The sequence below is a fragment of the Shewanella hanedai genome (genome assembly GCF_007197645.1).
Classification (GTDB): domain Bacteria; phylum Pseudomonadota; class Gammaproteobacteria; order Enterobacterales; family Shewanellaceae; genus Shewanella; species Shewanella hanedai.
This window is the reverse complement of record NZ_VKGK01000022.1, coordinates 57672-110565: the sequence shown is the minus strand read 5'-3', so window position 1 is coordinate 110565 and position 52894 is coordinate 57672. Positions and strand designations below refer to the sequence as shown.

General features: G+C 44.0%; 46 protein-coding genes (1 of these 46 running past the window's edge). 26 read left to right on the top strand and 20 right to left on the bottom strand.

All coding sequences use genetic code 11. The annotated features are described in order from the left end of the window. Nucleotides 1–391: 391 nt before the first annotated feature. The gene (locus tag FN961_RS17230; protein ID WP_144041417.1) at nucleotides 392–937 is read left to right on the top strand and encodes a gamma carbonic anhydrase family protein; all 546 of its coding nucleotides are present in this window, start codon (nucleotides 392–394) and stop codon (nucleotides 935–937) included. On the opposite strand, the gene FN961_RS17225 is transcribed toward FN961_RS17230, so the two are convergent. Together FN961_RS17225 and aroE are read right to left on the bottom strand one after the other, a co-directional pair. Then, nucleotides 932–1195: a DUF1488 family protein gene (locus FN961_RS17225; protein WP_144041416.1), complete on the bottom strand. Its 264-nt coding sequence runs from the start codon at nucleotides 1193–1195 to the stop codon at nucleotides 932–934. The two genes, FN961_RS17230 and FN961_RS17225, sit on opposite strands and share 6 nt — an antisense overlap. Continuing rightward, on the bottom strand, nucleotides 1192–2013 hold the full coding sequence (gene aroE, locus FN961_RS17220) for a shikimate dehydrogenase (protein WP_144041415.1): 822 nt from the start codon (nucleotides 2011–2013) through the stop codon (nucleotides 1192–1194). The genes FN961_RS17225 and aroE overlap by 4 nt, the downstream gene beginning before the upstream one ends. A gap of 198 nt (nucleotides 2014–2211) precedes the next feature. On the opposite strand from aroE, the gene FN961_RS17215 reads away from it, so the two are divergent. Beyond that, a complete protein-coding gene (locus FN961_RS17215; protein WP_144041423.1) occupies nucleotides 2212–2661 on the top strand; it encodes a group II truncated hemoglobin in 450 nt (149 codons plus the stop codon). Between the two features lie 108 nt (nucleotides 2662–2769). Here the strand turns inward: FN961_RS17215 and hemF are convergent, their stop codons facing one another. The 3 genes from hemF to FN961_RS17200 all read right to left on the bottom strand — a co-directional run bounded on the left by hemF (nucleotide 2770) and on the right by FN961_RS17200 (nucleotide 4926). Continuing rightward, entirely contained in the window at nucleotides 2770–3690 is a 921-nt protein-coding gene (gene hemF, locus FN961_RS17210) for an oxygen-dependent coproporphyrinogen oxidase (RefSeq protein ID WP_144041414.1), read from the bottom strand. A gap of 34 nt (nucleotides 3691–3724) precedes the next feature. Then, entirely contained in the window at nucleotides 3725–4282 is a 558-nt protein-coding gene (gene tsaC, locus FN961_RS17205) for an L-threonylcarbamoyladenylate synthase type 1 TsaC (protein ID WP_144041413.1), read from the bottom strand. Between the two features lie 80 nt (nucleotides 4283–4362). Continuing rightward, complete coding sequence (locus FN961_RS17200) at nucleotides 4363–4926, bottom strand: DNA topoisomerase family protein (RefSeq protein ID WP_144041412.1); 564 nt, start codon at nucleotides 4924–4926, stop codon at nucleotides 4363–4365. 125 nt (nucleotides 4927–5051) lie between these two features. On the opposite strand from FN961_RS17200, the gene FN961_RS17195 reads away from it, so the two are divergent. Further along, nucleotides 5052–6806: a collagenase gene (locus FN961_RS17195; RefSeq protein ID WP_144041411.1), complete on the top strand. Its 1755-nt coding sequence runs from the start codon at nucleotides 5052–5054 to the stop codon at nucleotides 6804–6806. A gap of 203 nt (nucleotides 6807–7009) precedes the next feature. Here the strand turns inward: FN961_RS17195 and FN961_RS17190 are convergent, their stop codons facing one another. From FN961_RS17190 to FN961_RS17180, 3 genes are all read right to left on the bottom strand, one after another. After that, nucleotides 7010–7483 carry a DUF494 family protein gene (locus tag FN961_RS17190; protein WP_144041410.1) on the bottom strand — a complete coding sequence of 158 codons (474 nt, stop codon included), beginning with the start codon at nucleotides 7481–7483 and terminating at the stop codon, nucleotides 7010–7012. 2 nt (nucleotides 7484–7485) lie between these two features. Next, nucleotides 7486–8505 carry a DNA-processing protein DprA gene (gene dprA, locus FN961_RS17185; protein WP_144041409.1) on the bottom strand — a complete coding sequence of 340 codons (1020 nt, stop codon included), beginning with the start codon at nucleotides 8503–8505 and terminating at the stop codon, nucleotides 7486–7488. Between the two features lie 142 nt (nucleotides 8506–8647). Continuing rightward, entirely contained in the window at nucleotides 8648–9760 is a 1113-nt protein-coding gene (locus tag FN961_RS17180; RefSeq protein ID WP_144041408.1) for a LysM peptidoglycan-binding domain-containing protein, read from the bottom strand. A 182-nt stretch (nucleotides 9761–9942) separates the two neighbouring features. On the opposite strand from FN961_RS17180, the gene def reads away from it, so the two are divergent. The 8 genes from def (at nucleotide 9943) to FN961_RS17140 (ending at nucleotide 19769) form a co-directional block, all read left to right on the top strand. After that, nucleotides 9943–10455 (top strand): peptide deformylase, encoded by a 513-nt coding sequence (gene def, locus FN961_RS17175; protein WP_144041407.1) that lies wholly within the window; start codon nucleotides 9943–9945, stop codon nucleotides 10453–10455. A 7-nt stretch (nucleotides 10456–10462) separates the two neighbouring features. Further along, on the top strand, nucleotides 10463–11422 hold the full coding sequence (gene fmt, locus FN961_RS17170; RefSeq protein WP_144041406.1) for a methionyl-tRNA formyltransferase: 960 nt from the start codon (nucleotides 10463–10465) through the stop codon (nucleotides 11420–11422). Between the two features lie 4 nt (nucleotides 11423–11426). Then, nucleotides 11427–12704 (top strand): 16S rRNA (cytosine(967)-C(5))-methyltransferase RsmB, encoded by a 1278-nt coding sequence (gene rsmB / locus FN961_RS17165; RefSeq protein WP_144041405.1) that lies wholly within the window; start codon nucleotides 11427–11429, stop codon nucleotides 12702–12704. A gap of 10 nt (nucleotides 12705–12714) precedes the next feature. After that, a complete protein-coding gene (gene trkA, locus FN961_RS17160; protein WP_144041404.1) occupies nucleotides 12715–14124 on the top strand; it encodes a Trk system potassium transporter TrkA in 1410 nt (469 codons plus the stop codon). Between the two features lie 53 nt (nucleotides 14125–14177). Then, nucleotides 14178–15620, top strand: a complete 1443-nt coding sequence (locus FN961_RS17155; RefSeq protein WP_144041403.1) for a TrkH family potassium uptake protein — start codon at nucleotides 14178–14180, stop codon at nucleotides 15618–15620. A gap of 305 nt (nucleotides 15621–15925) precedes the next feature. Next, nucleotides 15926–18040 (top strand): TonB-dependent receptor, encoded by a 2115-nt coding sequence (locus FN961_RS17150; protein ID WP_144041402.1) that lies wholly within the window; start codon nucleotides 15926–15928, stop codon nucleotides 18038–18040. A gap of 8 nt (nucleotides 18041–18048) precedes the next feature. After that, nucleotides 18049–19293 (top strand): exo-alpha-sialidase, encoded by a 1245-nt coding sequence (locus FN961_RS17145; RefSeq protein ID WP_229814718.1) that lies wholly within the window; start codon nucleotides 18049–18051, stop codon nucleotides 19291–19293. Between the two features lie 23 nt (nucleotides 19294–19316). Further along, nucleotides 19317–19769 (top strand): TlpA family protein disulfide reductase, encoded by a 453-nt coding sequence (locus tag FN961_RS17140; RefSeq protein WP_144041400.1) that lies wholly within the window; start codon nucleotides 19317–19319, stop codon nucleotides 19767–19769. 54 nt (nucleotides 19770–19823) lie between these two features. On the opposite strand, the gene hemG (FN961_RS17135) is transcribed toward FN961_RS17140, so the two are convergent. Continuing rightward, nucleotides 19824–20363 (bottom strand): menaquinone-dependent protoporphyrinogen IX dehydrogenase, encoded by a 540-nt coding sequence (hemG, locus tag FN961_RS17135; protein ID WP_144041399.1) that lies wholly within the window; start codon nucleotides 20361–20363, stop codon nucleotides 19824–19826. A gap of 190 nt (nucleotides 20364–20553) precedes the next feature. On the opposite strand from hemG (FN961_RS17135), the gene FN961_RS17130 reads away from it, so the two are divergent. Then, on the top strand, nucleotides 20554–20859 hold the full coding sequence (locus tag FN961_RS17130; RefSeq protein ID WP_144041398.1) for an ArsR/SmtB family transcription factor: 306 nt from the start codon (nucleotides 20554–20556) through the stop codon (nucleotides 20857–20859). Between the two features lie 79 nt (nucleotides 20860–20938). Here the strand turns inward: FN961_RS17130 and hemG (FN961_RS17125) are convergent, their stop codons facing one another. The 4 genes from hemG (FN961_RS17125) to pepQ form a co-directional block, all read right to left on the bottom strand. After that, nucleotides 20939–21466 carry a menaquinone-dependent protoporphyrinogen IX dehydrogenase gene (gene hemG / locus FN961_RS17125; protein ID WP_144041397.1) on the bottom strand — a complete coding sequence of 176 codons (528 nt, stop codon included), beginning with the start codon at nucleotides 21464–21466 and terminating at the stop codon, nucleotides 20939–20941. 66 nt (nucleotides 21467–21532) lie between these two features. Beyond that, nucleotides 21533–22990, bottom strand: a complete 1458-nt coding sequence (locus tag FN961_RS17120) for a TrkH family potassium uptake protein (protein WP_144041396.1) — start codon at nucleotides 22988–22990, stop codon at nucleotides 21533–21535. Between the two features lie 108 nt (nucleotides 22991–23098). Continuing rightward, on the bottom strand, nucleotides 23099–23716 hold the full coding sequence (locus FN961_RS17115) for a YigZ family protein (protein ID WP_144041395.1): 618 nt from the start codon (nucleotides 23714–23716) through the stop codon (nucleotides 23099–23101). A 154-nt stretch (nucleotides 23717–23870) separates the two neighbouring features. Further along, complete coding sequence (gene pepQ / locus FN961_RS17110) at nucleotides 23871–25190, bottom strand: Xaa-Pro dipeptidase (protein WP_144041394.1); 1320 nt, start codon at nucleotides 25188–25190, stop codon at nucleotides 23871–23873. A gap of 254 nt (nucleotides 25191–25444) precedes the next feature. On the opposite strand from pepQ, the gene fadB reads away from it, so the two are divergent. The 7 genes from fadB (at nucleotide 25445) to FN961_RS17075 (ending at nucleotide 34398) form a co-directional block, all read left to right on the top strand. Next, the gene (gene fadB, locus FN961_RS17105) at nucleotides 25445–27595 is read left to right on the top strand and encodes a fatty acid oxidation complex subunit alpha FadB (RefSeq protein WP_144041393.1); all 2151 of its coding nucleotides are present in this window, start codon (nucleotides 25445–25447) and stop codon (nucleotides 27593–27595) included. A 21-nt stretch (nucleotides 27596–27616) separates the two neighbouring features. Then, complete coding sequence (gene fadA / locus FN961_RS17100) at nucleotides 27617–28780, top strand: acetyl-CoA C-acyltransferase FadA (RefSeq protein WP_144041392.1); 1164 nt, start codon at nucleotides 27617–27619, stop codon at nucleotides 28778–28780. Nucleotides 28781–28909: 129 nt separating this feature from the next. Beyond that, complete coding sequence (locus FN961_RS17095) at nucleotides 28910–29407, top strand: GNAT family N-acetyltransferase (protein ID WP_144041391.1); 498 nt, start codon at nucleotides 28910–28912, stop codon at nucleotides 29405–29407. Between the two features lie 43 nt (nucleotides 29408–29450). After that, nucleotides 29451–29918, top strand: coding sequence for a Cys-tRNA(Pro) deacylase (ybaK, locus tag FN961_RS17090; RefSeq protein ID WP_144041390.1), 468 nt, complete (start codon nucleotides 29451–29453; stop codon nucleotides 29916–29918). Nucleotides 29919–30070: 152 nt separating this feature from the next. Further along, nucleotides 30071–30316 (top strand): sulfurtransferase TusA, encoded by a 246-nt coding sequence (gene tusA / locus FN961_RS17085; protein WP_144041389.1) that lies wholly within the window; start codon nucleotides 30071–30073, stop codon nucleotides 30314–30316. Nucleotides 30317–30368: 52 nt separating this feature from the next. Next, nucleotides 30369–30836 carry an MOSC domain-containing protein gene (locus tag FN961_RS17080; protein ID WP_144041388.1) on the top strand — a complete coding sequence of 156 codons (468 nt, stop codon included), beginning with the start codon at nucleotides 30369–30371 and terminating at the stop codon, nucleotides 30834–30836. A 337-nt stretch (nucleotides 30837–31173) separates the two neighbouring features. Beyond that, complete coding sequence (locus tag FN961_RS17075) at nucleotides 31174–34398, top strand: amidohydrolase family protein (protein WP_144041387.1); 3225 nt, start codon at nucleotides 31174–31176, stop codon at nucleotides 34396–34398. A 326-nt stretch (nucleotides 34399–34724) separates the two neighbouring features. Here the strand turns inward: FN961_RS17075 and FN961_RS17070 are convergent, their stop codons facing one another. Beyond that, the gene (locus FN961_RS17070; RefSeq protein WP_144041386.1) at nucleotides 34725–35288 is read right to left on the bottom strand and encodes a DNA-3-methyladenine glycosylase I; all 564 of its coding nucleotides are present in this window, start codon (nucleotides 35286–35288) and stop codon (nucleotides 34725–34727) included. A 282-nt stretch (nucleotides 35289–35570) separates the two neighbouring features. On the opposite strand from FN961_RS17070, the gene glyQ reads away from it, so the two are divergent. Both glyQ and glyS read left to right on the top strand, forming a co-directional pair. After that, the gene (glyQ, locus tag FN961_RS17065; RefSeq protein WP_144041385.1) at nucleotides 35571–36476 is read left to right on the top strand and encodes a glycine--tRNA ligase subunit alpha; all 906 of its coding nucleotides are present in this window, start codon (nucleotides 35571–35573) and stop codon (nucleotides 36474–36476) included. An 11-nt stretch (nucleotides 36477–36487) separates the two neighbouring features. Continuing rightward, nucleotides 36488–38557, top strand: coding sequence for a glycine--tRNA ligase subunit beta (gene glyS / locus FN961_RS17060; RefSeq protein WP_144041384.1), 2070 nt, complete (start codon nucleotides 36488–36490; stop codon nucleotides 38555–38557). Nucleotides 38558–38688: 131 nt separating this feature from the next. On the opposite strand, the gene FN961_RS17055 is transcribed toward glyS, so the two are convergent. Next, entirely contained in the window at nucleotides 38689–39765 is a 1077-nt protein-coding gene (locus tag FN961_RS17055) for an HDOD domain-containing protein (RefSeq protein ID WP_144041383.1), read from the bottom strand. Nucleotides 39766–39916: 151 nt separating this feature from the next. Here FN961_RS17055 and pxpB point away from each other — a divergent pair, with 151 nt between their 5' ends. Genes pxpB through pxpA form a run of 3 tightly spaced genes read left to right on the top strand, consistent with a single transcriptional unit; the run spans nucleotide 39917 to nucleotide 42342 of the window. Then, on the top strand, nucleotides 39917–40600 hold the full coding sequence (gene pxpB, locus FN961_RS17050; RefSeq protein ID WP_229814717.1) for a 5-oxoprolinase subunit PxpB: 684 nt from the start codon (nucleotides 39917–39919) through the stop codon (nucleotides 40598–40600). A 56-nt stretch (nucleotides 40601–40656) separates the two neighbouring features. After that, the gene (locus FN961_RS17045; protein WP_144041421.1) at nucleotides 40657–41550 is read left to right on the top strand and encodes a 5-oxoprolinase subunit C family protein; all 894 of its coding nucleotides are present in this window, start codon (nucleotides 40657–40659) and stop codon (nucleotides 41548–41550) included. Nucleotides 41551–41604: 54 nt separating this feature from the next. Continuing rightward, nucleotides 41605–42342: a 5-oxoprolinase subunit PxpA gene (pxpA, locus tag FN961_RS17040; protein WP_144041382.1), complete on the top strand. Its 738-nt coding sequence runs from the start codon at nucleotides 41605–41607 to the stop codon at nucleotides 42340–42342. 11 nt (nucleotides 42343–42353) lie between these two features. On the opposite strand, the gene FN961_RS17035 is transcribed toward pxpA, so the two are convergent. Continuing rightward, the gene (locus FN961_RS17035) at nucleotides 42354–45083 is read right to left on the bottom strand and encodes a choice-of-anchor B family protein (RefSeq protein WP_144041381.1); all 2730 of its coding nucleotides are present in this window, start codon (nucleotides 45081–45083) and stop codon (nucleotides 42354–42356) included. 173 nt (nucleotides 45084–45256) lie between these two features. On the opposite strand from FN961_RS17035, the gene FN961_RS17030 reads away from it, so the two are divergent. Then, a complete protein-coding gene (locus FN961_RS17030; RefSeq protein ID WP_229814716.1) occupies nucleotides 45257–46012 on the top strand; it encodes an MbnP family copper-binding protein in 756 nt (251 codons plus the stop codon). Between the two features lie 5 nt (nucleotides 46013–46017). After that, a complete protein-coding gene (locus tag FN961_RS17025) occupies nucleotides 46018–47226 on the top strand; it encodes an MbnH family di-heme enzyme (RefSeq protein ID WP_144041420.1) in 1209 nt (402 codons plus the stop codon). Nucleotides 47227–47497: 271 nt separating this feature from the next. Here the strand turns inward: FN961_RS17025 and gyrB are convergent, their stop codons facing one another. The 4 genes from gyrB to dnaA all read right to left on the bottom strand — a co-directional run. Next, nucleotides 47498–49915 (bottom strand): DNA topoisomerase (ATP-hydrolyzing) subunit B, encoded by a 2418-nt coding sequence (gyrB, locus tag FN961_RS17020; RefSeq protein ID WP_144041379.1) that lies wholly within the window; start codon nucleotides 49913–49915, stop codon nucleotides 47498–47500. Nucleotide 49916: 1 nt separating this feature from the next. After that, nucleotides 49917–51014, bottom strand: coding sequence for a DNA replication/repair protein RecF (recF, locus tag FN961_RS17015; RefSeq protein ID WP_144041378.1), 1098 nt, complete (start codon nucleotides 51012–51014; stop codon nucleotides 49917–49919). A gap of 219 nt (nucleotides 51015–51233) precedes the next feature. Further along, a complete protein-coding gene (gene dnaN, locus FN961_RS17010) occupies nucleotides 51234–52334 on the bottom strand; it encodes a DNA polymerase III subunit beta (RefSeq protein ID WP_144041377.1) in 1101 nt (366 codons plus the stop codon). Nucleotides 52335–52353: 19 nt separating this feature from the next. Continuing rightward, nucleotides 52354–52894 carry the final stretch of a chromosomal replication initiator protein DnaA gene (dnaA, locus tag FN961_RS17005; protein WP_144041376.1) on the bottom strand. It continues 848 nt past the right edge of the window, so 541 of the gene's 1389 nt are visible here — the last part of the coding sequence; the start codon falls outside the window, past its right edge — the gene reads right to left on this strand; it ends in the stop codon at nucleotides 52354–52356.

Here is a 52894-nt window from a genome sequence, read left to right as displayed (position 1 = left end):
ATCTTTCAGATGCTGCCGTTAGACGCTAGGTCGTTGGCTTGAGGAGGCGTATTCTACACTCTCCAGTGTCGGCGTCAAGCGCTTATTTTATCAAGTTTTTCGAGTGGTGATTTCTTAATCAGAAGTCAGACTCGAAGCTTATAAAGCGGTTGTCACCTGAATCAAATCTCCGAGGAGTTTCGATTCTCTAACACCGCTGCAAGTCCCGTACTACCTAAGTAGTTGGCCTGCTGTGCCGTGTCAGTGGGAGCGAATTATAGGGAGTTTTAGAATGAGCGCAAGGGCTTTTATCGATAAAAACACGCTTTTGGTACTGTTTGATGATAAAACACCCTGACTAGTCACTTTTTACTCTTTATAATGTGCAAATTAGCATTTTAAGGACTTTTCCATGCCTAGCTCTCTCAGATCTTATAAGGGAATAACCCCTAAACTTCACAAAGATGTCTACATAGACGAAGCTTGCGTACTTATAGGTGACATTAACCTAGATGATGATTCGAGTATTTGGCCTTTAGTTGCAGCCAGAGGTGATGTTAACCATATAAGAATTGGTAAACGCACAAATGTACAAGATGGTGCGGTGCTTCATGTTACCCGTAAATCTAAGGCTAAACCCGATGGCAACCCTTTACTCATTGGTGATGATGTCACCATTGGGCATAAAGCGATGCTACATGGCTGTATTGTTGGCAACCGTATTCTTGTTGGTATGGGGGCCATTATATTGGATGGCGCCATCCTAGAGGATGACATTATCTTGGGTGCTGGTTCACTTGTGCCGCCAGGAAAGGTATTGAAAAGTGGTTACCTATATGTAGGAAGCCCAGCTAAGCAGAGCCGAGCACTGACAGAAGCAGAGTTAGCCTTCTTGCCAGAATCTGCTGACAACTATGTCAGACTGAAAAATGAATACCTAGCAGAGCAGTCACTATAACCAGCTAACACCTCCTTGCTCATCAAACATATCTTGTTCGATGAGCGTTTCGATTTCATCTTCAATGTCGAAACGGTAGGCATCAAACGCCTTCAGTGCATCTTCTTTATCTTGGATAGTCCGACCTTCTAACTGAGCTAAACGTGGCAAGCTAACTCTGCACTTAATATTCACCCCTTGAACTTGGACGGGGAAATGAATTTGTTGTAGCTCTTGATCCCACTCTTGTAGATCTGGAAATAAAATACTCTGGTTCATTCGCTTGCGATCTTCTCTCTTAGCACTTTAATCGTGGTGTTAACTTCAGGAGTAACACCACGCCATAATTCAAAGCTTTTTGCAGCCTGCCCAACCAGCATACCTAAGCCATCAATAACTTGAGATGCACCGAGTTCTATTGCCCAACGGTTAAAGGACGTTATCTCTTTACTGTACATCATGTCGTAACAAGCGGTATTTGCACCAACGACAACCGTTGGGATTTGTGGCACGTCACCGTTAAGGCTAGAAGATGTTGAGTTAATGATGATATCGAATGGTGCTAGGAGTTCTGAAGTAGTTACTGCTTTTACATCACCATAAGAAGTGAAGATTTCAGCCAGAGTCTTCGCTTTCTCTTCTGTCCGATTATGAATATATACCTGTAAGCCCACATTCAAAAGTGGCAATACAGACCCTCTTGCAGCACCACCAGCACCAAGAAGTAATACTCGCTTTCCCTTCAAACCCGATATGTTTCTGGCTAAATCAGCGACCAGCCCTAAGCCATCGGTATTATCACCACGGACTTTGCCACTATCGAGTAATGTTAAGGTATTAACGGCTCCAGCTAATCTTGCCTCTTCACTCAATTCGTCACATAGACTAAATGCACGCTCTTTAAAGGGAACCGTTACGTTAGCCCCTTTGCCATTTTGACTCCAAAACTGTTTCAAACTGGCCTCAAAATCCTCTTTTGGCGCAAGAATGGCTTCATACTCCAATAGCTGCTCAGTTTCATCCGCAAAAATCCCATGGATAAGAGGTGATTTACTGTGGGCGATCGGATTTCCAAAAACGGCATATCTATCGGTCATGACTCTTCTCTATGTTTATCTGACGTGCAGGTGAACTGTCAGTCTACTCATACAGTTGCTAGACGTAAACTCTTGTCACTTAGGGATACTTGCTCCAACATCGTTAAATGATTTTTACTCACCGAAACCTGAATTTCCAAGAGGCTTGGGTATATGTATATAATCACTGCAAATATCTTCCCTTATCAAATTTCTATGATGAATTGGTTTAAAAGCATTTTTCGAAACACATCTGACTCAGCACAAGAAGTGGAGCAATCCAGAGATCCTGCACAATCTAATGCCTATGATCTTATCGGTGGCGAACCTGTGATACGTGCTTTAGCTCATCAATTTTATCTACAGATGCAGAAACATGGTCGTGCCAGCAAGCTACTTTCAATTCATCAAGCGCCAATAGCTGCATCAGAACAGAAGTTATTTGAATTTCTTAGCGGGTGGTTAGGCGGACCAGGGTTATTCGAGAAAAAATATGGACATCCTGCATTAAGGGCTCGCCATATAGCATTCAAAATAGATGAAGAGATGAGGGATCAATGGTTGTTCTGTATGAAGAATGCCATTGAGATAGAGGTGAGTAATTCAGAGCATCAAACCGCCATCTATCAAGCTATCAGCATTCTTGCAGACAATATGCGTAACCAATAGCAAAATATACGATAGTTTGGTTATTCTAAGCAGTGAATGAGACGTGAATAGATCATAGACATTAGAATCGAGATAGTGACTCAATGTCTATGACAAAACCTGCTACTGCTATTTATTCAAACACAGCCAATCTTTAGGTGTTAAGAAGTCGGTATATAGTAAAGCTTCAGGCGATTTTTCTTCTGGTGTGTACATGTATTCCCAACGTACTAGTGGCGGCATTGACATCAAAATGGACTCGGTTCGTCCACCGGTTTGCAAACCAAATAGTGTGCCTCTGTCGTACACTAAATTAAACTCCACATAACGACCACGACGATAGAGTTGGAAATCACGCTCTTTCTCACCGTACTCAGTTTCTTTGCGACGCTCAACAATTGGGGCATAAGAACTTAAGAACCCATTACCCACGGCTTGCATAAAAGCAAAACTCGTTTCAAAGCCTTCTGCATTGAGATCATCAAAGAATAGGCCACCAACACCACGAGTCTCGTCTCTATGGGGCAGATAGAAATACTCATCACACCACTTCTTGTACTTCGGATAAACCTCTTCACCAAACGGATGACATAAGTCATGAGCGTGTTGATGCCATTCAATCACATCTTCTTCAAATGGGTAGTAAGGGGTTAAATCGAATCCACCGCCAAACCACCACACAGGATCCGCGCCCTCTTTTTGCGCAATAAAAAAACGAACATTGGCATGCGTTGTCGGGATGTAAGGATTATTAGGGTGTATGACTAAAGAGACCCCCATGGCTTCGAAACTACGCCCAGCCAGCTCTGGCCTGTGAGCCGTCGCAGAAGCAGGCATCGAAGCCCCAGTAACATGAGAGAAGTTGACACCGGCCTGCTCGAATACTTTCCCCTGAGTTAATACACGGCTAGTGCCGCCACCGCCCTCAGCTCGTTTCCAAGAGTCGGCTTTAAACTTTCCTTCCCCGTCTAGCTGTTCCAGACCATCACAAATCCGCTGTTGAAGATCGAGTAAAAACGCTTTTACGACACTGGTGTCTGGCACAGACATGATGTTTCCCTTTTTTAATTATTAATTTTATTTACTAACGTAATATGCTGCCGCTGATGGCATCTATTATCGTGGAGGGTTTTCTTTGTGCTCCCAAAGAGCCTGCTACCAATGCGTCTATCTCACCTTCAAACGTAGCAAGAATATCATCTCGACTCATTGCAGGTTCTTCACCTGAATGATTTGCACTGGTAGAGACCAATGGTTTCCCTAGCTGCTGACAGATCGCCTGAATCGTTGGATGAGAGGACACTCTCACCGCAAGCGAATTAAAACTGCCACAAAGCAGATGAGAGATACCGGGTTTAATCGGCATGATAAAGGTAAACGGCCCAGGCCATTTACTAAATACACGTTCAAGTTGCGCTTCAGTAAGCTTAGCGTCGTCAATATACGGGAGCAGTTGTTGATAATTGCTCGCCACGAGTATCAGTCCTTTCTCCCAAGGCCGATTCTTTAATGATAATAAATGAGTAATAGCGACGTCATTATCGGGATCACAGCCTAATCCATATACTGCTTCAGTGGGGTAAGCAATTACCCCACCTTTCTCTATAACCTGTTTAACTTCAGCAGGCGTTTGTTCTAACATAGAAAAACCTTAAATTAATCAATCGACTGTGACTTTCATCTAATCCAAAAAAAGAAAGATTATACAGAGTAAGCCTCTTGCTATATAGCTCGCTTGTACTTGCACTGTTTTTGCGGACATTCAACCCGTCCACCAGCAGCACCTTTTCGCTCAACTAAAATACCGAAACCGCAGTCAGGGCAAGCTTCGTTTACAGGTGGGTAGTTAACGAGGAATTTGCACTTAGGGTATCCGCTACAAGCATAAAAAGTCTTACCGAAACGGCTAGTTCTATGTTCAACATGACCTTTTTTACAAATAGGACAGGGAATTTCGTGACCCGCTTCCTCTTGATCATGCTTTTCAATATGTTTGCATTCGGGATAGTGAGTACAACCGATAAAGATGCCAAACCGCCCAGACTTAACGGCCAACTCATTGCCACACTCAGGACAAGATGACCCATCAATCACTTGAGTCTCTATCGACTCGTGCTGAACCAATGGTCTGGTGTAGTCACAATTGGGATAATTATTACAGCCAATGAAACCACCATGTTTGCTGTTTTTCACTGATAGCTCACTGCCGCACTTAGGACAGAGTTCATACTCTTTTTCCAGTGCATGCTCATGGGAGCTAAATAGCTGTTGATCGATCTTAGACATGCTTATCTCAATTACCTTATATGGTCATATTTTACCAAGCTATGGCAGTGCTGGGAAACACTCTCTTATTACTGGTTATATTCACAACACCTATGTATATTATATCCAAAAAATAAGGGGTTATTATGTTTCATCGTTCTATCATTGCCCTCACTTTTATCGGACTTTCAGGCTGCAGCTCAACCCCAGACCTAAGCTTAGATCAAACTCAGATAGATATCGTCACACAGGCAACTGAATCATTGCTATTTGATGCAAGTAGCCCGTTGTTAACTAAAGCAATGTTCGAACAGGTCGGATTATCACTAGCTTCAGTAGAAAATGTGCAACAAGCCGACAAACTCCTCTACTATCTTCGTGCCTTTAGCTATTTTGGCCCTGTAGATACGCTCGATAGCGACAGTATCAATACGCTGACTTTTGGTTTATCCCAACTCACAGCTAAGCCATTTTTTAGTCTGTCAGCTCGCTTACAAGAGCATTTCGCCGTCACTCTATATCGTTACTATAGCGATAATGACCGCGCCAAGCACTTAGCAACACTGACTCCTCAGCTCGAAAGTCAGCTTAACTCGCTTGCAAGCAGTGATACTAGCACAGCTAATGATTATGGGCTTTGGGAAACGCTCAGGGCCTATGGCATGCTATTTAACAGTGCAAGAAAAGATACCGATGGCGAATTAAACAAGCAAATCATTGCATTGGATTTAGCTAAACCATTGCTGAATTTTGCTGAATCGCCAAATAGCATAAGAGAGGCTAACGATTGGCCAAAGGCTAATGCGTACTGGGCGTTGGGACTCTACCGCTTAACTTTGCCAGCAAGTGAAAATGATGAACCGACCGTTGCAAAAAGTTATATCGACACGGCTGTTGCCGATATAGCGAGAACGGACATCGCCGCAAGAGGAGATAATGCCAAAGACACCTATACCTTAGGCTTTCATGTCAACGCCTTTGCAGGGAAAAAGAGTTGTGAACAGAACAACGATGTTTGTCGTATTCCAGCACTGACTGACATTTTACCCATTAATCATCCTTGCTCCGATAGCCTGTTTATCTTGGCTCAAGACCTGAACGAAGATGAGCTGGCACTCAGTTGCTCTAAATTAACGTCACAGGAAGCGAGCTTCCACCAGATTCTTGAAACCGGAAATCAAGCAACTCCCAATGATTTCAATACTGCGTTACGGGTCGTCGCCTTTAAAAACTGGAGCCAATATAATGCTTATGGCCAACTACTATTCGACATAAGCACTGATAATGGTGGCATGTACATCGAGGGCACGCCCTCTAAACCAGGTAATCAGGCAACCTTCTTTGCATATCGGCAGTTTTGGATCCAACCAGAGTTCGCCATTTGGAATTTAAACCACGAGTATGTTCACTATCTGGATGGTCACTTTGCAAAATATGGTGGTTTCGGACATTTCCCATCGAAAATGGTGTGGTGGTCTGAAGGGTTAGCCGAATACATCTCTAAAGGAGATTCAAACCCAAGTACGCTTAAAGTTATTAAGCGTGATATTGATAAAGCGCCGTCACTAAAAGAAATCTTCGCCACCGAATATAAAGATGGTCAAGACAGAACTTACAAATGGAGTTATATGGCGGTGCGGTTCTTAGCTGAGCATCATCACAGTGATTTCGTACAGTTAAGCAAGTATCTAAAGACGGACTACTTTGAAGGCTATGAGCTTCTGTTAGCCGATTTGACGCAACATCAACAACCGTTTTCAGATTGGCTCAACACGCAAGTCGAACAGTTTGATGATGCAGAAGAGGCTAAACCTACCCTTCACAAGCAAAACAGATACAGTTACCGAGAGTACTTAAAGCCAACTCACTTAACACTGGATGAGAAGCATCTGCACTACTAAGTGATTTTAATCTTGGAGGGGGAAGTGTTTAGACGACGATGAGTTTTAGACACAAATCCCTTCAAACGCTATGACCCACATGGATGTGTGGAAATGTGCTACAGATGTAGGGAACATCTGGCACCCATGCGTTCAGGGAAGTACATCCATGTACAAAAAAGGAGGCTTAGCCTCCTTTCTTTTTCGCAAAAATATGCGGTTCACTACGAGTGAAGTCTACCATCAGGCTGCTCGAAAATAAGATCTTCCATCTGCTCATAGGCTGACTCATTACCCGGCACATTAAATAGCACCATAAGCACAACCCACTTAAGATCTTCGAGAATAAGAACCGTTTCATCCAGTTCCATAACGCGATCGATAACCATCTCACGAGTCACTACACTCAATACTTCAACCTGTTCCAGAAACAGAATAAAACCGCGACACTCAACATCAAGCTTATCCATCTCATCTTGAGTGTAAATTCTGAAAGAGTGTTGAGCATGGTTGCACAAATAGGGCTTATCCCCTTCCTGCAACTCAGCTAAATTTTCAAGCCAAGACAAGGCCTTGATAATTTCGGACTGGTGAAACCCAGCACGCGTTAACTCTTGTGTTAACTCATCTTCATCCACGAGAAACTCAACTTCACTGTGAACATAGTTTTCAAACAGATACATGAGGATATCAAACATGGCTAGCTCCTCTTTATTCTTACATAACCACCGGGTACTACAGCGACCCAACCTTGTAACTCAAGTTCAAGCATTTGCTCTAATACTAACTCTATGGCTTTTCCACTATGCTCAACCACAACATCAATTGCAGTGGCCTCATATCCAACACTAGCTAACAGTGAGGCAAATGGCAAATCAGAAGCGTTCTCTTCCCCTATATGGTGACTGTTTTTCAGTTCTTCAAGGTGAAAATCACATAAAGCTGATACTTCCTCTATTATATCGGCCACATTCTCGACAAGTTTTGCTCCATCTTTAATCAAGTCATGGCAACCTTGGCTATTATTAGCCAATATACTGCCTGGAATCGCAAAAACCTCTCTGCCCTGCTCAACGGCCAATCTTGCCGTGATTAACGAACCGCTTTTCCTGCAAGCTTCAACCACCAAGGTACCTAGAGACAGACCGCTGATAATACGATTACGTTTCGGAAAGTTACCAGAAAAAGGCTGAGTACCAGGCCAGAATTCACTAATAATGGCACCATTGGTTTGAATACTTTCATATATTTTACGGTGCCGCTTAGGGTAAATAACATCGACCCCTGTCCCTAAGACGGCCAAAGTCTTTCCACCACTGTCGATACACCCTTGATGCGCTGAACCATCAATCCCCGCAGCCATCCCGCTGCAAACGGCAAGCGATAGCCCACCGAGTTCTTTACCAAACTCATAGGCAAGCTGTAAACCAGCTCTAGAAGCTGCTCTACTGCCAACAATGGCGATACTGGGTGGATACAATGCGCCCAGCTCGCCTTTAACAAATAAAATAGGCGGTGGCGAAGGAATTTGCTTTAAGAGATTGGGATAATTAGGATCGTCGAAACAGATAATGGAGTGATTATCTGCCGACTCTTGCCACTCTAAAGCAGCTTCAACCAAAGTAAAATTAGGAACAAGCTCGCGCTTAAGCAGACTCTCTGGCAGAGGTAGTGCATGCTTTTCATGCTCTAACATCTGCCTAAGTTGCTCTACATCCATGTAGGTGAGTAGCTGTTGGATCCGAGCTGGTCCAAGCCCGGAGACGGCATTAACAACTAGCCAGTCGACCAGTGTGTCAGTTATATAATCCCCCTTGGGTAAACAGAACTCTAAGTGTCGAGTTCAGTGAAACTATATGTTATTAATCGGCAAAGCTTCTTAGCAAATTCAAAGAATCAGGTTGAATTAACTTGTCATCCACTCGAACCGTTTTTTCATTTGCCATGATGAGACCTAGACTTGTCTTCTCGAACACTTTAAACACCATTAATCGACCACGATAGATATCGGGCATCTTAATCGCATTATCAGAAGAGACGCTACTAATCAGATCTTCGTAACTGCTTCGCTCATTAGGTAATACTGGCACGCCATCACCATTGACGACTATGTCGATACCGTCGCGGTAAATAGAGAATACATGACCAGATTCAACGCCGTCATCCTCCCCTTTATCGAGATAGACAACATCGAGTTTACCCATCTCTCTTAAGTGCTTTTCAGATGCGAGTATCGATGCAGACTCCTGCAACGTTGCCGGCTTTGGCATAAAGTAAGCAGAGAGAAGCGAATCGTCTTCGATTGGTAAAATACGGTATCCAGCTTTGGTCTCTCTAAAATTGCTCAGTAGTTTAATTTTAGAGATAGGACCTGATTCAATCACTCGACCACTTGCAGTTAACACCACTTCTTGGCCAAGAAGATCTCCCTCATCTTTACTGACAAACTCACGTCCCTCAGAGTAAACGCCAAATTTGTCACCGACAGTGAGTTCGCTTTGAATATAGAGTACATCACCAATAATATGATGTCTGGATTCACTTTCTCCACCCAACACCATAGGCTGATCATCGAACCAATCGCCATCGACGACTCTGTTTTGAACAAGGTAAGGGCTAATCAAAGACAGATCAATGGCTGGTATGGCATCACCTTTAGCGTGAATTCGACCTGCGGGACTCTTACGTTTATGAGGCTTTAAAACTAATCTTGGCTCACCGTCAATAAACACTAATGTTAAACGATCGCCCGGGTAGATAAGATGAGGGTTAGCTATTTGAGGATTAACGCCCCACAATTTTGGCCAACGCCAAGGATCATTAAGAAAATTTTCAGAGATGTCCCAAAGTGTATCGCCCTTAATAACGACATAAGAATCCGGATGTCCTGACTTCAACGTAAGAGTATCCGAAAATATGGAGCAACTAAATGTCATTAAAGCGAGTAAAATTAGTCGTTTCATGGGGTTTTCCATGCTGGTAGCTATTTAATCTCTAAGCTAGAACTGAGTGTGAAATATAAAGCACTTTGAACTAGTTTGCGTATATAGAGAGCTTTTGCTGTTATTGGATGTCACTAAGGATTAAAATTGAAGCATTAGCTAAAGTCAGTATAACCAACTGATAAAGATTTGACAGACTTGTTAAGAGTTTAAGTATGAATTTATTAAAAGTTTTACGTTTCCCAGATGAGAGACTACGTTCGATTGCCAAGCCTATTAGCGAGTTTAACGCAGGCTTGCAAACTCAAATAGATAACATGTTAGAAACAATGTACCACGAAAAAGGGATCGGGCTAGCCGCAACTCAAGTTGATTACCACCATCAATTGATCGTGATGGATCTTCAAGATGAGGTTGAAAGACCAAAAGTCTTTATTAATTTAGAGATCACAGCCAGTAGCGGCCACTTCGCCAATGAAGAGGGCTGCCTTTCCGTGCCTGGGATCTATGCTGATGTCGAACGTGCTGAATTGGTCACCATAAAAGCATTAGATCGCGAAGGTAATGCATTTACCTTAGAAGCTGATGGTTTATTTGCTATCTGTTTACAGCATGAATTAGACCACCTAAAAGGTAAGTTGTTTGTCGATTACCTGTCGCCACTAAAACGACAGAGAATAAAGCAAAAACTTGAAAAAGCCGCGCGTCTTGAAGAGAAAAAAGGATAGAGATTTTTTGAAACCATTAAACGTTATTTTTGCTGGTACACCGGATTTTGCTGCTCGTCACCTTCAAGCATTGATTAACTCTGAACATAATGTCATTGGCGTCTACTCTCGCGTAGACAAGCCTGCGGGCCGAGGCAAAAAGCTACAAGCCAGCCCGGTTAAAATGCTGGCAATGGAAAACAACATTCCAGTCTTTCAACCAGCATCGTTAAGAGACGAGGAAGCACAAGCGGAACTGGCCAGCCTTAATGCGGATATCATGGTTGTAGTGGCCTATGGACTCATTTTGCCTAAGGTGGTTTTAGATACGCCAAAGCTAGGTTGTATCAATGTTCATGGTTCAATCTTGCCTCGCTGGCGTGGCGCGGCTCCGATACAGCGTGCACTTTGGGCTGGTGATAGTGAAACTGGTGTCACCATAATGCAGATGGATATCGGGCTCGATACTGGCGATATGCTCTTAAAGACGCAACTGCCAATCGAAGATAACGACACCTCAGCTAGTCTATATGAAAAACTTGCAAATCAAGGGCCTGACGCCTTAATAGAAGCGTTAGCAGGTCTGGCAAAAGGTGAACTCGTTGCCGAAAAACAAGATGAATCACTGGCTAACTACGCAGAGAAGCTAAGTAAAGAGGAAGCTGAGCTTGATTGGAATAAGCCAGCAGTTCAGCTTTGGCGGGAGATCAGAGCTTTCAACCCTTGGCCAATAAGTCACTTCACGCATCAAGATGCCAGCATTAAGGTCAGAGAGGCCAAGGTCAGTCTTGTTGAATCTAACGCTGCGGCCGGTACTATCATCTCTGCAAGCAAAGAAGGCATTGATGTCGCGACTGGTGAGGGCGTACTGACGCTGCTAAATATGCAACTTCCAGGAAAAAAACCGCTCAATGTCGGTGATATCCTGAATTCTCGTGGTGAATGGTTTACGCCTGGCACACGCTTAAACTGTACAAAAGAGGCTTAATAATATGAATTTGCGTGCACTCGCGGCAAAGGTCGTTTTTCAAGTATTAGAAAAAGGGATCTCACTCTCAGTAGCTCTGCCCGAACAACAGAAGCATTGTGAAAGTGGCAAAGATAAAGCCTTGCTAGCCGAGCTCAGTTACGGTGTGATGCGTCAGCTACCGCAACTAGACAAGTTGGTCAGCGATTGTATGGCCAAGCCGCTCAAAGGTAAGCAACGAATTTTGCATCAACTGCTGCTAGTGGGTTGCTACCAACTCTATTTCACTCGCATCCCTAGTCATGCCGCCATTTCTGAAACAGCCGAAGCGTGTCGTCAATTGAAATTCGACGGCCTTGTTAAAGTTGTCAACGGTGTACTACGTAATATTCAACGTCAAGAAAAGCCGTTACCAACCGACAACGACACCTTGATGTATAACACTCCAGCTTGGATTGTTAAGAGCCTAAAGCAAGCCTATCCTGAAAACTGGCAAACCGTCATTGAAAATAGCCATCAACGCCCTCCCATGTGGTTGCGTAACAACATGCGCTCACAAAGCCGTGATGAATATCTTGCGCTATTAACCGAAGCTGATATCCCAGCCTCTGCCGGTAAAAGTAGCGATGCGATTTTACTTGAGAGCCCTAAAGATGTAATGCAACTTCCAGGGTTTGAGACTGGTGCAGCTTCCGTTCAAGATGGCGCAGCACAATGGGCAGCGACCTTGTTGGCTCCAGTCGATGGCGAGTTGATTCTCGACGCTTGTGCCGCTCCCGGCGGTAAAACCTGCCATCTACTCGAACGTGCGAATATCGAATTAGTCGCAGTCGACTTTGATGAAAACCGTCTTGAGCGAGTGCAGCAAAACCTCGATCGTCTTGGGCTAAATGCCAAGCTCGTTCATGGCGATGCGGCCGATATTGATGCTTGGTGGTCTGGTGAAAAATTTGATCGAATCTTACTTGATGCTCCTTGCTCTGCTACGGGGGTGATACGTCGTCACCCAGATATTAAGTGGTTAAGAAAGCAGTCCGATATCGAAGAGTTGGCTCAGTTACAAAGCAAAATATTAGATCATTGCTGGAAGTGGTTAAAGCCAGGTGGCACACTCCTATATGCAACTTGCTCAATTCTTCCTCAAGAAAACGCACAGCAGATTAGTGCTTTCCTTGAAAGAGCTGATGATGCAACACTGGTTGCGATCTCAGAGCAGCCAAATCCTGATGATATAGGCTGGCAGATCACTCCGGGGATGGAGAATATGGATGGATTCTATTACGCACGCCTAGTAAAGGGATAAAGCAAAGGCCATGAAGATTATCATTTTAGGTGCAGGTCAGGTGGGTGGCACCTTAGCGGAAAACTTAGTCGGTGAGAATAACGACATCACTGTTGTCGATAATGACAGACGAAGATTACGCTCCTTGCAAGATAAATACGATCTGCGGGTGGTATTCGGCCATGGCGCTCATCCCAGTACTTTGAAAGAAGCGGGGGCTGAAGATGCCGATATGTTGATTGCTGTGACTAACAGCGATGAATGTAATATGGCCGCTTGTCAGATCGCCTATTCGTTATTTGGTACACCCACTAAAATTGCCCGGATCCGCTCCGAACAATATTTAGGCCTTCGCGATAAGTTATTTATCAATAGTGAAACCAAGAAAAATGATAACAGTCCTCGTGGTGGTTTTATTATTGATGAGCTGATCGCACCCGAACAGCTTGTCACTGCCTATATCCGCCGTTTAGTCGAATATCCAGGCGCGCTGCAAGTACTCGAGTTTGCTGAAGGCCGCTTAAGTTTAGTGGCTGTTCGTGCCTATTATGGTGGCCCACTTGTCGGTAATGCACTCGCTGCATTGCGTGAACATATGCCGAATATTGATACCCGGGTAGCTGCTATCTTTAGGCAAGGTAAATCTATTTTGCCAAGAGGAACCACCATCATCGAAGCTGATGATGAGGTTTTCTTCCTTGCCGATAGTCGCCATGTTCGTGCAGTGATGAGTGAAATGCAAAAGCTGGATAATACTTATCGCAATATCATGATAGCCGGCGGCGGTAATATCGGTTTTGGCTTAGCCAAACAACTGCAACGTAACCATTCCGTCAAGCTGATAGAGCACAGACAAGAGCGAGCTGAAGAGCTATCTGAAAAACTCGATAATACCACCGTCTTTTGTGGTGATGCCTCAGATCAAGAGTTGCTACTCGAAGAACATATCGATCAAACCGACGTGTTTATCGCTGTCACCAACGATGATGAAGCCAACATTATGGCTGCGCTACTGGCTAAACGTATGGGTGCCAAGAAGGTTATGGTACTTATTCAACGTGAGGCCTACGTCGATATCGTTCAAGAAGCCAATATTGATATCGCGATCTCACCGCAACAAGCCACCATATCCGCACTACTGACCCATATCAGGCAAGGTGACATCTGTAACGTATATTCACTAAGACGTGGTGCTGCAGAGGCAATTGAAGCTATCGCCCATGGTGATGCAAAAACCTCTAAAGTCGTCGGTAAGAAGATTGGCGAAATAAAGTTACCGCCAAGTACCACCATTGGCGCCATTGTCCGTGACGATGAAGTACTGATGGCGCACGACAACACCATTATTGAACAGGGAGATCACGTTATTCTCTTCCTCGTGAACAAGAAGTTTGTTGGTGAAGTAGAGAAACTCTTCCAACCGAGTGCTTTCTTCTTCTAAAGGTTTGCGTAGCAGCTAACCACCTTCATACGATTTCAAAGGATTTAAGCACTATGCTGAACCTTCGACCTCTGCTATTTATTTTGGGCATTTTTCTGTCAACTCTGACAGTCTTTATGTTTATCCCACTGATCTTTGCTCTTTTTTATGGCGAAGAGACTGTGGGCGCATTTATGATCTCCTCATTAGTCACCGGCACCACAGCCAGTGCTTGCATACATCAGGGACGAAGCAGAAACCTCAATCTCAATATTCGGGATATGTTTCTGTTAACCAGTTTAACCTGGCTTATCGTCAGCTTCTTTGCTGCCATGCCTTTCACCTTGTATCACGGCATTAATTATACCGATGCTTTTTTCGAAACCATGTCGGGGATCACCACCACAGGCTCTACTGTTTTGTCTGGGCTCGATACCATGGATCACAGTATTCTGATCTGGCGCTCCTTGCTGCAATGGATGGGAGGAATAGGTTTCATTGTTATGGCTGTTGCGGTACTGCCCTTCCTCAATGTCGGTGGTATGAGACTGTTTCGTACCGAATCCTCCGATTGGAGCGACAAAGCCATTCCCAGAACTCAAGATATGGCTAAGCATCTTTTCTACATCTACATCCTACTCACCATACTGTGTGGAGTCGCTTATCATCTATCTGGGATGAGCTGGTTTCAAGCAATAAACCATGCAATGACTACGCTGTCGACCGGTGGATACTCCACGTCCGACAGTTCGATGGCGGCCTTTTCTAATCAGGCACACTGGGTTGGTGTGGTATTTATGGCAGCAGGAGGCTTACCACTTTTAATGTTCGTTAACTGTATTCAGCAACGTTCACTATGGGTTTGGAATGACGCGCAGGTAAAAGGCTTTATTCTCTTTATCACCACGGTCTCTATCGGCTTAGCTTTCTGGCTTTGGCTCGGACACGAGATGACCCCACTTGATGCCTTGCGTTTAGCCAGTTTCAATGTGGTTTCCGTTGTGACCACGACAGGCTATGGCCTTACCGACTACACCGCATGGGGCGCGCTAGCCAATATAGCCTTTCTCTTCCTTATGTTTGCTGGCAGTTGTTCAGGCTCAACCTCTGGAGGCATTAAGATTTTCCGCTTCCAGATAGCTGGCGCTATCATGCGAGAACAACTAAAACAGCAATTTCACCCTAGTGGTGTATTTAAAGAGCGCTACAACAACCGAATCATCAGTGATGATATCGTTCGCTCTTTGGTGACTTTTATCTTGCTGTTTATGATGGTTATCGTTGTCCTCTCTATTATCTTGGTATTAACAGGCCTCGATCCCGTTACTAGCTTTACTGGTGCGATCACCGCCGTCACCAACGTAGGCCCAGGATTAGGCAGTACGATAGGCCCAGCAGGAAACTTCTCCACTCTACCAGATGTCGCAAAATGGGCATTAGCGATAGGCATGCTGTTAGGTCGCTTAGAGATACTGACAGTGGCAGTTCTTTTTCACCCTCAGTTTTGGAAATACTAGTTTTTAAGTTCATTTGATGGCTTGATTGTTTAGAACTATTATCTGAAGACTCAGCTCCTATGCTGCCAAATTTCATAAGCCATATCCCTAAACACTTCGACAGCTTCCTAGCTGTCGAAGGTGACAAGCTCATCGCTGCTTAATGTCTCGCACCCACATTAACCATTTGATTTAATTGACAAAAAAATGAACGTTAATTCCCAGGTACAACAAAATGCAACAAGTGCGACACTTTGTCACATCACAGCAAACAAAGAAGCACACATAATAGCAACACCAAGAATATTCAAAGAATACTTATTTTTATGACTATAAAAGTAAAAATCTCGCTGCTTTCTCTTCTTATTAGTCAATCTTGCTGCCCTGTCTTAGCTGAAATCTTGTTACCTGCGCATAACGACATCAATATTGAGCGTATTACCGTAACAGCAACACGTCAGCAGTCTTTAGATACCGACCTTGCTATGTCATTACAAGGGATTAGCAAAGAAGAACTCACCATTGATAATGGTCAACATGTAGCAGAGTCACTGAACAGTATTTCAGGTGTGCTTGTTGATCAACTATCTGGTGGACAAGGCCACAAAACCGCCATCAGAATGCCGATGAACACCAGCGGGTACTATTTATTCTTACAGGATAATGTTCCACTGCAATCTCCAGCATTTTTTAATCACAATGCGCTTTGGTGGTCTAGTTTCAATTCGAATATTGCCCGAATGGAAGTACTAAAGGGGGCGGGAACAGCCTTATATGGTTCGGGTGCTGTTGCAGCAACCGTTAATATTTTATCAGAAGAGGTGGCAGAGTCTCCTGAAACAGAGATAGGTTTAATGCTAGGGGAAAATGAATATTCTAAGGTGCTATTGAGTCATAGCAATATATTATCTTCGACCCAAGGCTTTAGAGTATCAGCTTCATACCTAGACAATGAGGGTTGGCGCGACCACACAGGATCAAAGCGCGCAGAGATAACACTGCGCCATGAATTAGACCTAGGTGATGATGAACACTTAGTGACCTCTTTGGTGATGTCAGATCTCGAACAAGAGATGGCAGCGAATTTAACAGAGAGCTTATATAACACCGACAGAACAAACTCAGGATTATCAGATGCCGTTTTAGCGAGTGATCCATTACGTAAAACCCAATATATCCGACTCTCTAGCCAGTGGGACAAAATTGCCGACGATAATTATTTCTCGTTGATTCCGTATTATCGTTACCGCACCAATGATTACACTGCGACCTGGAATCAGAACATGCCAAAAGTAGAGTCTAAAATGCAAACATTGGGCTTGTTAGCATTGGCCAATTTTGAACACTCTAATGGCGGTGAAAGTGACAGCGATACCACTGTCGGTTTGGATATCGAGCTTACCAAAGGCGAGCAGCTTTCTTACCAACCTCTCGACTTTACAACCACGGGTTACAAAGCCGATACCTTTACTAAAGGTGAGAAGTTCTATGATGACACCACTGAATACATCAGTGTCTCCCCATACATTCAATACAAGCGCAATATTGTCACCAACCTCGATTTAACCTTTGGAGCACGATATGACTATGCGCAATATAACTTTAGTAACCACTTAGGTGTTTACGGTGATATTGGCCATGGAAAACGTAGCCTTGAAGATAGAACAGATAGGTTTAATCATTTCAGTCCGAAAGCCAGTTTAAATTATCATCTGACACCAGACAGCAGTCTTTATCTACGTTATGCCAACAGTTTCCGCTTACCAACGGCGAGTAGCTTGTATCATTTAACCATTAAAGATAATGGTGATGCCAAAGCCGTTGATCCAGAAATATCAAACACCTATGAGCTTGGTTATAAAGCTAACTGGCAAGCAATCTCTTTTGATACAGCCCTTTATTATATGGATGTAGATGATGGAATTGTTCATGCCTATAACGATGAAGGTCAACGGTATTTAACCAACGCAACCCGTGTTATCCATAAAGGTTTTGAAGTCTCAGTGGCCTGGGAAATGAATGAACAACTCAATATCAGTGCTGCTTATAGCAAGTCTAAACATGAATTTGATCAACATGACGAATATTCAGGTAACGAGATGGCGGCAGCACCTGATTATATCGCCAATTTACGTTTGCGCTACATGCCTAGATTTCTTGAAGGTTTTACTGGCATGTTAGAACTGCAATCTATTGGGGAGTACTGGTTAGATGATGCTAACAGCCAAGATGATAATGGCATTGACCGTATTGAAGACGGCTACACGATAGCGAATATAAAAGCGCTATATCAAGCATCAGAGCAACTGTCATTCAATGCCAGAATATTAAATGTGACGAATGAGGAATATGCTCAAGAAGCCTCATACCGATATGGCAAAGCACAATACTCTCCCGGCGCTCCAATAACCGCTTACGTCGGCGTAAACTACCAATGGTAAAGTCCAATATGCACACATCTAATCCTCTTTTATTATCCTGTATTGGCTGTTTATTGATATTATTAATGGCCAGTACAAACGTCAAAGCCGCTCATAAGCACCACATCATGCAAGCGACAACAAAAGACGCGACGACATGTATGCAGAATGAGATCACCTGTGCAAAAACCGTGACCACAGCATTTGCCCCCAATAGTGATTTATGGCGTTTATGGGCGCTAAAAGGCCATATGTACTTCCAAGTATCAAAAGACAAAGGAGTAACATTCTCTTCCGTTCGACAAGTGAATGTAGAGAAAGAAAAGATATCTGCTCGTAATGAAAACCGTCCTAAAATTGCTTTTGACCAGTATCAAGGCGTTTACCTGTCGTGGGTGATGCCAAAAGAAAAAAGATATACAGCGGATGTTCGCTTTTCCTATTCAAAAGACTATGGCAAAACCTTTACCGTACCCGTGACCGTTAATAATGACGGACTAGACATTGGCCATAGCTTTAATGAGATGCGAGTCACTGATGAAGGTGAAGTATCCATGGTTTGGCTTGATTCACGTTTAGCACACCAACGTAGATTAGAGGGAAAACAAACAAATGGTTCAGCCCTATATTTTGGCGAGGCTAATTACCGGAAAAAACAGTTCACTTTCTCTAATCAACAATTAGCCAATAATACCTGTGTATGCTGCCGCATCGCCCTTGATACCAATACTCAAGGTGAATTAGCGATATTATGGCGACACATTTACCTAGATAACATTCGCGAGTTTGCATTACTCACGCTGACTCAAAATGAAAGCCCTCCCCTCAAACCCGTTCAAATAAGCCATGACCACTGGAAAATTGATGGTTGCCCGCATCAAGGTGGCGCCATCAGCATTGATCAAAACAACCGCTACCATATGGTCTGGTTTAACCAAGGTGATTTGGGCAAGGGAATTTTTTACGCATCAAGCGATGATCAAGGAGAGTCGCTAACAAAGCCAATTGGTGTTGGTATGCAATCCGCTCAAGCAGCCCACCCCCATATCAATACTCTTGGCAGCAAAGTGGACATCGTTTGGACACAGTTCAATGGTATTAAGCATCAACTCTGGCATCAAGGTTCAAATGATTACGGCAAGTCATTTACTGATGCGAAGTTATTAGCCACGTCATCGGAAGGGGCTGACCGCCCATTTATTATAAAAAATGACGGTAAGAGTTTTGTTTCCTGGCACAGATTACAACAAGGTCACTGGGTGCAAGCATTATGAACTTTCTAAAAAGATTCCTGCTCATGTTACTAATGCCAATCCTGTTTACCACACACTATGTCTATGCCTCTTCAATAGTGCTCACTCAAGAACAGCTAACGGGGATTAAAAAGCAAAACATGGGAGAAAAGTGGTTAATGCTATTGTGGTCTGTTGACTGCCCGCCTTGTTTTAAAGAATTGGACATGATTCAAAAGCTGAATAAAAAGCAGGCTGATCTCAATGTGGTACTGATTAATACCGATGCAAGTGAAGAGACACTTCTTAGACGTCGTGAAATTATAAATAAATTCCAACTGATGGATTTACCTAATTTTCACTTTGCAGCGGATCAAGGTGCTCAAAGTCGTTTTATTATCGACCCCAACTGGTATGGAGAACTACCACGCAGTTACTTTTTTGAAAGTAATGGTCAGTCTCATAGTAAAAGTGGCGTCGTCGACGAATCCCTTTTAGTGAGCTGGTTAGGAGAATAGAACTGACGCAGCCTTCGATTTCATGATGAAACCGAAGGGCTACAAAGTAGAAGATTAGTCAGCCAGACTAATCAGGTGATCAGCATAGACTTTGACGTCTTCCCAATCAGTGTAATCGATAACTGATTTAGGATCGGTTGGGCCATCGGTCATTTTCATGATCATCTGGATAGCCAATCTGTCCCACCAACGCCATGAAGGATAATCCACCTTACCAGCGATCACTTTCACGTCCTTGGGTTTCCATGGAGAAAGTTCGATAAACTTCTGCAAATATTTGTTGTTCTCTGGCACTCGCTTTTCTGGGTTACGAGCCACAACATTGACGCTATAAAAACTATTCGGCTTCTCACTTAATGCTGCTTCATGCTCAGTGGTAAATGCAAATACGCTCTTGTCGTAGCTGCCATACATAACACAAGCACCTAATGCGACGCAGTCGTACTGAGTCCAATCGATCCCCTCTTTTACCGCTTCGCTAATGTGCATCACGCTAGATTTGTGGCCCTGACGCTCAATATGCTCAGCGATAGCCCGACTGATCTTAGCGGTATGTCCGCCTCGGGAATAATAAAGTACCAGAACTGATTTCATTAACACGCCTAATTTATAATCTTAATAGCTTTCCCTATTGTTTCAGTATGCCGAACAATAAAAAGGACAATTGATCACAAATTAGCGCTAGCTCATATAATTTACATACAGAATTGAGATCTCGGTGAGGGTCGGTATCATTGGCATTAAAATACAACTCAATTAGCTAATCCTAGGAGTGAGTCGCGCAATGCAAAAAGAAATCGATGTCGATGCAATGGTATCCAATGCTGAAAGTGCAGCAAAATGGCTAAAGGCTATTGCCAATCCCTATCGCTTGATGATCTTATGTTTGTTACTTGAGAATGAATATAGCGTTACTGAATTGAATGAAACAATTCCACTGAGCCAATCAGCCCTGTCACAACATTTAGCTGTTTTACGTGCTCAAGATCTTGTCTCTACTCGCAAGAGTTCTCAGGTTGTTTTCTACAAACTTAAAAATGAACAGGTCACTGAAATCATCTCAATCCTGCACAAACAGTACTGTGCTTAAACCGGTATAGACAGATTCAGAAATAACAAAGCCTGCTTATTCGCAGGCTTTGTTATTGAAACCAATCGATATAAGAGACTTACCTTTCGGCAAACGCCTTACCGAACTCTTCGACTTGCTGCCAATCAGTGAATTCAAAGGTGCCAGATGTATCTGTCGGTCCTTTGGTCATCCACATGATAAAACGTATCATGGTCTTGTCGATGAAACCGTACTTGGGATAATCAATTTTCCCGGCAAATACACCCAGTTGTTGAGGCTTCCAAAGCGACAACTCCAGAAATTTCTTCATATACGGGTTAGTTTCAGGCGTGTTCTTCTCAGGTTTTCTTGCCACGACATTCACAGTAAAAAAAGCATTCTGTTTTGCATTCAATACCGCATGGTTGTGATTGATATAGTGGTACAACTCAGGCCTATGTTTACCGTATCTGATACTGGCACCGATCATTACTTTATCAAAACTGGCTAAACTCAGCTCTTTTGCTTCCTCAAGTGAAGCGACGGTTACCTCACTCTCTGCAGTTTGACTTATCCCTTTAATCAGCTCGCAAATTGCACGTGTTTGTCCATCAACAGTGGAGTAGATAATAAGCGTCTTGTTCATCTATAATCCTAAAATAATCTTTCGCTAACGTATTTAAGTGCAGCTAACCGGTAAAAGTTGCCAGCCTTAGTTTTTCCAAAATGTGGGGGTAAACAGTACTAATAGAGTGAAGACTTCGAGGCGACCAAACAGCATGGCCATTAACAACACCCATTTCTCACCATCACCGATACTGGCATAGTTACTCGCCACTTCACCTAAACCGGGACCTAGGTTATTTAAGCAAGCTGCCGTGGCACTAAAGGCGGTAATGTTATCCATTCCCATGGCCATCAATAACAGCATACACAGCACAAAAACTAAAGCATAGGCGGAAAAGAAGCCCCATACCGCATCGATTATTCTATCGGGCAGTGCTTTATCACCAATACGAATCGAGAACATTCCACGAGGATGAACCAGTCGTTTCAGCTCTCTCGACCCTTGCTTTAGCAGCAAGATCATCCGTATGACCTTAATACCGCCGGCGGTAGAACCACCACAACCACCGATAAAGCTTGAGAAGATGAGTAGCATAGGTAAAAACAGCGGCCACATATGGAAGCTCTCGGTGCCGAAACCTGCGGTTGTCGAGATAGATACCGCCTGAAATAACGCGAAATCTAAGGTCTCTTCAGGAGAATCATAGATCCCCGAATGATATAGAGTAGCGAAACAGATCCCTGTTAACACCAGCTGCACTATGATCAATGCTTTAAATTCAGCATCTTTAAAGTAGATCTTAAGGTTGATACCACGCCGAGTAAACGCAGCAAAATGCAGGCTAAAGTTAAGCGCAGCGATCAAGAGGAATACCACACAAACCATGTTAATGGCGGTGCTATCGAAGTACCCCATACTGGCATCATGGGTTGAGAATCCGCCAATGGCGATGGTCGAAAATGAGTGACAGATAGCGTCGAAAACATCCATCCCCGCAACCCAATATGCAAACGCACAGGCGATTGTCAGAGCAAAATAGATGTACCACAATGCCTTGGCAGTCTCAGCAATACGAGGAGTCATCTTACTGTCTTTAACAGGTCCAGGCATTTCAGCCCTGTATAGCTGCATCCCTCCGATACCTAACATAGGCAGGATAGCCACGGCTAATACAATGATCCCCATACCGCCTAACCACTGTAATAAGTGGCGATAGAACAAAATAGCCTTAGGCAGGGAGTCCAAACCAACAATCACCGTAGCCCCAGTTGTGGTCAAGGCTGAAAATGATTCAAAGAAGCTATCTGTAATACTGAGATCCGGTTGGCTGCTAAAAATAAATGGCACTGCACCTATCGAGCCAAGTACGCCCCAGAAAAGTACGACTAACAGGAAACCTTCTCGAGTACGAAGATCTTTTTTATGATGACGATTGGGATACCAAAGCAGGAAACCAAGAAACAGACTGAGGAAAAATGCCTGTATAAAAGCAGTACCACCACCATCTTTATAGATCACCGCAACCAACGCAGGTGGAAGTAGTGTCAGAGAGAAGAGTCCCATTAAGAAACCGGTGATTCTTATTATTGTTCTATATTGCATTCAGATTTTGTAACGCCCGTTATCCATAATGTGGCAATTCGGCCACCCTACTAGTTTCTCACAAAATTGTAACCCTTCACAGAAACAAATCACTGTTCTTAATTACGCTTAGTTCACCTCAAAGCTAGCCGCTAAACTGCCTTGGCTCATGGTCGCCAAATCCCGATTTAACTCTGTTTGAAAGCGTTTGGGAATGGCAAAATTAACAGTGACCTGTTCCATAAAGTCTCGCTCCTCTACCACAGCATCGTATTGAGCAAGAAGATACTCAACATCTTTTAACTGGGCATAGTCACATACGAGCAAGCCGGGATAACGGACCTGTTTCACTTGAGTTTGTAACTGGGTGAGCCCCTGTTTTATGCCTGAACTATAAGCCCTGACTAATCCGCCCACACCTAACTTAGTGCCGCCGAAATAACGAACCACAACGGCGCCAATTTCGCCGACATTCGCTCCCTGTAAAGTCGCCAACATCGGACGACCTGCGCTCCCTGATGGCTCACCATCATCACTGGATCCCATCGCCACTGTATTGTCAGGTTGCGATGCAACAAAAGCATAACAATAATGGCTTGCACCTGGATAATCAGCTTTTATATTAGTAAGTGCACACTTCAATTCTTCATATGACTGACAATGGAAAAGAAAAGAGATAAAGCGACTATGCTTTATCTCTTCTTCTATGATCAATTCAGCCGACGGGATCTGATAACTATCGGTCAATACCATTCACCTTTTCTAAAAACAAGCACATACAATCATCGTTTATTACCATCCAGTATTCCTATAAACATCAATCCAACGAGCTTTTTCCATCTCTTGAGCAATAATCTGTTTCGCCACGCAGTGGCCTAAATAGCAATGCGAAGCAGTGGTATTAATCTAAGCCACAATCTCGAGTCATATTCTCATTTCGATCGGCGTGAACAATCACGTTATCTTCTATTCTTATCCCACCAAAAGGACGCAACAGATCAACTGTCTTCCAGTTAACCACACTCTTCCTAGCATCGAGTTTTAACTCATTTAGCAGGGAATCAATAATATATAGCCCCGGCTCAATAGTGAGCACTTGGTTCGTAGCTAAAGTACGTGTGCATCGTAAAAAGGGATGTGCATCTGGTGCTGCAATATGCGTCCCACGTTCATCGTGAAGGAAGCCGCCCATATCATGAACCTGAAGCCCCAACATATGACCCAAACCATGGGGAAAGAAAACACTGGTGATCCCTTGGTCAACTAAGTCTTGTGGATCACCCGAAGCGATATCGAACTCCACTAAGATTTTGGCTATTTTTTGATGAGTCGCAATATGCAGATCCACATACTTAACACCTGGACGCATCATCGCCACTATCTCTAGCTGCAACTTATCCATCGCGGCAATGAGCTCACTAAAGATATTTTTCTCAAAAGCATACGTGCGGGTGATATCAGAAGCGTATCCTGAAAAATTAGCGCCAGCGTCAATAAGGAAAGAACGTCTGGTATCCGGGCGTAAATGCTCTAGCTTGGTGTAGTGCAAAATAGAAGCATTTTCATTTAAAGCAATGATGTTGCCATAAGGGACTTCATTTTCCCCTTGGTTAGTCGCCGTTAAATACTCCTGCTGGATCTCAAACTCACTGCCGCCATTAAAGAAGGCATTTCTTGCGGCAATATGCCCTTTAACGGCAATTTCATTAGATTTGCGCATACAGACTAATTCGTATTCTGTTTTGCTCGCTCTATGGTAATGCAGATAACTCATCACAGCATCAGGATTACGCATCTTAAAGCCAAGCACTTCTGCTACATCTAAGTGCTCACCAATATACGCCCATTGGCCAATGTCATTAGGCAGTAAATCAGCGACCTTATCAGCCTTGGTGAGCAACTTAATGTCGACATGCTCAGCCCAGAAGGCAGAAGGAAGCTCCGCAACCTTATGCCAGAAGTCTACCGGACGATAAAAGATTAACTGAGGTTTATCCCGACCATTAACAAGCAACCAACAGTGAGGGTTATCTAAGATCGGCAACCAAGCTTTAAAGTGAGGGTTAACTTTAAATGGATAGTCCAGATCATCGAGAAACTGTCGATGAGGCTGACCAGAATGAATCACCAAACCGGACAGGTTTTCACGTGAAACAATCTCTGCAACACGATGATTTAATTCTGCTATATGAGATTGAAAATGACTAGCCAGCTGATCCATATGCTATACCTTATTATTAATTTTAATTCTGTAAATCGAAAGCCAACTCTTTCACTAGAAACAGTTTAACATAAAGCATAAAAATCACTCCACCTAGACAACAATCAAACAGCTGTTTAAATTGGGTGTTGTAATTTGATTCGATTCGTCGCACACTGAGCAGTAACTGGTCAGTTGATGGCCTGCGCTGAGATAGAGAAACAACCCTACAGTCATAATAATCCAGACGGGTATCACGCAAAAGGAAGCACGCAATGATCTACCAAAGTACTACCATTCAGGTTGAGTTACTTGAAGACAATATTGCTCGGTTATGCTTTAACGCTGCCGGCTCTGTCAACAAGTTAGACAGAGAGACGATAGATTCACTCAATGCTGCATTAGACGCGATTAAGCAAGAGACTAGCATTCAAGCCCTTATCCTAACTTCAGCAAAAGGTGCTTTTATTGTCGGTGCTGACATCACTGAATTCCTCGGTTTATTTGCTCAAGAAGAGAGTGTACTCCTTCCTTGGATTGCCGAAGCGAACGATGTTTTCAACAAAATTGAAGACCTGCCATTTCCAACTATCTCAGCCATTAACGGTTTTGCATTAGGCGGTGGCTTCGAAACAGTACTCACAACCGATTTCCGTATTGCTGACACCACCGCTAGATTGGGTCTACCAGAAACGAAGCTGGGACTAATCCCAGGCTTTGGCGGAACAGTCCGCTTGCCTCGCCTAATTGGTGCCGATAACGCACTTGAATGGATCACAACAGGTAAAGATCACAAGCCGGAAGCAGCCCTAGCAGTAGGCGCTATCGACGCCGTCGTCGCACCGGAAAACTTACAAGCAGCGGCAATTGCCATGCTAAAAGATGCCCTTGCAGAGAAATTAGATTGGCAGTCTCGCCGAGCTAAAAAGCAGGCGCCACTGAACCTACCAAAAATCGAAGCCATGATGTCATTCGCCACAGCGAAAGGCATGGTATTTAAGATTGCAGGCAAGCATTACCCAGCCCCTATGTTGGCTATTAGCGTGATTGAGCAAGCCGCCGGAAGCGGTCGTGCCGATGCACTAAAAGTTGAGCATCAAGCGTTTATCAAGCTTGCTAAAACCGATGTAGCTCAAGCACTAATTGGTATCTTCCTTAACGACCAACTCGTTAAAGGTAAAGCAAAGAAAGCTGGTAAACTGGCGCAAAAGATTGATACAGCAGCAGTACTTGGCGCTGGCATAATGGGTGGCGGTATCGCTTACCAGAGCGCCAGCAAAGGCACGCCAATTGTCATGAAAGACATTGCACAGCCAGCTCTCGAACTTGGCCTAGGCGAAGCATCTAAGTTACTTGCTACGCAAATTAAACGTGGTCGTTCAACGCCAGAGAAAATGGCTAAAGTACTCAACAACATCACCGCGACACTTGATTATGCACCAGTAAAAGATGTCGATGTTGTGGTTGAAGCTGTAGTCGAGCATCCAAAAGTTAAATCCATGGTGCTTGCTGAAGTTGAGCAACATGTATCTGATGACGCTATTCTCACCTCAAATACATCAACAATCTCAATCAACCTACTCGCTAAGAGCCTTAAGAAGCCTGAACGCTTCTGTGGCATGCACTTCTTTAATCCAGTACACAAGATGCCTCTGGTAGAAGTTATTCGCGGCGAACATAGCTCTGAAGAGACTGTCGCATCGGTAGTGGCTTATGCCAGCAAGATGGGTAAAACCCCAATCGTTGTTAATGACTGCCCAGGTTTCTTCGTCAACCGCGTACTCTTCCCTTACTTTGCAGGCTTTAGTGGTTTGCTTGCAGATGGTGCTGATTTTGTGGCTATCGATAAAGTCATGGAGAAGCAGTTCGGTTGGCCTATGGGCCCAGCTTACCTACTCGACGTAGTCGGTATCGACACAGGTCATCATGCTCAAGCTGTTATGGCTGAAGGCTTCCCTGATCGTATGGGTAAAAATGGCAAAGATGCTATCGACATTATGTTTGAAGCAGATCGCTTCGGACAGAAGAACAGCAAAGGTTTCTACGCATATTCAGTAGACCGCCGCGGTAAGCCAAAGAAAGATGTCGACCCAACTAGTTATAAGCTATTAGGCAACGAATTTGGTGAACTAAAAGCGTTTGAATCCGATGAAATTATTGCTCGTACTATGATCCCTATGATTATCGAAACAGTTCGCTGTCTCGAAGAAGGCATTATTGCAACGCCAGCTGAAGCGGACATGGGACTTGTATTTGGTCTTGGGTTCCCACCATTCAGAGGCGGTGTATTCCGCTATATCGATACGATGGGTGTAGCTAACTTCGTTGCTCTTGCTGATAAATATGCTCACCTAGGTGGCCTATATCAAGTAACTGATGCTATGCGCGAACTTGCCGCTAATAATGGCAGCTACTACCAGGTTTAATAAGTGGGAAGGAATAGAACAATGAAACAAGCCGTTATCGTAGATTGCATTCGTACTCCCATGGGCCGTTCTAAGGCTGGAGTATTTAGAAATGTACGTGCAGAGACACTCTCAGCAGAGTTGATGAAAGCACTATTGGTTCGAAACCCAAAGCTAGACCCTAAAGATATCGAAGATGTTATTTGGGGTTGTGTACAACAAACACTAGAGCAAGGCTTCAATATTGCTCGTAATGCCTCGATACTTGCTGGCATTCCCAAAGAAGCTGGCGCGGTTACCGTCAACCGTCTTTGTGGTTCATCTATGGATGCACTTCACCAGGCAACGCGTGCCATCATGACTGGCCAAGGTGATACTTTCATCGTTGGTGGTGTTGAGCATATGGGTCATGTCCCGATGAATCACGGTGTCGATTTTCACCCAGGCCTTGCCAATAATGTCGCAAAAGCGTCTGGCATGATGGGACTTACCGCAGAGATGTTGGGCAAGATGCACGGTATCACTCGTGAGCAACAAGATGCGTTTGCAGTACGTTCACATCAACGCGCTCATGCAGCAACCGTTGAAGGTCGCTTCGCTAACGAAATTCATCCAATCGAAGGCCATGATGCTGATGGCGCGCTTATCTTAGTCGAGCATGACGAAGTTATCCGCCCTGAAACCTCGATGGAATCTCTTGCAGGCTTACGCCCAGCATTTGACCCTGCAAACGGTACAGTAACTGCAGGAACCTCTTCAGCACTATCAGATGGTGCTTCAGCCATGTTAGTGATGGAAGAGGAGAAAGCAAAAGCTTTAGGCTTGCCAATTAGAGCACGTATTCGCTCTATGGCTGTTGCTGGTTGTGATGCAGCAATTATGGGTTACGGTCCAGTACCTGCAACCAAGAAAGCACTCGAACGTGCAGGCTTAAGCGTAGATGACCTTGATGTTATCGAGCTCAACGAAGCCTTTGCAGCTCAGTCGCTCCCTTGTGTTAAAGACTTAGGTTTGATGGATGTGGTTGATGAGAAGATCAACCTCAACGGTGGCGCTATCGCTCTAGGTCATCCACTGGGTTGTTCTGGTACTCGTATCTCAACAACGCTAATCAACTTGATGGAAGCCAAAGATGCAAAATATGGTTTAGCGACCATGTGTATTGGTCTAGGCCAAGGTATTGCGACGATATTTGAACGTCCATAAACGACACAGATATTTGAAGTAACAAAACGGCAAGCTCAATGAGCTTGCCGTTTTTGTTTCTGACCAATAGACACAAGTTAACCGCAGCGTTATTGTTATTTCAATCAACGAATAACACAGGCAATAAATATGGACATTAACCTACTTCACGACAAACCAGACTTCATCCCCCAGATCGCAAATTGGTATAATAACCAGTGGGGAGATATCGATGATGGCGCTGGTTTACAAAATCGTGATACTGCCGCATTAGCGATTAAATTAGCCGATTACCTCAATATCGACACAGTGCCACTTATGCTAGTCGCAACTAAAAATCGTGAGCTAGTCGCAGCAGCTCAATTACGTTTCCAAGAGAATAAAACCTACCCTGAGAACTCACATTGGTTAGGTGGGGTTTACGTATCTGAATCTCATCGCGGCAATGGTACTGCTCGCACTCTAATAGAGTCTATCCTCAGCAAAGCTAAACAGTTGGGCATTCAGCAGCTATATCTGCAAACAGAAGATCTCTCAGGAGGACTTTATAAAAAGATGGGCTGGCAGGCAGTAGAGGAGGTAAAATACTGTGGAGTTCATGTATTAATAATGCAGTTAGATTTAATACCAATCAATATAAGAAGTTGATCTACTCAGAGTGTTTTTTGGCAAACTAATTCAAGGCGAATCGATGACACCGGCAATTAATAGTTTAAAGCGCGCCAAACTTGATTATAAAATTCATGAGTATCACCATGAAACCAACGCGGGTGCCTATGGAATAGAAGCCGCGACTAAGTTAAATCTCGATACTGCTTTGGTGTTCAAAACCTTAGTTGCCAAATTGGACAATGAAAAGCTGGTTGTCGCTATCATACCAGTAGCAGAAAAGCTCAGTATGAAACTACTCGCAAAAGCGGCAGGTACTAAAAAGGCTGCCATGGCATCGGCTCAAGAAGTCGAACGCTCTACCGGATATGTGCTCGGAGGTGTCAGTCCTCTCGGACAGAAACGCCCCCTCGTAACTTATGTCGACATTTCAGCCCAGGCACTCGAGCAAATATATGTCAGTGGCGGAAAGCGCGGCTTAGATATCGAACTCGCTCCAGCTAGCCTTCAACAGTTGACCAAAGCACACTTCATCCCTATTACGGTTTAGCATCTAAAATGTTCCACGTGGAACACTGACTCAGTCTAATCAATTAGCACATGGATAGGTTCACAAAACACACAGCCAAACTTGCATCGTTTTACGGCTAGCGTAATATTAGCCACCACTGTTACAGCGATTTTGGCAATTAGGCTAAACACATGAGCGATCCATTTTCACAAGCGCAACACCAACTCGATGCAATAGGGCTTAGGTGTCCTGAACCTGTCATGATGGTACGCAAATCCGTGCGTAAAATGGCACAGGGAGAAACATTGCTGATCATCGCAGATGACCCAGCCACAACTCGTGACATTCCAAGTTTCTGTGAGTTTATGGATCATAAACTTCTCGCTAGCCAAACAGCAACAACCCCGTACCAATACTTGATCCAAAAAGGTTTATAGGCGAACCTAAGCTTTCAGCACTCAATAGAATATGAAAGCAGCAGGAGCTCAAATGCCAACACTATCAGCGATAGGATTTAAGCCAATCAGACAAGGTCCAATGACGCTGGTAGATACAGCTCAAGTCACTAAGTCTGCAGGCGTAGAGCAAGACTTCTTTGGCCGTCCCGGTAAACGACAAGTCACAGTGATGTCACAAGAGCAGTGGAACATTGTCTGTTCAGAGGTCAGTGTCGAACTTCACTGGACTACCAGACGCGCCAACTTACTGATCAAAGATTATAGTTTCTCGGCTGCGGACAAAGGCAAGCTATTAAAAATTGGCGGCTTAGAATTAGAGATAACAGGTGAAACCGATCCGTGTAAAAAGATGGAGATTGCACAAGCTGGTTTAGAGAAAGCACTCACACCAGATTGGCGAGGTGGTGTCACATGTCGCGTCTTGAATGATGCACAAATATCTCAAGGTGATGTGGTCACCATTGCAGACGCCCCACAACAACTCTCGTTTATCGACTAGTTTTGCACAGAATAGATCGGTAGCAAATATACCAAGGGTATTTGTTACCGAGTTAGTCCCCACCCCATTCTCCAAGCAACATTTTCGTTAACAAAATTACTACACGGTTTTTGTTTTACTCAACTGCTAAATATGCGATAAATAACCTCAAAAATTAACTTGTATACAGAATACAGATTAATATCGCGACAAATAATAACAATTCAAGTGATGTTCTACCGAACAGTAAAATCAGCACAAGTTTAAAATTCATAACATCTCTAAACAGCAGCCAATAATGCAACTTAAAATAATAAGGCTGACTCAAGAAATAACTACAATAAGGATCAGGGACTCAATGCTAAAAAATACATTAACCCCGCTGTGTGCAGCAATCGCACTTAGCTTTAGCTTACCTTCATTTGCCGAGGAAGCATCAGCAGAAAAAGTGGCTGAGTGGCAAGTCAACGCCCCAGCCAATGCTCCACTACAACAAGTCGATATCAATGTGACTGAAGGCACCTGGATGAATATCAGTGTCAGCCCTAACGGTGAGAATATCGTATTTGATATGTTAGGTGACATCTACCAGATGCCGATTGAAGGTGGGGAAGCTAAGGTAATAGCAAAGGGTATCGCATGGCAGATGCAACCCGTTTACAGTCCAGACGGTAAGTATATCGCCTTCACCTCGGATGAGGATGGTGGTGATAACATCTGGATTATGGAAGCCGATGGCAGCAACGCAAGAGCAGTAACCCAAGAAACATTCAGACTGTTAAACAGCCCAGCTTGGAGTCCAGACTGTCAATACCTAGTCGCCCGTAAACACTACACAGGATCTCGTAGTTTAGGTGCCGGTGAAGTCTGGATGTACCACGTTGCAGGCGGTGAAGGTATCAAGCTTACTGAACGTCCTAATGAACAGAAAGATCTTGGTGAGCCAGCTTACTCCCCTGACGGCCGTTACATCTACTTCAGCCAGGACGCCACTCCAGGTAAGACGTTCCACTATTCAAAGGACTCAGTCAAAGGCATCTACAAGATAAAACGCTATGACACTCAAACCGGTGACATAGAAGTGCTCATTGAAGGAACCGGTGGTGCAATTCGCCCCACTCCAAGTCCTGATGGTACTAAGCTTGCTTATATCAAACGCGATGGCTTTCAATCCTCCTTATACCTGCTTGACCTAAAGTCAGGTAAAACCGAAAAGCTCTATGGCAAACTTGATAGGGATATGCAGGAGACATGGGCTATCCATGGTGTCTACCCAACCATGAGCTGGACCAATGACAACGAAGAGATCGTCTTCTGGGCTGGCGGCAAAATTAATAAGCTCGATGTTGAATCAAAGACCGTTAAACAGATCCCCTTCTCAGTTAAAACTAAACTGGATGTTCAGCCATCTGTTCGTTTCACACAAGACTTAGATCAAGATAGCTTTGATGTGAAGATGCTCCGAATGGCGCAAGTATCACCTGACGGTAAAAAGGTTGTCTATGAAGCGCTTGGCAAGCTTTGGGTTAACTCCCTATCTAACGGAAAATCAGAGGGTAAACGCAGCCGTCTGACCAAGCTAGACGGTGATCTTAGAGAGCTGTTTCCTCAGTGGTCTCGCGATGGTAAAAGCATTGTATTCACCACTTGGGATGACGAGAAGCAAGGTAGCGTTCGTGTCGCTAACGTCAGAAACAAACGAGTTAAAACCTTAACTAATGAACCAGGAAAATACGTTGAGCCGACCTTCTCACCTGATGGTTCATTTGTAGTTTACCGCAAGGCCAAAGGCGGCTACATCACGCCAAGGACTTGGTCACAGGAAACAGGACTTTATAAAGTCGATATAAAAGGTAAGCAAAATACTAAGATCACTCCTGACGGTTACCAACCACAATTTGGTGCAGAATCAGATCGTGTTTACTTTATGGATCATGGTGAAACTCCAGAACTAGCATCCATTAATCTAGATGGCTTTCAAAAGCGGGTACACTACACCAGCAAGCACGCTACTGAATTCCGTGTATCACCAGATGGCAAGCAGCTTGCTTTCGCTGAGCGATTTAAAGTTTGGGTCACCCCCTTCGCCAAACACGGTGAGACAGTCAACATAGGCCCCAAAGCGAATAACCTTCCGGTTACTCAACTGAGTGTCCGTGCTGGTGAGAGCATTAGCTGGAACAACGATAGCGACCAACTTTACTGGACCCTAGGCCCAGAGCTTTATCAAGTTGATGTCGACACCGCTTATAGCGCGAAAAAATCAGATGACAAAGATAGTGAAGCCAACAAGGCAAGTGAGCCTAAAATCACTGACCTTGGCTTTACCCAAAAAGCCGATGTTCCACGTGGAACAATTGCTTTTGTCGGTGGCAAGATCATCACCATGGAAAACGATAAGGTGATCGATAATGGCGTAGTGATAGTCAAAGACAATCATATTTTGACCGTCGGCGACGCTGATACTGAAATCCCAAGCGATGCACAAGTAATAGATATTACCGGTAAGAGTTTAATGCCTGGACTGTTTGATGCACACGCCCATGGCGCACAAGGTGAGAGTGAGATTATTCCTCAACAGAACTGGAAACTTTACTCTAACCTCTCCCTAGGTGTGACAGCGATTCATGATCCATCTAACGATACCACTGAAATATTTTCCGCTGCTGAACAGCAAAAAGCAGGCAATATTGCAGGACCGCGTATTTTCTCTACCGGAACAATTCTCTATGGTGCCAACGCGCCAGGTTATACCTCTCACATCGATTCACTTGAAGATGCAAAATTCCATCTTGAACGTCTGAAGAAAGTGGGCGCATTTAGCGTTAAAAGTTACAACCAACCTCGTCGTGATCAGAGGCAGCAAGTGATTGCCGCAGCACGAGAGTTAGAGATGATGGTCGTACCCGAAGGTGGAAGTTTACTGCAACATAACCTTTCGATGATCGCAGATGGACACACAGGCATTGAACACTCACTACCTGCTGGTGCAATCTACAATGACATTAAACAGTTCTGGAGCCAGACCGAAGTTGGCTATACCCCAACTCTCGTTGTCGCTTACGGCGGGATATCTGGTGAGAACTATTGGTATGACAAAACTGATGTTTGGGCTCATCCACGACTTTCAAAATTTGTTCCGAGCGACCTATTACAAGCTCGTTCAATGCGTCGACCTACTGCACCAGATGAACATTATAACCATTTCAACGTGGCACGCGTTGCCAACGAGATGAACGATTTAGGCATTAAGCCAAACATCGGTGCTCATGGTCAGCGTGAAGGATTAGCAGCTCATTGGGAGATGTGGATGTTTGCCCAAGGTGGCATGAGTAATCTCGAAGTACTCAAAACAGCAACGATCAACCCAGCTAAACACTTTGCGATGGATCATCAAATTGGTTCAATCAAACAAGGAAAACTTGCCGACCTTATCGTGATCGATGGTAATCCACTTGAAGATATTCGAGTAACAGATCGTGTTACTTACACTATGGTCAATGGAAAACTATACAACGCAGAAACCATGGATCTTCTCAATGGGGATGAGACTAAGAGAAAACCGTTCTTTTTTGAACTTTAATATCTATTTTTAAATTTAAAATCTGGCTAACTTTACTGCCAAATTTATATTTTAGGAAAATTATTTTTTAAGTTAAAAAGCTAAAAAATAATTTAAATTCAGCTCCGCTGTTTAAGAGATTTACGTGAAAGTAAAAGGAGTGTTCCACGTGGAACACTCCTTTTTTGTTTTTTGGGGTAACAGATAAAGGCAAAGTACAAAAAATGCTAAGAGGATGGATCCTGAAACGAGTTCAGGATGACGGCTAAGAGAGAAAATGACAGTTATTTAACCCTCACCCCTTGAAACTAAACGAGGAGCTCAACAATCGATACGAGTTCTACTTTCTAGCACTTACCATAACAAAAGCAGTCTGTTGTATGATCATTCACCATTCCAACCGCCTGCATGAAAGCATAACAAATTGTTGGACCTACAAAGTTAAATCCTAGCTTTTTCAGAGCTTTAGACATAGCTTCAGACTCTGGAGTCTGAGTCGGAACCTCTGACATTCCACGAAAAGTGTTAACTATGGGTTTTCCACCAACAAAGCTCCACAGGAACTGAGAGAAATCATCACCATTTGCCGTATAACTCATATACCCACGAGCGTTTTTGATGATCGAGTTTACCTTTAATCGATTACGTACTATCCCTTTATCCAATAATAGTGATTCAACTTTCTCTTCATCAAACTTAGCAATAATCGACGGATCGAAATTAGCAAAAGCCGCTTCATAAGTTTTCTGTTTTTTCAGGATAGTGATCCAAGACAATCCAGCCTGTTGCCCATCGAGACAGAGCTTGGCGAATAACTCCTGACTGTCGTAAACGGGTCGCCCCCAAACCTCATCATGATACGCTTGATAGATATCATCATCGCCAACCCAGCTACAACGTTGCATTTCCATGGTAAATAATTCCAAAAGTGACTAGATGAGATAAAAAATAACCTACATAAGAGTTGTGATACAAGCAATACCCAAACGAATTCAATAAGCGATATCTACAAAGGAGCAAGCATTCTCTGAATAACTGCCCAGTTCCGCTAACCTACAGGCGTTCTGAAACTCGCATCTTGAGGCTGTTTGGGTATATAATTGAAACCATTTTTTCAATTTCCAAGCTATCTCTGCATGCTCAAATGGCATTAAAGAGAGGTTGGTATCATCCTGACGGCGTATATAGTAGACATGACGACGAAACATGACGTAAAGACATTCCAAGGGTTCATTTTTACCCTGCAGGAATACTGGGCGCAGCAAGGTTGCGCAATCGTTCAACCTCTAGATATGGAAGTTGGTGCCGGTACTTTCCACCCACAAACTTTCTTACGTTCATTAGGCCCTGAGCCAATGAGCAGTGCTTATGTACAACCATGTCGCCGCCCTACTGATGGACGTTATGGTGAAAACCCTAACCGTCTACAGCACTATTACCAATTTCAGGTCGTGTTAAAACCGTCTCCTGACAATATTCAAGAGCTTTACCTTGGCTCTCTTGAAGCACTTGGTGTCGACATGAATGTACATGATGTACGTTTCGTTGAAGATAACTGGGAATCACCGACTCTAGGCGCTTGGGGCCTAGGTTGGGAGATCTGGCTAAATGGCATGGAAGTGTCACAATTTACTTATTTTCAACAGGTTGGCGGACTTGAATGTACACCGGTTACCGGCGAGATCACCTATGGTCTTGAGCGTCTCGCGATGTATATTCAGGAAGTTGATAGCGTTTATGATCTTGTGTGGACTGATGGTCCTATGGGCAAGATAATGTATGGCGATATCTTCCATCAAAATGAAGTTGAGCAATCAACGTATAACTTCGAACACGCCGATGTAGATGTGTTATTTAAGATGTTTGATGACTGTGAAGTCGCCTGTCAGCGTCTATTGGCCCTCGAAAAACCATTGCCTCTACCTGCTTATGAGCAAGTGATGAAAGCCTCTCATGCATTCAATCTTCTTGATGCACGTCATGCTATTTCAGTGACCGAACGTCAGCGTTATATTCTACGCGTTCGCACTATGGCTAAAGGCGTTGCTGAATCATATTATCAAGCCCGTGAAGCTCTTGGCTTCCCAATGTGTAAGTAGAGGTACATAGAATGAAATTTGAAAACTTACTCATTGAAGTTGGTACTGAAGAACTACCTCCTAAAGCCCTGCGTAAACTCGCTGAGTCTTTTGTTAGTAACTTTACTGATGAGCTAAATAAAGCGGAACTAAGCTTTGAATCTGCAGTTTGGCATGCAGCGCCTCGCCGCTTGGCTTTTACCATAAACCAACTGGTTTTGGCACAAGCTGACAAGGTCGTAGAGAAGCGTGGTCCGGCGATTGCTCAAGCATTTGATGCTGAGGGTAACCCGACTAAAGCCGCTATGGGCTGGGCTCGTGGTAACGGCATTACCGTTGAACAAGCTGAACGTCTTAAAACAGATAAAGGTGAGTGGTTACTGCATCAAGCTAAAGTTGTTGGTGTTGAAACTAAAAGTCTTATCAGTGACATGGCACAACGTGCATTAGATAAGTTACCTATCTCTAAACCTATGCGCTGGGGTAGCAACAAGACGCAATTTATCCGTCCTGTTCATACTGTGACGATGCTACTGGGTAGCGAGATAGTCGAAGGTGAGCTGCTTGGCATAAAGTCAGCACGCGTTATCCGTGGACACCGGTTCATGGGTAAGAAGAGTTTCGAACTGGATCATGCTGATAACTACCTTTCTGCACTGAAAGAGCAAGGTATGGTACTGGCTGATTATGAAGTGCGTAAAGCGATTATCAAAGCCGATGCAGAAGCTGCTGCAGCCAAAATTGGTGGCGTTGCTGACCTAGAAGATGCACTGCTTGAAGAGGTCACCTCGCTAGTCGAATGGCCTGTCGTGTTAACAGCTAACTTCGAAGAAAAGTTCCTCGATGTGCCTGCTGAAGCCTTGGTTTACACCATGAAAGGTGATCAGAAATACTTCCCAGTATTTGATAAAGAAGGACAATTGTTACCTCACTTTATCTTTGTGACAAACATCGAATCGAAAGATCCTCAGGTGATCATATCGGGTAACGAGAAAGTGGTTCGTCCACGTCTTGCCGATGCTGAGTTTTTCTTTGAAACCGATAAAAAAGAGTCGCTGGAATCGCGTCTTGCTAGCCTTGAAACCGTCGTGTTCCAGAAGCAACTTGGTACTATCAAGCAACGTGTCGAGCGCATCTCTGAGTTGGCTGGTTATATTGCCACCAGCATAGATGCCAATGCAGAAGAGGCTTCACGCGCAGGTCTACTTTCTAAGTCAGACTTAATGACGAACATGGTTATGGAGTTCACCGATCTTCAAGGCACCATGGGCATGCATTACGCTCGACTAAACGGTGAAACTGAAGCCGTTGCTGTTGCACTAGAAGAGCAATACAAGCCTAAGTTCTCTGGCGATACAGTGCCTACAGCGCCTATCTCTATCTGTGTGGCGTTGGCTGAAAAGTTAGATACGCTAGTGGGTATATTTGGCATTGGACAAGCACCGAAAGGCGCTGCCGATCCATTTGCACTTCGTCGCGCCGCTATTGGTGTGCTACGTATCTGTCTTGAAAATAACTTGCCGCTGGATCTTGTTGACCTTATCGCTAAGGCTCAAGCACTTCATGGTAGCAACTTAACCAACGACAAGACCGCTGAACAGGTACTTGAGTTCTTTATGGCTCGTTTCCGTGCTTGGTATCAAGATCAAGGCGTTAGCGTCGATGTGATTTTGGCTGTATTGGCTCGTAACCCTACCGCCCCAGCAGACTTCGATAGCCGTATCAAAGCCGTCGCACACTTTAGAACCCTTGAACAAGCCTCTGCACTTGCAGCAGCTAACAAGCGTGTGTCTAACATTCTAGCGAAGGTAGAAGGTGAGTTGGCAACGGATATTAGTGCTGAATTACTTGTAGAAGGCGCTGAGAAGGCATTAGCAGCCAAGCTGAATGAACTTCAGCCACAGCTGGCACCTCTATTTGCTGCTGCAAACTACCAAGAAGCCCTTGTGCTACTCGCTGGATTGCGTGAAAGCGTCGATACATTCTTTGAAGATGTGATGGTAATGGCAGATGATGAAGCATTGAAGAATAACCGTTTAGCGCTACTTTCTAGCCTACGCGAGCAGTTCTTACATGTTGCTGATATCTCATTGCTGCAATAAGCTTCGAGTGAAGTAATAAAAAAGCCTCAGCTAACGCTGGGGCTTTTTTGTATCCTCTAACTTGGATAGAGATGGAGAAAAAATATCCCTGAACACCAAGAATGACCTAGGAGTGGTTTGTGTCGCTCTTTTTAAAACTCTTTTAACTTTTCATGGTAGATATCGAACTGCTCACGAGTAATACCAGCATCAATAAGTAATGTGTTTAAACGCTCCTCCTGTAATTGATTTGCTTCAAACAACATAGAACACTCGCTGATTAGATTTGCGCGCCAAACGGCTAATGGCAAACAATCAGACGGCTTTGTGTCGCACTCAGCGAGTTGAGTTAAAGAGGTTTCAAAAACTTCGGGTAACATCCAGTGCTTTGCCAATAAAGCACTTAAGTTCAGTGATTTGGTTGTCATCACCTGCTTAAACAATAAAGATTTAGGCTGCTCGCCAGGCTCGGCCTGATGAAATGCATCTAATAACATCTTAAATATCGCAATTTTACCGACATCATGGATCAGACCCAACATAAAAGCCGTATCAGGGTCACTTAGGCTTAACTCTGCAGAGAGATAGGACACTTGCTTAGAATGACGCCATATTTGAGAACCAAAACGACGATAATAGATCGGTTTTACTCCCGTCACCTCTCCCATAAGACACGTCATAACGAGTCTCCTTATCTCCTCCCGACCAAGTTGAACGAATGCTTGTTGAAGACTCGAAACCTCTTTATCAGAGCGCTTAAAGCCTGGTGAATTACACAGTTTAAGCACTTCAACACTTAATAATGGTTTTGTCTTAAAGACCTCAAGTATTGTACTAATCTCAACACTATCATCCTTAAGGTTCTGGTCGAGAACCCCCAACTGACTTGGCAACTTCAACACCTTTTCAGCAATATCTTCTGGACTAGTCAGCGCCTGCTCAACATCAGAGATAACTCCCCTCTCGAGATTATTCACGGTACCGGCATCAACACCACCTTGAGATGGAAAAAGCATGCCGTAAAACAGAGCTGAGACATCAAGGCTATCAACCTGATTAACGGCTTCCTGACTAACAACTTCAATAGGTGGGCGTAAAGGTTCCGGTACTGTTTTCTTCGGCGTGGTGGCAACCTTTATAATTCCGGGGGCACTAGAAAAACTTTTAGGTTTATCTAATGAGGCTTTATCTCTTACATTAAAGAGCTTCTTAATTATTCGTTTAACCAATTGGGACACCCGCTCATCAATTTACTAATAAAAAGTATAGTTCAGGAGTGACCGTTTTCTAGATAAAACCATTTCAAGCTTGTTTTCTACACAACAAATACCGACACTATAAATTAAGCCACAAGAGACTGAAATAGAGTGAAATAGGCAGATGATGACAAACACCAACCTTACGGTGTATCGCTTAGGAGAGAATGCAATCGTGTTGGATTGCAGCAAGCTTTTTCCTGAGTTTTCTAAGCTAAACATCCAAACTCGTATTTGGGAATTAGCCAAGCAGTGCAGTAAAAGCCTAGAGTTTCAGGATATTGTGCCGGGCATGAATAACCTCACCCTTTTTTTACACGACACTACACAAGTAACTTTTTGGTTAAGTGTGATAGAAAAGCGATGGCACAGCACAACAGGACTTAACGTATCAGGCCCTACGATAGAGATCCCAGTGCTCTACGGGCGAGAATATGGACCAGATTTAGATGCAGTGGCAAGACGCCACCAGCTAGACACAACAGAGGTTATCCGCAGACACTCAGCCCCTGAGTACACAGTACTTTTTCTCGGATTTCAGCCAGGGTTTCCTTATCTCGATGGCCTTGATTCTCGCTTAACAACTCCGAGACTCAGCACGCCTAGATTATCGATACCTGCAGGTTCTGTTGGTATTGGAGGCAGTCAGACGGGTATCTACCCCGCTGATGCCCCGGGTGGTTGGCAGCTTATCGGTCGCACTAACATTTCGCTTTTAACGCCTGACTTACCAGCAACACCAACCCTACTCGCACCTGGGTACAAGGTTCGCTTTACTCCCGTCACTAGCTTAGAGTTCACCTCATAATGATAACCTCTCAAGAGTCTTCAACGAATAGACAACAGCCTTTAGCTAACGATGCGATTATAAAGGTGATCACACCCGGTCTATTTAGCTCTGTTCAGGGATTAGGCTTAAGCGGATACCGACATTTAGGCATTCCCTTCGGCGGTGCTTTGGATCGCCAAGCACTGATTTTAGGCAACAGGGTTTTAGGTAATCCAGACAGTACCCCAGCACTCGAACTCACCTCCGGACAGGTCGAGCTAAAGTTTACCCGAGATGCTTGGTTTGTACTTACCGGCGCTCAATACCGGATCGCAATCGACGGGCGAGATATTTGGCATAGTTGGCGTAATAAAATAAAAGCTGGAGAAATCTTAACGCTACGTGGACCAAAGTCAGCAATGCGTGCCTACCTAGCTGTAGATGGTGGAATTCAACCAACTCAACAAAACACAACACTACAAATAACCAAACAACTTGCCAAAGGTGACTGCTTGCGACTGGGGTCAGCGTTAAGCATAGCCAAACCGATTGGTGCGGTTCAAAGGGGTTACTCTAACGAGATTCGTGCTCTGCCGGGTCCAGAGATGTCATTGTTTACTCCACAATCTCGCAAAGCCTTCTGGAGTAACGCGTGGCAACTGACAAATGACAGCAATCGAATGGGAGCAAGGCTCGCTGGTGAGATTTTGTCGCTCACTAAGCCACAAGAACTCAACTCCCACGCAGTGATGCCTGGTGTTGTGCAGGTGCCGCCATCAGGACAACCGATCGTACTGCTCGCAGATGCACAAACCACAGGTGGCTATCCCAAAATGGCGACGGTGATTGAAGCTGATCTGTGGAAAGTAGCCCAAACTCGGCCTGGTTCAACAGTGCGATTTATCCATGTCAGTCCCGGGCAAGCTGATGATGCAAACTATGAATGGCAACAATATTTCTATCGCCTACAAAGGGCCATTGATGCATGATTCATATTGCCAGTTACCCAATCATAGAAAGTCCATCGATGAAAAGGCGCGCCCATGCAGCTGAACAATAAAGGTTACCCAATAGACCTTAATGCCGATCTGGGAGAAGGAGGACAATACGATGATGCACTGCTTGAAATCGTCACCTCTGCCAATATTGCGTGTGGCGGTCATACTGGTGATCAACACAGCATGACCCAAGCCGTAATGGCTGCGTTGAAAAATGGCGTTAAAATCGGTGCCCATCCCAGTTATCCCGACCCAACCAATTTTGGTCGCAAATCGATGGATATCTCAAATACGGAATTACGAGAGTCTATACTCGAGCAAATTAATGCATTGAGGGCTATCTGTGAGCACTTGGGCGCTAGAATGTTCCACGTGAAACCACATGGTGCTTTTTATAACAACGTGGCTAAAAACGAGGCTATGGGGCTTGTGTTGATTGATGTCATTAAGCAGATAGACCCCACACTGAATTTAGTCGTCTTAGCAGCAAGTCCATTGGTTCAACAAGCTAGGTTAGCAGGGCTCAAGGTTATCGAAGAAGCCTTTGCTGACCGAACTTACCTCAATGATGGATCTCTAGTCCCTCGCAGCGAAGAGGGAGCTGTGATACATGATGAACAACTCGCGCTTGAGCAGGTTAAGCAATTCATTCAGCGAAAACCAATAATCACCGTTGATGGTCACCCCTTAATCATTAACGCCGACACCGTCTGTATTCACGGTGATACAGAGCAAGCATTGGATTTTGCCAAAAACATCAGCGCTTTACTGACCCCAAATTAAAAATAGCAAGATTAGTTTAACTCTCTCCTTCGCAATCCCGTTATCAGTGATAACAACAATAGGGTCAACCAAGTGAAAGCTCCACCACCCGAGCTACCCGGTTTAGTTGGAGGAACAACCGCAGCCTTTACTTGAATTGTTACCGTATCTTGTGAGCTTGCCCCAAGTGAGTCTGTAGCGGTAACCCTAAAGTTTAAACTGATATCTTTATTGGGTGCGACAAATGTAACTTGAGCCACATTATTCGCCGAAAGAGCAACAGTATCACCGCTAGTTTGTAACCATTTAAAACCAACAGAATCATTTTCAGCATCGGTTGCTGTTGCTAACAGAGTGACAGTCGCACCAGCATTAACATCGCGGTTTTCACCCGCATTGACCGTTGGAGCTGTATTGGCTCGATCATTATCAACTAAGGTCACCGCTAAACTTGCTACCCCAAGCGCACTACCATCAACACTTTTAAGCTCTACCTTAAACTGCTCTACACCTTCAACTAAACTATCTTCAATAGGGGTAAGCGTTATTGTTTTAGCATCACCATCTCCGTCAGCCCAAACTAATTGCCCACTGGTATCGGCGATATCGTCACCAACGACAGCGCTTCCACTCACTAAACTGTAATCAAGCTTTACCTCACCAGAACTTCCCCTAAGCCTGACCACTGAAACATTAGTAGCACTATCACCTTCGTTTAAGCTCTTACTCGATTCAGCGAAACCTAACACGCCGGGTTGTGCTGGGTTCGCTCCAATTCTTAGGGTGTGGTAACTAGGTGAAGAGAGGGTTAACCCACCTTGTGGATCAAACAAGCGAACAAATACCAATAACTGCTTATTTTGGCCACTATCAATGGTATTCACAGTAATGCTCTTACTGGCGTTATCGGCAGCGCCCCAGTTTAAACGGCCAACAAGCGGTGCAAAATCTCGATTGATAACACCTGAGCCGCCTAAGGTTTCATAACCCACACTAACAGCACCAGTGCCAGCGGGTCTATTAACGGTAATCGTCACACTTTCACCTGGAGACAATATAGATTCTTTCGAAGAGAATGAACTACTGCCATAAAGTTTGCTTTGGGTATTATCTTTGAGCACATACAAACCACTTGTGATATCACTCGCCAATATCAAACCAGAAGGCAGATAAGGATACACGCCCCACACACCATTAAACGCATTGCCATCCGATGCGGGAAAGGTATCAAAATAACCTATATCTTGAGGGTCTGTAGGATCACTGATATCCAAAATCGTCACACCACGTTGATAATTAGACATGTAATAACGGTTTCCGCGCACATAGCCATTATGATCAATCGCTTTCGTTGGACCAGACCATACTTTTACCAGTGAGGGAGCTTTAAGATTATCGAGGTTAAAGACCCGCAACGTGGTATTAAGACCCCGTCTTTGCTCATCTAACTCATCATGAACAAACACATAACGCTTATCTTCACTCCACCAACCTGAATGCACATACTCTGCATTATCGTAGGTAACATCGGCCAACTGTGTTGATTCTGATAGCCCTGTGATATTCCATAAACTCATAGATTTCTCATTAAAATCCATCAACACAGTGCACAAAGCAGTTTGGCAACTAGACTGAGCTCGAGAATCTCCCACAACCATAGAAGCGGCATCATGGGTATAATTAGAGCGATTGGCTCCAGTATGAGGAAACAATGAGGTGAGTTTTTTAGGGTCGTTTAATCCATAAGTTTTAAATGCTCCACCTTCGTTGCTTTGACCCACTATGTGCAGCGCTGGAGATAAACCGTCCATTGCGGTATTGGTTGTGTAGTCAACATGGCTAATATAAACATTGTGTGCCGAACTGACCGCCCTATCGGTGGCTATTTTAGAAATAGAACTAGGTAACTGGCTCAAATCAATAATGTGCACCTGATCAGCTGTATCATCTGATACGACATAAGCATGTGCCTCCCAACGTAAACTGACATCATCAAACCATTGGTATACTTTTATATCTCTCCATGTGGTCGCGATTCCAGAAATGACTCCCACTTCGACTGGATTTTCAGGGTCAGCTAAGCTGACAACCGCGGTACCATTTCTTAACCCAATCAAGGCATATTCAGTGCCGGTATTAAGATCAACGTGACCCCAAATATCATTTGCTGTCGATGGAGAAGAGGAAAAGTCACCCAACGCCATGTGAGACACAAGATCGATATTTTCGCAGTTAAAACTCCCCGATTTACCCTGCTCACATGCTTGGCTACTATGGCTTTGCTGTAACGAGTTATGCGCATCAAGCATGTCATCAAGCTCAATCCCATACTGACCAATACCGTCTGAAATCACTTTGAAACCCTTAAGCCTGAGTGCATCAGCAAATTCAGTTGGCACTCCAACAAGCACAGTTTTGTTCAGTTGTGGGGCTTGAGACAGGTAATGATCAAAGCGGTTATAGCCGCCCATCACAGGAACAATGCCACTAGTAAGTAAAAAGATATCTTCAACATCTTTGAGGTGATATTCACCATCGGCCACTAAAACACGATCGCCTTTATTGGCATGTTTTACCGCATAGGCGATGGTTTGACATGGACGTAAAACCTTATCACATAAGCCAATATCTTCACCTTGATTGCTCACAAAGCGGGCTTTGTCGTGCTCTGAGTGCGCAACTGCATAGTTACTGACCAAACAACTACTTAGGATAAGAGATACCGTTCTAAGTACTCTACTTACCAATAATTTAGTAGCCATATTAACCTCTATTTTTATTATCTGGGTTAGTGCAACTAACCCAATAGATGCAATTAACCTCGTTTTTTTGTAAGCTCAAAACCTAACACACAAGCAACACTAAAGTAACAATGATAAATACTAAGAAGAGATGCTTTATACCTTACTTGCCAGGGGTGAAGAGCTTATTCACCATGATAATCAGCCTGTTGCTTTTAACGGGGTGTAACCCTAAGCCAACGACGCTTCCTATAAAATTAATGTGGGGAGATCAGGTGATAAGCTGCAATCAAACTCTACCGGGGTTACCTCAATGGCGTCTGGAAAATATTCAGTTCTATCTCAGTGAGTTCAGCAATAATGGCCAAGTAGTTTATTTAAGCGATGAAGGCAATGACACTCAACAAAAAAACGTCGCCCTTATTGGATCGAATTGTCAGTCTGACGGGCAGTGGCAACTCCTATTCGAACAAGCCCTCGTGCCCGGAGAGTTTAGTTTCAGTCTTGGAGTGCCTTTTACCCTTAATCATCAATCGCCACTCACCAGCAAGTCACCTCTGAACCAAAGTGACATGTTCTGGACGTGGCAAATGGGGCATAAGTTTTTCAGGTTAGATCTGGCTAAAAAACAAATAGAGAAAAGGGATACAGATAGAAACCTGCAAACGGGTTGGCAGTTTCATTTAGGTTCGACAGGGTGTAAATCTGCTAGTGTCATGCGTTCACCAAAACAAGCATGTGCATATCCTAACAGACCTAGATTCACGTTAACTTATCAAGGTGAAACCGGCTTAGTGCTGGATCTTGCTCCTCTCCTGTCAGATATTTTAAATAAACCAGAACTCACAGAAAATTCCTGCATGTCAGACCCACACACGCTTATCTGTAAAGCGCTATTACCTAGAATAGGCATCAATGGCACTTCCAAAATATGGTACTGGCAATCATGAAGAAGATGACTAAATTAGTTGGCATAGGCTTAGCTGCATCGGGATTACTCATTGGTTTTCTCTGCTTAGAAATAGCAAATAGAACCGAGAGTGAACCTCACTATGAGTGGCCACTTGCTCAAGAGTTTCCTCGACCGCAAGTGCCAAGTGACAACCCCATGAGCCAAGCTAAAGTTGAACTAGGCCGCTACCTTTTTTACGACAAGGCATTATCAGCCAATCAAACGCAAAGCTGCTCAAGTTGCCATATTCAATCACTGGCATTCTCAGAGACAAAAACCGTATCGGTTGGCAGCACAGGAGAACCCCACCGACGCAACTCTCCAGGGTTAATAAATATCGCTTACAATAAAACCTTAACTTGGGCTCATGACGGCTTAACCGATATTGAGCAGCAGATATTACTGCCCATTTTTGGAGAAGATCCCATCGAGTTGGGTGCTGTAGGGCATGAAGACGAGATACTTGCTCGATTACAACGCAGTCCCTACCCCGAACTATTCAAGCAAGCGTTTCCAAATACAGAAGCAACACCCAACTTTAGTGAGGTGACTCAAGCACTATCAAGCTTTATCCGCAGCCTATTATCCCTAAACTCCCGCTTCGATCTCTATGCATACCAAGGGCAAGATGAAGCCTTAAGCCAACGAGAGTTAGCAGGGATGGATCTGTTCTTTTCTGAAAAGTTTGAATGCCACCACTGCCATGGTGGATTTAACTTTACTCAATCCACCAGCCACGAAAAGCAGCCACTTGATAAACGACCCTTTCACAATACTGGGCTGTACTATACTGAGCGACCAAGCTTAGCTAATACCAGCGACACAATGACTCAGAACTTAGGTTATCCAGAAAAAGACAGAGGGCTTGCGGAAGTCACGATAAACCCCATGGATGATGGTCGATTTCGCGCACCAAGTCTGCGAAACATCGCATTAACCGCGCCGTATATGCATGACGGTAGTGTGGCAACACTCGAAGAGGTATTGGATATTTATCAAGCGGGTGGGCGCAATATTACCGAAGGCCCTTTCCAAGGTGACGGCAGGCTTAATCCATTAAAAAGCCCCTTTATTAAAGGGTTTAGCCTAACCAGTGAAGAGAAACTGCAGCTCCTAGCCTTCTTACGCAGTTTGACCGATGAAGATTTTATCAACAACCCCGCCTTTAGTGATCCTTGGCCAGATAAAAATCTACCTGATAGTGATTCATAATCGTCATCCTGAACTAGTTTCAGGATCCAGCTTTGGAAAATACATTCAGGGATAAGACACCATGTACAAACCCCTTCTTACACCTTGACCTACAGGATGTAGGAAATGCTATGAAATGTCTGGAACATTTCAAGTGCCATGGTGTTCAGGGATAAGCACATCCATGTGCAAAAAAGCCCCAGATTTCTCTGAGGCTTTTTCTTTAATCTAAATCTTTACCACGCAGTGGTCTCAATAGAGATGCGCAGCAGATCTATTAGACGTCTATCTATTAAACATCTAGGTTAGCTACGTTAAGTGCGTTTGATTCGATAAACTCACGACGCGGTTCAACATGATCACCCATCAAACAGGTAAATAGTTGATCAGCACCAATAGCATCATCAATGGTCACTTGCAGCATGCGACGTGATTCAGGATCCATTGTAGTTTCCCACAATTGCTCAGGGTTCATCTCACCCAATCCCTTATAACGTTGAATATAAAGACCACGTTTAGAGTCATTCATTAGCCAGTTAAGCGCTTCAACGAAGGTTGTTATCTCCTTCATACGCTCACCACGCTTAACGAAACCACCCTCTTCAATGAGTCCTTCAAGTGCTTCAGCTAGCTTAGTCATTAACTCATAATCATGAGAATGTAAGAAGTCATAAGTAAACAAGAAGTTAGTGTCGATACCATGCTTACGAATCGTCACTTTAGGCAAATATACTTGACGCTCAGCATCTAGGAAAGCTTCAGCACTGTAATGTACACCACCAGAATCACGCTCTTCTAAATCAGCAATATAAGCTGCACACCACTGTGTCACTTTGGCTTCATCACTCAATACATCTTGAGTAAGCGCAGGGTGATACAGCATACGCTCAGTCAACAAACTAGGGTAACGTTGCTCTAGACGAGTAAAGATAGCTTCAACTTCACGGTACTGATAAACCAACTTCTCTAGCGGTGCACCTGACATAGCAGGAGCATCAGCTGACGGATGAATTTCACCACCGTCTAACGCTAAGTTAGTTAGGTATTCAGTTAGTGCAGGATCATCCTTAAGGTACTGTTCTTGTTTACCTTTTTTGACTTTATATAGAGGTGGTTGAGCAATGTAAATATAACCACGTTCAATAAGCTCAGGCATTTGACGGAAGAAGAATGTCAGTAGCAAGGTACGAATGTGCGATCCATCGACGTCGGCATCGGTCATGATGACGATGTTATGGTAACGGGTTTTATCAGGATCATATTCATCACGACCAATACCACAACCCAGTGCAGTAATGAGGGTGACTACTTCCTGAGAAGATAACATCTTATCGAAACGTGCTTTCTCAACGTTTAAGATCTTACCTTTAAGCGGAAGAATCGCTTGGTTCTTACGGTTACGTCCCTGCTTAGCACTACCGCCAGCAGAGTCTCCTTCCACGATGTAAATTTCAGAGTGAGCAGGGTCTTTTTCTTGGCAATCGGCAAGTTTACCTGGCAGACCACCTAAATCTAATGCGCCTTTACGACGAGTCATTTCACGGGCTTTACGCGCCGCTTCACGTGCACGAGCTGCATCGATAATCTTACCGACAATCAATTTAGCTTCGTTTGGATGCTCAATCAGGTAATCACCTAACTGCTCGCCCATCGTTTGCTCAACAGCCGTTTTCACTTCACTCGATACCAACTTATCTTTGGTTTGTGAACTGAACTTAGGATCCGGAACTTTAACAGAAATAACAGCGGTTAACCCTTCACGAGCATCATCACCAGTCGCGCTGGTTTTGCCCTTCTTGTTATAACCCTCTTTTTCCATGTAGTTATTCAAGTTACGCGTCAACGCACCACGGAAGCCCGCTAAGTGAGTACCACCATCGCGCTGAGGAATGTTGTTGGTGAAACAGAAGATGTTTTCCTGGAAACCATCGTTCCACTGCATAGCCACTTCAACGGTAATACCGTCGTCACGCTCTTGAATAAAGTGGAAAACTTCTTTGTTCACAGGCGTTTTGTTGACGTTTAAATAGTCAACAAATGCACTAATACCACCTTCATACTTGAAGAACTCGTCTTTATTATCACGCTCATCAACTAAGCGGATACCCACACCAGAGTTTAGGAAAGAGAGTTCACGGACACGCTTAGCAAGGATGTCGAAATGAAACAGTACATCAGTGAACGTATCAGTACTTGGCCAGAATCTTAACTCAGTACCCGTATTGGTTGAATCACCAATAGCCTTGATAGGCTCATCAGGAACACCGTGAGTATAGAATTGCTCGTAAAGCTTACCGTCACGTCGAACGGTCAACTGCAGCTTACTAGATAGGGCGTTAACAACCGAAACACCTACACCGTGAAGACCGCCAGAGACTTTATAAGAGTTATCATCGAACTTTCCGCCGGCATGCAGAACCGTCATGATCACTTCAGCAGCCGAAATACCCTCTTCAGGGTGAATCGCAACAGGGATACCACGTCCATCATCTTTTACAGAGACAGAGCCATCGGCATGGATAGTGATGATAACGTCGTTACAATGGCCCGCTAAAGCTTCATCGATTGAGTTATCGACCACTTCGAATACCATGTGGTGCAGACCAGTACCATCATCGGTATCACCGATATACATCCCTGGTCTTTTACGTACCGCATCAAGACCTTTTAGTACCTTGATGCTCGAAGAATCGTAACTATTCTCTGACATATTATTCTCTCGTCGGTTTATCAATTACCGTTACACACCCCTGTTCCACATGGAACATCTTACTTGGTGGTGTGGCTAACGAATCGACTATCGCTGCAGGATCGATAGCGGTGACAAAAACTTGTGCACCAGTATCCATTAATTGCTGCAACAATAGTTGCCTGTGCTTCGCATCCAATTCCGATGGAAGATCATCCACCAGATAAATACTGTTTTTATCTGTTTGTTGTTTTAATAGCTTTCCCTGTGCAATACGCAGTGCACAGACTAACAATTTCAATTGACCTCGGGATAAAGCATCTTGAACGGGCAAGATACCAACACGTAATCGTAAATCAGCTTTGTGGGGACCACTGCCGGTATTACCCGCCGCGACATCTCGAAGATATTGCGTCTCGAGTAGCTGCCCAAAATCCGATTTACTATCCCATCCTCGCGTAAAAGAAACTTTAACTTCAACCTGAGGTAAAAACTCTCCGATTATACCCTTAAGTTGTTCATTTAACGAGTCTACATATTGTTTCCGTATATCTGTAACTAACTCAGAATACCGAACCAGCTCCTTATCCCAATAATGAATCTGGCTGTAGGAAACTTGATTTTTAAGTAACTGATTTCTCTGCTTTAAAATTCGTTTAACATTCGCCCAAGCAGAATGGAAACTTTTGTCACTATGAAATGCCCCCCAATCGATAAACTGACGTCTCGATTTGGGTCCTTCAAACAGCAAAGAAAAACTCTCAGGTGTGATCACCTGAATGGGTAACGTCTCGGCCAAGGTCGATAAACGTTTAATTTTATCACCATTGATTTTGACCTCGGTTTCACCATTGCGAAACCGACGTAAACCAATTTTACTCTCCCGATCACCCAAACTTAAGTTGGCAAACAGGGTCAGTTTGTCATCATTATGCTGAATCACGCGCTGAGAAAGGTGACTTCTAAAAGAACGCCCCATGCCTAGAAAATAGATCGCCTCAAGAACACTTGTCTTGCCGCTGCCATTTTCACCATAAATGAGGTTTAAACCATCACTGGGATGCATCTGAGCCGAACTGATATTTCGAAATGTTTCGATATGAAGACGCGTCAGACTCATTTAGTACTCAATTAACACCTAAAGGTTGGTTCAGACTAACCATAATTTTGTATGATAAAACTCAAAATAGCCAAGAAGATTAGCACATCCTCAAGCCACATCAAAGCATCAAAAAACGACCTATTTACATCGTTAAAAACAGCGAAGAGCGGAAATAAAAAAAGACTGATTAATCAGTCTTTTAATAAGTAAGTTTTCGATATTGATTAAAACAAATATCTACAGCCTCATTGGCATCACAACATACATAGAGTCTTCTTCGATATGGTTCTCAATTAAGGCACTAGAGTTGCCATCAATTAAGGTGATACGCACATCGTCAGAGGGAAGGTTATTCAGCACATCCAATAGATAGCTAACATTAAACCCTATCTCAAGCGGCGTATTCTCATATTCCACATCTAAGATCTCTTCTGCCTCTTCCTGTTCAGGGTTATTGGCCGTGATCTTAATTAAGTTGTTCTCGAGCTGTACACGCACGCCACGGAACTTTTCATTCGAAAGAATAGAAGCACGAAGCAAAGCTTGTTTAAGGTGGTTACGGCTGGCGATAACCACCTTGTCACCACCTTTAGGCAACACTCGACGGTAATCAGGGAAACGTCCATCAACCAATTTACTGGTAAATACCGCACTCGCTGTAGTCGCTCTAATCGCATTGTCACCAATAGCGATAGTAATATCGAGATCTTCACCTTCAAAAAGACGCTGAAGCTCTACAACACCCTTACGCGGCACAATCACCTGCTTTTCAGGCAAAGTTGCTTCAATCTGTCGATGACTTAGCGCCAATCGATGACCATCAGTGGCAATAGCACGCAGTACATTGCCTTCAGTCTCCAGCAACAAACCATTTAAATAGTAACGAACATCTTGGTTTGCCATCGAGAACTGAGTCGCATCAATCAGAGACTTAAGCGTGCCCTGTTTAATGGTAAATTCGATGTCAGCCTGAAAGGCTTCAACATTGGGGTACTCTTCCGCAGGAAGGGTCGCCAAGGTAAAACGGCTTCGACCAGAGCGGAGTAACAGGCGATTTTCCTGTTGCTCAATTTTAAGCTCTACTTGATCGGGTAGTGATTTAACAATATCGAGAAATTTTTTCGCTGGAATGGTCGTGCGTCCCTCTTGAACGTCACCTTCAAGCTGAACCTGTCCAACAAGTTCAACTTCTAAATCGGTGCCGGTCATCTTAAGTGAGTGACCACTTACTTCCACTAATAAGTTTGCCAGGATAGGTAAGTTATGTCGTCTCTCCACCGCGCCAGTTACAAGTTGCAGCGGTTTTAATAGGGCGTCCCTATCAATTGAAAATTTCATCAGTGCCAATTTCCCAGATTTAAGAGGATAACGTACGGATCAAGTTAGCATAATCTTCTTTGATGTCATGACTTTCTTCACGCAACTGTGCAATTTTACGACAAGCATGCAAAACAGTTGTATGATCACGACCACCAAAAGCATCCCCGATTTCGGGTAAACTATGATTTGTCAGTTCTTTAGACAGTGCCATTGCCACCTGACGTGGTCTAGCAACACTGCGTGAACGACGCTTAGACAGCATGTCTGCCATCTTGATCTTATAGTACTCAGCTACGGTTTTCTGAATATTGTCTATAGTGACTAATTTTTCCTGCAGAGCCAAGAGATCTCTAAGAGCTTCTCGCACAAAATCAATCGTAATAGGTCGACCGGTGAAGTTTGCATTTGCAATAACACGGTTCAACGCGCCTTCAAGCTCACGCACATTCGAACGCAAACGCTTAGCAATGAAAAATGCCACTTCATCAGGAAGATTAATGCCACTCTCTTGTGCTTTACGCATCAAGATCGCCACACGAGTTTCTAATTCAGGCGGTTCAATGGCAACCGTGAGGCCC

Bases quoted from the DNA above. Each gene is read 5' to 3' on its own strand.
- FN961_RS17230 (WP_144041417.1), top strand. From the start codon at position 392: ATGCCTAGCTCTCTCAGATCTTATAAGGGAATAACCCCTAAACTTCAC.
- FN961_RS17225 (WP_144041416.1), bottom strand. From the start codon at position 1,195: ATGAACCAGAGTATTTTATTTCCAGATCTACAAGAGTGGGATCAAGAG.
- aroE (WP_144041415.1), bottom strand. From the start codon at position 2,013: ATGACCGATAGATATGCCGTTTTTGGAAATCCGATCGCCCACAGTAAA.
- FN961_RS17215 (WP_144041423.1), top strand. From the start codon at position 2,212: ATGAATTGGTTTAAAAGCATTTTTCGAAACACATCTGACTCAGCACAA.
- hemF (WP_144041414.1), bottom strand. From the start codon at position 3,690: ATGTCTGTGCCAGACACCAGTGTCGTAAAAGCGTTTTTACTCGATCTT.
- tsaC (WP_144041413.1), bottom strand. From the start codon at position 4,282: ATGTTAGAACAAACGCCTGCTGAAGTTAAACAGGTTATAGAGAAAGGT.
- FN961_RS17200 (WP_144041412.1), bottom strand. From the start codon at position 4,926: ATGTCTAAGATCGATCAACAGCTATTTAGCTCCCATGAGCATGCACTG.
- FN961_RS17195 (WP_144041411.1), top strand. From the start codon at position 5,052: ATGTTTCATCGTTCTATCATTGCCCTCACTTTTATCGGACTTTCAGGC.
- FN961_RS17190 (WP_144041410.1), bottom strand. From the start codon at position 7,483: ATGTTTGATATCCTCATGTATCTGTTTGAAAACTATGTTCACAGTGAA.
- dprA (WP_144041409.1), bottom strand. From the start codon at position 8,505: ATGGATGTAGAGCAACTTAGGCAGATGTTAGAGCATGAAAAGCATGCA.
- FN961_RS17180 (WP_144041408.1), bottom strand. From the start codon at position 9,760: ATGGAAAACCCCATGAAACGACTAATTTTACTCGCTTTAATGACATTT.
- def (WP_144041407.1), top strand. From the start codon at position 9,943: ATGAATTTATTAAAAGTTTTACGTTTCCCAGATGAGAGACTACGTTCG.
- rsmB (WP_144041405.1), top strand. From the start codon at position 11,427: ATGAATTTGCGTGCACTCGCGGCAAAGGTCGTTTTTCAAGTATTAGAA.
- trkA (WP_144041404.1), top strand. From the start codon at position 12,715: ATGAAGATTATCATTTTAGGTGCAGGTCAGGTGGGTGGCACCTTAGCG.
- FN961_RS17155 (WP_144041403.1), top strand. From the start codon at position 14,178: ATGCTGAACCTTCGACCTCTGCTATTTATTTTGGGCATTTTTCTGTCA.
- FN961_RS17150 (WP_144041402.1), top strand. From the start codon at position 15,926: ATGACTATAAAAGTAAAAATCTCGCTGCTTTCTCTTCTTATTAGTCAA.
- FN961_RS17145 (WP_229814718.1), top strand. From the start codon at position 18,049: ATGCACACATCTAATCCTCTTTTATTATCCTGTATTGGCTGTTTATTG.
- FN961_RS17140 (WP_144041400.1), top strand. From the start codon at position 19,317: ATGTTACTAATGCCAATCCTGTTTACCACACACTATGTCTATGCCTCT.
- hemG (WP_144041399.1), bottom strand. From the start codon at position 20,363: ATGAAATCAGTTCTGGTACTTTATTATTCCCGAGGCGGACATACCGCT.
- FN961_RS17130 (WP_144041398.1), top strand. From the start codon at position 20,554: ATGCAAAAAGAAATCGATGTCGATGCAATGGTATCCAATGCTGAAAGT.
- hemG (WP_144041397.1), bottom strand. From the start codon at position 21,466: ATGAACAAGACGCTTATTATCTACTCCACTGTTGATGGACAAACACGT.
- FN961_RS17120 (WP_144041396.1), bottom strand. From the start codon at position 22,990: ATGCAATATAGAACAATAATAAGAATCACCGGTTTCTTAATGGGACTC.
- pepQ (WP_144041394.1), bottom strand. From the start codon at position 25,190: ATGGATCAGCTGGCTAGTCATTTTCAATCTCATATAGCAGAATTAAAT.
- fadB (WP_144041393.1), top strand. From the start codon at position 25,445: ATGATCTACCAAAGTACTACCATTCAGGTTGAGTTACTTGAAGACAAT.
- fadA (WP_144041392.1), top strand. From the start codon at position 27,617: ATGAAACAAGCCGTTATCGTAGATTGCATTCGTACTCCCATGGGCCGT.
- FN961_RS17095 (WP_144041391.1), top strand. From the start codon at position 28,910: ATGGACATTAACCTACTTCACGACAAACCAGACTTCATCCCCCAGATC.
- ybaK (WP_144041390.1), top strand. From the start codon at position 29,451: ATGACACCGGCAATTAATAGTTTAAAGCGCGCCAAACTTGATTATAAA.
- tusA (WP_144041389.1), top strand. From the start codon at position 30,071: ATGAGCGATCCATTTTCACAAGCGCAACACCAACTCGATGCAATAGGG.
- FN961_RS17080 (WP_144041388.1), top strand. From the start codon at position 30,369: ATGCCAACACTATCAGCGATAGGATTTAAGCCAATCAGACAAGGTCCA.
- FN961_RS17075 (WP_144041387.1), top strand. From the start codon at position 31,174: ATGCTAAAAAATACATTAACCCCGCTGTGTGCAGCAATCGCACTTAGC.
- FN961_RS17070 (WP_144041386.1), bottom strand. From the start codon at position 35,288: ATGGAAATGCAACGTTGTAGCTGGGTTGGCGATGATGATATCTATCAA.
- glyQ (WP_144041385.1), top strand. From the start codon at position 35,571: ATGACGACGAAACATGACGTAAAGACATTCCAAGGGTTCATTTTTACC.
- glyS (WP_144041384.1), top strand. From the start codon at position 36,488: ATGAAATTTGAAAACTTACTCATTGAAGTTGGTACTGAAGAACTACCT.
- pxpB (WP_229814717.1), top strand. From the start codon at position 39,917: ATGATGACAAACACCAACCTTACGGTGTATCGCTTAGGAGAGAATGCA.
- pxpA (WP_144041382.1), top strand. From the start codon at position 41,605: ATGCAGCTGAACAATAAAGGTTACCCAATAGACCTTAATGCCGATCTG.
- FN961_RS17035 (WP_144041381.1), bottom strand. From the start codon at position 45,083: ATGGCTACTAAATTATTGGTAAGTAGAGTACTTAGAACGGTATCTCTT.
- FN961_RS17030 (WP_229814716.1), top strand. From the start codon at position 45,257: ATGATAATCAGCCTGTTGCTTTTAACGGGGTGTAACCCTAAGCCAACG.
- FN961_RS17025 (WP_144041420.1), top strand. From the start codon at position 46,018: ATGACTAAATTAGTTGGCATAGGCTTAGCTGCATCGGGATTACTCATT.
- gyrB (WP_144041379.1), bottom strand. From the start codon at position 49,915: ATGTCAGAGAATAGTTACGATTCTTCGAGCATCAAGGTACTAAAAGGT.
- recF (WP_144041378.1), bottom strand. From the start codon at position 51,014: ATGAGTCTGACGCGTCTTCATATCGAAACATTTCGAAATATCAGTTCG.
- dnaN (WP_144041377.1), bottom strand. From the start codon at position 52,334: ATGAAATTTTCAATTGATAGGGACGCCCTATTAAAACCGCTGCAACTT.